We start from the raw sequence: 57,671 nt of genomic DNA on the forward strand, positions 1-57,671 counted from the left end.
AGCGTTCTCAATCCATGAATATCGAAGTGTAAGGCGAGTATGTCGCATGAGAACTAGACTATAAGAGTACGACAAAGTCGATTGGTATTTATCCCGTCAGGGTCCCTCAGTAATGACAAAGGTACTTTTACGTGTGTACTTTTACGTGTGTACTTTTACGTGTGTACTTTTACGTGTGTGATATCGATGGTCAAGAAAAATCATAAATGCCTAGCGAGTAGTGAGCTGCGCGAACGTCAGGAGTGGCTTTATTATTTTCCTTTACCATCATTTCCCTTAAGTACCCTTTTGGCAGGGTGATGGTTTCACGCAGTGAGGCCATCGCCTTGCTAAGCCTTCAGGGATAAAAAAGCGTACACACCATTATACATAGTGTGTACGCTTATAACACCTAGATAAAACTTTGCCAGTAAATGGATGCCACTCACTCACACGCGAATGGACATGATTTTTACTGTATACTCCGATTGGGCGCCTTAATTGTTTCTGCCACTCTCTGCCTTTACACCCTGTATCGGCCGACAAATCTCCAATCAGTCGACATCCTTTATCGTGCCAATAGATGCGGGTCGCAACCTCTGTTACCATTAGTGTTTTGATTTTGACTAACCGGACTGACAGCATGCATTTATCTAAGCTGACGCAAGAGATTTTTGATCACCTTTACCGCGATATCACTGAGTTTCGCAGCACTTTTGACCTGCCGGTTGCTGCACCAGCCAGCCTGGACGATAAAGCAGATACGCTGCACACATCTCTGGCGATTGAAGAACTGACCGAGCTTGCTGAAGCCGACAACAAAACTGAACAGGCTGATGCGATTGTCGACAGTGTGTACGTCCTGATGGGCCGCCTGGTGCACCTCGGCGACGCCAAAGTCAGTGACAACCTGGCAATCAGCTATCTGATTGACCTGTTGCTCAACGTTGCCGTTAACCGTGGTATCGACTTCATTCCGTGCTGGGATGAAGTACATAGCTCGAACATGAGTAAAGTGTGCCGCAACGAGCAGGAATACGCGGAAACTGAAGCTTTCTACGCTGAGCAAGGTATCAAGTTAATGGCAGTACAAAAAGGCGATTACATTATCGCGAAATGTGCTGAGGACTTCGTTGCTGAGGGCAAAACCATTCGTCAGGGCAAAGTACTGAAATCCGTGTATTACCGCCCAGCCGATCTGGCCAAGCTGACTCAATAGTATGAGTCCGGCTTAGCAGCCTGAGTCAATGGGCCGGCAGTCATGGCAAAAAGCCAGAGCGATGCGAATCACTCTGGCTTTTTAGTATTATTTCTCGCAGATCACGTTACGCTGTAGCACTACATTCTGAGCGGCTAAGTATTCCTGTTGCAGATTTTGTTGCTGTTTACGCTTAATCTCATCCCATGAACCACCCGCTTCGAGCGTCGCCATACGCTGTTGGTATTTGTCACAGGCCCGTTGAATCACAGATTCTACGCTGACACCCGCCTCTTTTTGCAGAGCTAAGAGCGCGTTTAGATAATCCCACAGCACATCACCTAATTCATCTTCCAGATAACAGAGACGATGTTTAGGGATCTCCTCACTGACCTCATCCACTTCACTTTTTAACGCCGCTAAATAGGTTTCAGGCCCGGTGTACCAGGGATTATTTTCATCAAACCCGGCTTTGCGTCTGGCGATATCCAATAATCGTTCAAAATCTTGCATGTCATATCCTTCGCAATGGGTGACCCTAAGGAAAAGCTCAACGCTGTGCTGGCTCAATATGACGGACTTTGGCCGCAAATGCTCTCAGCTCCTGCTCCGAATACGGCGTATGTACCCGTTCGCTTGATGGCGGCCGTTGGGTAAGGCTGACTCCGGTACGCCATTCATTGTGCGGACGAATCGGACGAGCCACAAAGCCACCACCGCAATTAGGGCAGACGTTATCAAGAATCTGTTTAACGCACGAAGCGCAAAATGTACATTCAAAGCTGCAGATCATGGCCTGAGTGGAGTCAGGCTCCAGATCTATATCGCAACACTCACAGTTTGGCTTTATTTGTAGCATGGTTGAGTTCCCTCTCCAATGATGATTTTTCCGCATAGTTAACTTATGCTTTTTCAACTGATAAAAACAATACGCAGAGAAAAATAAATCAGAAAATATCGTCTTCACCTCACACCAACAAAGAAACCAGAAAATAGTCGGAAGACAGGTAAAAAAAGGCCACCTTGGGAGCAAGGTGGCTAAGGAGACTATAAAAAGCCTAACAAGAACGAGAATGTATCGATCTTACTAATGCCATAACTGTGCCAACTTTTAAAAATAACATAACTGTTTGTTTTTAATAAAAATAATGGACTGTGCTATTTTTAGCGTTCTGACTCTAAAGGAGTAGCTGAACCAGAGTTGTGCTCAGTGCACCAAATTAGTCGAAGATCAGGTAAGGTTTACCTTCCAGCTCAACCCGCTTGATTGAGGTTTCAAACACTTGGGCCAGATTTTCCGCACTCAGTACCTCATCTGCGCGGCCAAAGCGATGGACAACGCCCTGATTCAGCAACAGCACTTTATCGGCATGACGCAGTGAACGGTTAAGATCATGATTCGCCATAATCACCGTGATACCCTGCTCTGCCATTTGCTCAATCAGGGCATACAGCAAACCTTCCTGAGCAATATCGAGCGGAGCAGCTGGCTCATCAAGAATCATCAGCTTGGCATACGGGTTGAGTGGCAGCCAGACTTGCAGACAGCTGCCGGCTAAACGCACACGCTGCCATTCTCCTCCGGACAGATGATGAATGGAACGATGCAACTTATCCGCAATTTTCAGCATGGCGGTGATGGTTTTAATCGCCTGATTAACCTCTTCTTCCATCCCGGACGCGCTGGCTGGTAATGACAATGCCAGATACTGGAACACGTCCAGGTTAAAGGCAGGCTTTTCACTTTGTGACAGATAAGCACGATGCAGGGCTAAATCTGCCAAACTGGCCCCCCGAACATCCATCTCACCCACCCGGATGTCGCCATCACTGTCGAGTACGCCGGCCAGAGCCGCCAGCAGTGTACTTTTACCGCAGCCGTTCGGGCCCACAACGTGCAGCACTTCGCCCGCCTGGCAATCAAACGAGAGAGGTAATAAACGTGAGTCTACATTGAGGCTTTTAATCTGAATCATGGCGTCGCAATTCCGGACAGTTCGAATAACAGGAGCTAGTGGTGATTTTTAATCAACATCCAGATAAAGATAGGTGCACCGAGTGACGTGGTCACTACCCCGAGTGGCAGTTCAGCAGAATTGAGTGCCAGACGTGCGATGGTATCGGCAAACACCAGCAGCAAAGCGCCACTTATCGCTGAAAGCGGTAACAACATACGGTTTTCAGTACCTAGCGCCAGACGCAGCAGATGCGGTACCACCAGGCCAACAAAACCAATCACTCCGCCCAGGGCGACTGCCGCTCCCACCAGAACAGAGACGGCCAGGATCAATTGCCAGCGCAAACGAGCGACATCAACACCTAACTGCTTGGCGTGGGTTTCTCCCAGCATCAGCTTATCGAGTGTTTTCCCCTGCAGCATCAGCCAGATGATGACTGGCACCGCGACCAGAGACAAAGTATGCTGATACCAGCTCGCCCCGCCGATGCTGCCCATCAGCCAGTACATCAACTGACGTAAACTGAGATCATCGCTAAAGTAAAACGCCCAGGTCACCACCGCACCGGATAAGATGCCCAGCGCCACCCCGACTAACAATAACCGAGTTGTGGTGAGACGCATCGCTTTCGCTATTGAGACCAGCAGCAAAGTAAACAGCAAAGAGCCAATCACAGCCGAGATCATGAAAAGCTCCGGGCTGGCAGACTCTGGAAAGAAGAACAGCACCACAACCATAGCCACGCTGGCGCCGCCGGAAATGCCAATCACGCCCGGTTCGGCCAGTACATTGCCGAGCAGCACCTGCAAAGTCGCGCCGGACACGGCCAGCGCAGCACCAATGACGATAGCGGCGAACAGACGCGGCAGACGCAAATCCAGCAATAGTTTCTGCTCCAACGGGCTCATGGGTTCGAAGGGTGAGACAAACAGTTCTCCGACCATCACATAGGACAGACTGGCCACCAGCAACAGGAGCAGCATGACCACCGCGGCGCGCTGCCAACGGCGCTGTTTATGTTGTATTAGCTGACTAAAATCCATGAAACTCGGGCGATAAACAAGAATGGCCTAACATTAACGTTAAGCCACTCAAATAGAAAGAACTAACTTTGCTTGCAACCGACGCACCGCCGCATTATGCGCCAGGCTGGTTACGCTTTAATCGTATACCAGTTGATCGTCTTCGTAACGAACATCAACTTTACACACCATCAAAGCGGCACGTTGACCAATCGCGACCCGGCGGTTGGGGAACACAATGGCTTCCCCTTCATTTTTCGCCATTAAAGGTTTATCACCATCATGACCGAACACTTCACCATGGACGAACGAAGTAAAGTTTTCGACTGCATCATCGAAACGGAAATCGAAATCGTCATGCAGACGCACAATGGTGCGACTGACCCGATACATGACTGCTTTTTTCGGTAAATGCTCGGAAGGTTCGCGCGAAATCAGGTCACGGGTTGCCAAATCAAAAGCAACCAGACGCTTCAAATCGTTCTCACCGATCCGGGCCACCTGGCCCAGTTCCAACGTCAGTGCCTGGGCACCAAATGTCTCAGCGCTATACCAGCTGAATGTCGCCGACGGGGCATTGGACAGCATCACCGCTTCAACATGAGCACTTTCAACAAAATCCATCAGGGCACGGCTGCGCACTGCATGGCGGGCGCGAGGGCTGACCGCAAACGAATAGTGTTTGGAACCACGGATCGCGCAGTGCAAATCAAGGTGCCAGCGCTGATCCATCGGCGTATCGGCAAAAAACTCATGCAGTAAGATTTTAAGCTGATCAGCAATCACCAGCTCAGTGCTGGTTTCTCGCGGCTTGTCATCGAAAAGGCGGTTAAGGTTCTCTTCGATAAAACGAGTGTGCTGATTGGTAGCTTGCGGATGCGCGATAATCAGCAATAGACGCTCGTTGACCGGCTGGAAACCGATCATGATATCTTCAACCAGCTTATCAATGAGTTCCATCGGCGCGGTTTCATCGCCATGGATACCGGTAGAAATCACAATGTGTCGGGTTTCGTGGTCAAGCCGGGCCGGTATCACTTCGAGAATACCGCGCTCATGGAGCTTAAGTGTCACCCCGCCGCCAGTTTGCATTTCTGCTGCACTGACCGCCTGGTCGAGATCTAAACTGTCAAAAAGAAAAGATTGGCGAAATAGAGACTTCGTCATGCGCTACTCCTTTATTGCACAGCGGTATGTTAAAGAATTGTGCAGCCAAATAATGTTGGTACGATCCCACTTATGGAGACCTGTTGGCCGGGTTCAGTCAAAAACAGCGACTCTTTAAATGCCCACACCGAATCATCAGATAAAAACAACGGGGTGACGAATTGCTGGTTAGCGCGAATTCTATCACTAACTGCTTCAGATACTCTATATTGAATTAGTTCAATACGTTATCTTTTCATTCACTATGAATTACTCACCACTAACCGGCGGGGCCGAGAGCTCACTGCCAATACACTTCACGCTAACCACTGGTGGCTGAGCAGGATAGATATCCAGCCGGGTCAGCGTTTGATTACCAATCGCCAGTGAAGCGAACCAGGCCGGGTTACGCCAGTCCACCTTGAGAATATGCGCCAGTAACAGCCGGATCGTTCCGCCATGGGCGATAATCAGGCTGTTATCCTGCAAAGAAGGCAACCAACGCTGCCAGGCTGCCGTGACTCTTTGATAGCAAGCCTGTAATGTTTCGGCCTGTGGCAGAGGATTATCGGCAGGTGAACGCCAGAACGCTTCCAGCTCCGTCCAGTACGGCGCAAGATCATCAAAGCTGCGCCCGTCATACAGACCAAAATCCATCTCCTGAAAGTCAGCTTCCAGGCTGACAGGCAACTGCGGAGAGTGCTGCTGCAACAACAGCGCTAAATCGGCGCAGCGGCTAAGCGGCGAGCTGATCACCTGCTGAAAGTGGTACGCTTGCAACTGACTGGCTACCTCACGCTGACGCTCCGGTGCCACCAAAACATCAGTCCGGCCGTTTAACGCCGCCGGACCTTGCGTTTTGGCATGCCGTAACAGGGACACCCGAATCATGAGGAACTCTTCAGTGTCAGTGGCAGACCTGCCGCGACTAACACAACGGAGTCTGCGACCGCGGCAATCGCCTGGTTCATCCAGCCTGCGTGGTCGACAAACAAACGGGAGACCTCGCCCATCGGCACCACCCCCATGCCAACCTCATTAGAAACTAACAGTACCGTGGCTTGCGTGCGCGCCAGAGACTGAGCCAGCTGTTCCACCTGCTGCCTGATTTGCGTGGCATTCATCGTCTGGCCATCATTGTAAATGACGTTATTAAGCCACAGAGTCAGACAGTCAACCAGCACCACATCGCCGGCTTGCATCTCAGCCAGAGTCTGAGCCAGTTGCGTCGGCGCTTCATGCTCTTGCCAGTCACCACCACGCTGCTGCTGGTGATGGACAATACGTTCACGCATCTCGTCATCAAACGCAATGGCGGTCGCCACGTAATGCAAACGCCCGTCCGGAGTACTGGCCAGATGCTGCCTGGCCTGACGCTCGGCATAGCTGGATTTACCGCTGCGGGCACCGCCCAGAATCAGATGAATGCTCATACAACCCCTACCAAAATGCGCATAGCACTCCTCCAAGAATGGTCATGCCGTTGTGTCCTAACCCAATCAAAAGGATGTAGAGCGCTAATTCAGTGATCTGCTGAACCCCGCCCAAACAGTCGCCGGTAAAGCCGCCCAAGCGCTTCATCAACCAGTGCTTCATTGCGTAGCGCAGACCTAAACAGATGAGCACAGCCCACAACCAGACCACGGCAGTGAATGCCAATAACGGCAAGAGACCACACAGACACAATACCACCAGTTCCAGGCGGCTCTGCCGGTTAGCTAACGGTTTGGATTTACTGCTGTCGGGATCGGAGACATAAGGCATGTCATAAATCAGCGTCGCGGCGACAGCGCGGCTTAAGGTGTAGCCAAGCAGCAACACCGGAACCAGCGAGATTTGCCCGGCCAGCGTAGTCAGCAACACATACTTGCCAAGCAACGCCATGATCAGAGCTGATGCGCCGTAAGTGCCGATACGGCTGTCTTTCATGATCGTCAGGCGCCGTTCCAGCGTCATGCCACCACCGATACCATCCGCCATATCGGTCAGGCCATCTTCATGAAATGCGCCGGTCAGCAGTAAGCTGGCTGCCATGGTCAGTAATATCGCGATATTAGTAGGCAGAAACTGGCTTAGTAAGCCATACACCGCGGCACAAATTGCCCCCAGCAGCAAACCGACCAGAGCGAAATAGCGCCCGGCCTGATTCATTCGCTCACTGCTGTAAGGTAAATTTCGGGGTACTGGCAGACGGGAAAAGAAGCTCAATGCCAGCAGAAACAGCTGGCATTGATAAGTCATGCCGCGCAGCATTACACGGTTACTCCTGCCTCAGCAAAGCTGGCCATTGAGTTGTAAAACTCAGCTGCGGCGCGCAACAGAGGAACCGCCAGCACAGCGCCGGTGCCCTCGCCCAGACGCAGGTCCAGGTCAAGTAAAGGTTGCGCTTGCAGAAGTTCCAGCACCGCTTTGTGGCCTGACTCATGGGAACGATGGGCAAACAGCATATAATCGCGGCATTCAGGTTGGAGCAGAGTCGCAATATAAGCGGCAACAGTGACAATAAAGCCATCAACCAGAACCGGTGTGCGTTGTTCACAAGCCCCCAGAAAAGCGCCCACCATCTGCACTATCTCAAAGCCACCCACTTGTGCCAGTGCGGCTTTTGGATCCGCACGCTCACAACGGCTGACGCCCTGGGCAACCAACTGACACTTTTTCTGGTACTGCTGTGCGGAAATACCGGTGCCTAAACCAACACACTGTTCAACCGGTAAAGCACTCAATGCCGCCAATAATGCCGCTGCGCTGCTGGTATTCGCGATACCCATTTCACCAAACATCACCAGGTTAGATCCGGATTCAATTACCTGTCGGGTAATCCGACGGCCATACTCCAGCCCTTGCTCAACTTGATCTGCCGTCATTGCCGGCTGCTGCGCCAAGTTAGCGGTACGCTCACCCAGACGCTGCATCACAAAATCCTGATGGTCCGATTCCACTGGCATTAAAATGCCACAATCAATCACCTTCATGGCGACCTGGTTAGCACGACAGAAACAGTTAACGGCCGCTCCGCCAGCCAGAAAGTTCAGCACCATTTGTTGAGTGACAGCACTCGGTGCAATGCTGACCCCTTCATCGGCAATACCGTGGTCACCGGCAAATACCAACACTGTCGGTTGGTGAATCTCAATCTGAGTTGTCGCTTCACTGCGTCCCTGACTCTGAATCAAGGCAAGCTGCGCGGCAACAGTTTCTAATTGGCCAAGCGCGCCAAGCGGCTTAGTTTTTTGATCAATTCGCTGCATAATCGCATCGCGAAAAGAGAGATCTAACATGTGTGTTCCTGATTATTTCGGTCGTTGAAAACTGAATACTTTATCCAATGTGGCATATTCACCACCGCCCAAACGGGACAGCGGGTTTAGTTTACGTGCATCGACCTTCAGCCCTTCGCCATGTTGCTCTGCGATGTAGCTGGCCAGATAGACTTTTTCTACCTTAGCGATCAGCAGAGTTTGCGGCGTCGCGCCGATTTCCTGAATCTCGTACAATGAGCAACCAAAGGCCACCGGACAATTACTGACTCTTGGCAGCGAAAATCCTTCAAATTCTTCCAGTTCAATATCGTTAGCGGTCACTTCTGACTCGCCATGCTCAAGCGTTGCCGCAGTGCGGGTAACGCTCTTAGCTAATGAGCCATTAGCAATATGGATCACCAACTTACGTGTTTTTTTCACGTTGACCGCAGTGTCCTTGATATCTCCATTGGGCTTTTTACCAATCGAAATCATCAACAGAGGCGGATTACTCGACACCGGAGTAAAATAAGAAAAAGGCGCCAGATTGAAATTATCTTCCTGAGATTCGGTTAATACCCATGCGATGGGACGAGGGACGACGGTCTGTGTCATTAAATGATAAATGTTAGCCGGGTCCCACTGACTTAAATCAATATACATACAATTTATCCGTAAATTGGGTAAACACATTAAGATGAAGTCTTTTAGGCAGTCTAACCGTAATCGTTTACCGATAACAAACGAAACCCACTCGCCAGCCTATTTAAATCACAAAATCGATCAAACATTCACCATCGGATATGTAAAAAGTTGCTCAGAAACTTAATAAGTGGTTGATAGAAATATGGTCTACACTAATTAATGACAAACCATCCTATCAAGGAGATGTTATGTTTGCTAATCAACGTTCACAAAAACAACCCGCAAAGCCTTCTGACCATAAGAAAAGCCATCAGGTCCCTCTGGGTTTAACATAACTGTGATGCTCTTTAAGACCGCCATTATCGTGTGTCTGTTAAACATCCATACACTCACCAACCGACTGTTAACTCACTAACTGTTTCAGTCACGCCGGCTCACCCTACAGCGACAGCAATGAATCATCATCACTCAGACAAAAAGGTACCTTCACCACCTATGGTTTCATCAGCTAAACCTACTCATTGCGTTATGATTGCCGGAGCCAGCGGATTGGTCGGCTCACATACTCTGGACCAGTTACTGCGGCATGCGGCGATCGATCAGGTCATCGCCCTTACCCGCTTTCCTCTCAAGGTTCAGCATGACAAACTGAGCGAAGTGATTTCGCCAGTGCTTGACACCAAAGACGGGGTAAAAGCGGCCATAACAATACAACTTGGCATCATCGCTTTAGGCACCACCCTTAAACAAGCCGGTTCAAAGTCTGCGCTGGAGTTGGTGGACTATACCTTGGTGTGTCAGGTCGCCCAACGCATGAAAGAGGCAGGAGTCTCCCGTTTAGCGGTGGTATCCAGTTATGGGGCCAGTCCCGACTCAATGTCGCATTATCTGCGTTGCAAAGGGAGAGCTGAACAGACCATCAGTCAAATGGGGTTTGAACAGGTTATCTTTGTACGCCCCGGCCCTTTACTCGGAAAGCGGAAAGAAATTCGGGCCAGTGAGCTATGGTTGCAGCGCTTCATGACGTTTGGCCGATACCTGATGTTAGGCGAGTTAAAAAATTTTATTCCGATCTCAGCGAAAGATGTCGCTGCCGTGATGATAGACGGATTATTGAATGACCAGCACGCACCTGTTACGTGCTTAAATTCACAAGCCATGCGCCGGGTGCTAACCAAGACCGATAAATCGTTATAAGCACGTATTCCTTTTCGGACTGCTCATTCTTTCTGGGTGAGCTTTGGTTACTGCCCGTCAACACGTCCGCCAAGCCCAGTAGACACTCACTTTATTACCAGTGAATAGAAAACAGGCAAATTAACCAGAATTCACCGACAACACCCAAATAAAACACCAGCAATATAACTTTTAATTATAAATAATTCGGTTTTTATCTTTTCTATTTGAAATCATCCTCGCTAGAGTGCGCCCTGAATCACTGACTCTCTTGTATATCCAATGCAATTCGTCTTAATTGCATCGACGAGTTCCAGCCTGGTCTGGCTCGTGGATATAACCCCAATTTAAGGATTTTGACCATGTCATTTGCCTCTATCGCAGCGATTGCGGTATTTGTCGGCATTCTGTTCTTCCTATTCGGACAACAGAAAAAGTCACACACCCTGTCTCGTATGGTTTTAATGGGCCTGGTACTGGGCAGCGTTTTTGGCCTTGCCCTGCAACTTATCTTCGGAGAAGGCAGCCCTGTCATCAGCGATACTCTGTCATGGGTTGCTATCGTTGGTAACGGCTACGTTGGCCTGCTTAAGATGGTAATCATGCCACTGGTGCTGGTTTCCATGATTTCAGCCGTGGTTAAACTGGATAAGAACGGTTCACTGGGAAAAATCTCCGGTCTGACTATTTTTGTTCTGCTGATCACAACAGCGATCTCAGCACTGATCGGTATCTTTGTGGCTCAGGCTTTTGGCCTGACCGCTGCCGGACTGACTGAAGGTGCGCGCGAAACCGCACGTATCGCTGTACTGGAAAGCCGCGCTTCTACTGTGGCTGATTTAACTATTCCGCAGATGCTGTTGAGCTTTATTCCGACCAACCCGTTTGCCGATCTCACTGGCGCCCGCTCAACTTCGATCATTGCCGTGGTAATTTTTGGGGTGCTGGTCGGCATTGCGGCCCGTAAAGTAATCATCGAAAAAGAACAGCTGGAAACGCCTATCCGTACTTTCGTTGAAGCAATTCAATCGATTGTGATGCGTCTGGTTAAAATGATCATGGCACTGACGCCTTACGGCATTGCCGCTCTGATGGCGAAAGTTGTCGCTACCTCAAGTGCAGGTGATATCCTCAACCTACTGGGCTTTATCGTTGCCTCTTACATTGCTATCGCCCTGATGTTTGTGGTGCACGGCATTCTGGTCTCGTTTGTCGGTGTCAATCCGAAAACCTACTTCAAGAACATCTGGCCAGTACTGACTTTCGCTTTTACATCACGCAGCTCAGCCGCCACCATTCCTCTTAACGTGGAAGCGCAGATCACCAAACTGAATGTGTCTCCGGCAATTGCCAACCTGTCTGCGTCATTTGGTGCCACGATTGGTCAGAACGGCTGTGCGGGTATCTATCCTGCCATGCTGGCTGTGATGGTGGCTCCGACAATGGGCATCAACCCGCTTGATATTCAGTTCATTCTGTCACTGGTTGCGATTATCACCATCAGTTCGTTTGGGATCGCCGGTGTCGGCGGCGGTGCCACCTTCGCAGCACTGATCGTACTGCCAGCAATGGGCTTGCCTGTCACTATCGCAGCCCTGCTGATTTCAATTGAACCGTTAATTGATATGGCCCGTACTGCACTTAACGTTTCGGGCGCGATGACAGCGGGTACCATTACCAGCCGCGTGCTGAACCAAACCGCTGATAAACAGAGCCAAGGTGAACAGGCGTTGGCCTAAACATCCTGTCCCGCAATTCAAAGCCGACGCTCAGCCGTCGGCTTTTTATTATTGTGGACCGTCTAGTCACGCTGCCATGCCGTGTGGTAGCTGTGTCATAAAAAGCAGAAGCATGCGAAATCACAGGTACAAAAAAAGGAAGCCTTTCGGCTTCCTTCAAACTATTTGAATCTGAGTGCAATGCACCCTTTCATCATTCCCGATTATTCAGCGCTCAGAGACGCCATATCGATAACGAAACGGTGAGCAAGGTCACCTTGTGCCAGACGTTCAAATGCAGTGTTGATTTGATCGATGTTGATCATTTCACACTCTGGGTACACGTCGTGCTTAGCACAGAAATCCAGAACTTCCTGAGTTTCTTTAATACCACCGATCAATGAACCTGCAACGCGGCGGCGGCCCATAACCAGAGGTATCGTCAGTGGCTCATCCATCAGACCAATTTGGCCAACAATAACCAGAGTACCATCGACATCCAGCAGCGGAGTGTAGATGTTCAGGTCATGCTTCACTGGCGCAGTATCAACGATCAGGTCAAATGACGATGCAGAAGCTTTCATCTCTTCAGCGTCTGTCGATGCCAGGATTTTCTTCGCACCGATAGCAACTGCTTCTGCTTCTTTCTTCTTGGTACGGCTGATTACCGTAACTTCAGCGCCCATTGCCACAGCCAGTTTAACTGCCATGTGACCCAGACCGCCCAGACCGATTACCGCAACGCGAGAGCCTTCACCGACATTCCAGGTACGCAGTGGAGAGAACGTGGTAATACCTGCACACAGAATAGGTGCAGTTTTTGACATATCCATGTTTTCTGGCACTGAAAGAACAAACTCTTCACGTACGACGATGTGCTTAGAGTAACCACCTTGAGTGATATCACCAGTTTGACGATCCGGCGCACCGTAAGTTGGTGTCATACCGTTACGGCAGTACTGCTCTTCACCATGTGAACACTGGTCACATTCCATGCAGCTATCAACCATACAGCCCACTGCAACACGATCACCAACGTTATACTTAGTGACGTCAGAACCAATAGAAGTAACCACACCTACGATTTCGTGACCTGGTACCAGCGGGTAAGGCTGTGGACCCCAGTCGCCATTCACAGTGTGCAGATCTGAGTGACACACACCACTGTATAAGATTTCAATCGCAACGTCATTTGAGCGAAGATCACGACGCTCAAAGTGGTAAGGTACTAGCGCTGAATCAGCGGAGTGAGCCGCATATCCTAAAGTTTTCATTGATTTCCAACCTCTCGTTGTATCTATGAGTTTTTCGTAACATGCCCGAAGACATAAAGCCATTATCCAATAATAGATACTCAATTGGGCATACCCAATTTTATTTTTCTTTTGCCCATTCCTACAAAATTGTCCATAAACACTCAGTTGTAGCTCAGAAATCTGCCACAAAGCATCACTCCAACCGCAAAATGAGTTTTACGACGACGAAAAAAATCCGGCCTGGCTGGCCGGATTGAAGATTCAAGCGAGACGCTGAGAGTGGCGTTCAGTCATCAGAATTTGAAGCGTTTCACCAACTGATTCAGGTGCTCGGCCAGTTTGGCTAATTCAGTACTCGAGGCTGAAGTTTGGTCGGCCCCGGCAGACGTCTGCATCGACAAGTCGCGGATGTGCACCAGGTTCTGGTCCACTTCTCTCGCCACCGTAGACTGCTCTTCAGCGGCACTGGCGATCGTCGCATTCTGGTCATTGATGCTGGAAATCAGTGAGGAGATCTCTTCGAATGCCGCACCGGCTGCATTGGCTACATTCAGGGTTGAACTCGCCATCTCATTACTGTTATGCATATTCTGCACTGCTTTGTCGGTTTCCGCGCCCACTTCCGCAATCATCACCTCGATATCCTTAGTGGAAGTTTGGGTACGATGCGCCAGAGCGCGCACTTCATCCGCCACGACAGCAAATCCACGGCCATTTTCCCCGGCCCGCGCCGCTTCAATGGCCGCATTCAGTGCCAGCAGATTGGTCTGGTCAGCGATATTGCGGATAACATCCAGCACCGAGCTAATTTGTCGGATACTGTCAGCCAGCGCAATAACACTTTGCTCTGACAGCTGAATCTCATTTTTCAACGTATCGACCGTACTGATGGTCTCTACGATCTTCACTTTACCCTGCTGAGTTTTACTGTCCACAACCTCTGCATTGTTACTGGCCGAGTTCGCCGAACGAGCGACTTCATCAATAGCACTGGTCAGTTCGCTCACCGCCGTTGCCGCCAGGTTAACCTGGTCACTTTGCTGTTCGATAGTCGACGACGATTGCTTGGTCACTGTGCTAAGCTCTTCAGAGGTAGTAGCAAGTTGTTGTGACGAGTCTGAAATCAGTGACATCGCTTCTTTAAGCTGATTTTGCATGTCGGTTAAGGCACGCATCATGTCTGCCGCTTCATCGCGATGATCATCAGAAAAACGTTGGGTCAAATCACCGGTCGCAATGGTTTGAGCGATAGTCACGGCACGACGTAACGGAGTAACCAGGCTGCGGGTGTAGAAAAAGGCGAGCAGCACCATAACCACAAGCGATGCCACAATACCACCTATCATCCAAACCTTGGAGCTTTGGTAATTTTCGGTTGCCGAATTGTTTTCCTGTTCTGCTCTTTCTCGTTGAAAACGGCTGTATTCATCAATCGCATTCTTGAGGACAGTGGCCGCAATTGACACAACCTCCTCTCGATAGTCGGTTGCAGGCTCCATATTACCTATCACGGATAATTCATACAGGCGAGGCAGCGTGGCTAAGAAGTCATCATTTAACTGCACAACGTTGCGGTAAATCGCCTGAGATTCCGATGAGCTCGAATACTGCTGCATTTTTTGCTCAGACTTGTCATAGTTCGCGGAAATACTATTGATATCCTGAACAATTTTATCCATCTGCTGTTGAGTATCGGCATCCGATAGCTGAGCAATACGCAGTTGCATTAACAAAATATCGCGACGCATGTCATTGACGGTCGCAATAGCCGGCATCCGGTGCTCGGTCAGGACATCAGTGATCGTATTCAATTTGGACAGCTGCGAAACGGAGAAAAGCCCTAAAGCCAAAATGATCAGCCCCAAAAATCCAAATGCCACTGAGGTTCGAACCCCGATCCTCAAATTTCTACTCATATTTCCTTACTCCCAATTGACTGCCTCCGCTATTTATCCGGAGTACAGCCGATACATTAATTCGTTGCTGAATAGACAAACACAGCGTCCTGAAGCCCCGAGGCCGAGACTGTCGTGACGTCTCACTCACAATAGGCAAAATTTACGCATTAGTCATCAACTGTATGTCCCTTTTTAACCAAGCGTATTATGTCTTTAACCAGACATAGTATGTTTTTCAACAAACGCATATCGTCCTGTCGGTAATACAAACCAATAGGGGAAAGGAATCATGGAATATTGTCACAAAGGCTAATAGCACCATTGTAACCCCTGCTCAGGTACAATATCATGGCTCATCTATGATGCTCGTCACAGATGCCTGATTAGCTTAGACAAGAAAATACATATAATACATTAACTTAGAAAATATAAGGTTTGGCGTGAAAGACACCGCACCCCACCAGCAGCAAGATCATCAACCGACATTCTTCTTTTTCGACTACGAAACCTGGGGCACCAGTCCGGCGAAAGACAGACCAAGCCAGTTTGCTGGCGTACGTACCGATAAAGATTTCAATATCATTGGTGAACCACTGGTGATTTACTGTCAGTTACCCAGTGATTACCTGCCTGGTCCGGAAGCGGCGCTGATCACGGGCATCACTCCACAGAAAGCAATGTCACAAGGCCTGCCTGAACCTGAATTTATTGCCCGTATCCATCAGGAACTGTCGACCCCCAACACGACCAGTCTGGGCTATAACAGCATTCGTTTTGATGACGAGGTAACCCGTTACACCTGCTACCGCAACTTCTTTGAGCCTTATGCCTGGAGCTGGCAAAACGGTAATTCACGCTGGGATCTGCTGGATGTAATGCGAGCCTGTCATGCTCTTCGTCCTCAGGGTATAGAATGGCCGGAGAATGAAGACGGTTTCACCAGCTTTAAGCTTGAGCACTTATCCAAAGCCAACGGTATCGAGCATGAGAACGCCCACGATGCAATGGCAGACGTTATCGCGACTATCGAGCTGGCTAAGAAAGTGAAAGCCGCCCAACCCAAACTGTTTGATTATTTCTACTCGATGCGAACCAAGCGCAAGCTGAATGAACTGATCGACATCGTTAATATGACGCCGCTGATGCATGTTTCCGGCATGCTGGGACGTGAGTGCCAGTATACCAGTTGGGTCGTCCCCGTTGCCTGGCATCCGACTAACCAGAACGCCGCCATCGTTGTTGATCTGGCCAAAGATCCACAACCACTGCTCGACTTAGATGTCGATGCTCTGCACGTCCGTATGTATACACGACACGATGAACTGGGCCCGGATGAACTGACGGTACCGGTCAAATTGATTCATCTGAATAAATGTCCGATTCTGGCGCCGGCCAAAACCCTGACGGCAGAAAATGCCGATCAGATTGGGATTGATCGTCAGCAGTGTCTGGCTAATCTGGCACTGATTCGTCAACATCCGGAAATCAGGGAAAAACTGATTGGCCTGTTTAATATTGAGCGCGAATTCGATAACAATCACGATGTGGATACCCAGCTTTACAGTGGTTTCTTCTCACCCACCGACAAAGCGTCGATGGATATCATCCGCTCAACGAACCCTGAGTTTCTGGGAGAGCTGGGCATCACATTCAGTGACCCGAGAATTGAACCTTTGCTGTTCCGTTACCGTGCCCGCCACTACCCATGGACACTAAACGAAAGCGAACAGCGTCGCTGGAACGCACATTGCCGGGAGTACTTTGAAACTCATCTGCCCGACTATATGCTGAACCTGGAAAACTTAGTTCACGAACATGAGAGTGACAGCAAAAAAATAGCCATATTAAAATCTGTCTATCAATATGTAGAAAAACTAGCCAGTTAGACGCAGGGCACAAAGTGCTTGTATTGAAGGGGCCAAGGCCCCTGATTTCTTTTAAGTTAACAGGCCGGTCTTTAATTGTTCCACAAACTTGTTAGTTGATTCACAAAACGTTTATTTGAACCACAAAACGTTTATTTTATTCACCCTCTTTTTAATTGACTTATCAGGTCAGAAATGGATAACGGCTGATATTCATGGCAAAAACCATCGCACAATATATTGTTTCATTCTTACTGATTTTTCTCTGCCTGCTGGCAGGTACCAATCTGCAAAGCTGGCTGGAAGTCTCTATTCCGGGCAGCATTATCGGCATGCTGATTTTATTCGGCCTGCTGGCCAGCGGCCTGGTACCAGTTGCCTGGGTTAAGCCGGGAGCCAACGTCTTTATTCGCTATATGGTTCTGTTGTTTGTACCGGTCAGCGTCGGCTTAATGGTTCACCTTGATATGCTGGCCGCCAATATCTGGATCATTCTTGCCAGCGCCATCGGCGGCACAACGCTGGTCATAGTCACACTGGGATTCATCCTCGATCGACTACTAAAAAAAGGTAAAAAATCATGTGGTTAATCGTTACGATACTGGTTTTCTTCTTTGCCCGCTGGGTCGCAAAGAAAGCGCGTTCTCCTTTTGTAAATCCGCTTTTAGTCTGTATTGCCATACTTATCCCACTGTTACTGACGTTAAAAGTCCCCTTTGATACTTACTATGCTGATAACCGTTGGATCAGCTACCTGTTGCAACCTGCGGTGGTCGCACTGGCATTTCCGCTTTACGAGCAGCTGCCACAAATCCGTGCCAACTGGCGTATCATTACACTGGCCTGCGGGATAGGCAGCGTGATGTCGATGCTCAGCGCCAGCTTGATCGCAGTTTATATGCACGCTGACATCACTTTAATTGCCGCCTTAATGGCCAAATCGGTGACAACTCCCATTGCAATGGAAGTGGCCAGCAATCTCGGTGGTGAGCCGTCGGTTGCCGCTATCATGGTCCTGCTGGTTGGTTTGTTTGGTGCCATCATGGCCTATCCAATCTACAACCTGCTCAATATTTCCCATCCTATCGCCAAAGGGCTGACCATGGGCACGGTTTCGCACGCGCTCGGGACTGCGACCTGTGCGGAGAAAGATCCCCGTGATGCAGCATTCAGTTCTTTGGCACTAGTGGTCTGTGGTGTCATCACTTCGATTCTGGCGCCGACCGTTTTCAGCCTGGCGCTCTGGCTGTCCAACCTCTAACGTTATTCTCTGGCCACTACTCATACTCTCTTCACTCGCCCGGCCTTCTCTCACAGAGGCCGGGCTAGGCTGTTATGCCTCGCTGCAATCGATACCATGTGTGACATCACTCTAATTATGAAATATTAAAATATGTTACATTTATTTAAGTGATATTGATCACATCCATTTGGTGTCAGTTGCCTAAAATACACTTCAATACACCAATAAGGATTGAGTATGAAAAGCCGTATTGAACAGGCGCTGGCAGGCATGCCACAACCCGCCAGAGAATATCTGGCTCCGATTGTGCTGGCTGATGACTTTGACGCGACTTTGTCTTCCGATCAATTTGACCAGTTACTTACCATCGCGGAAATGAGCGATGCCGAACTGCGTGTCGCCTTACTGCCACTAGCAGCTGCATACGCCTACGTGCCAATTTCGGAATTTTATGTCGGTGCGATCGTGCGCGGTCTGTCCGGTCGCCTCTATTTCGGCGGTAACATGGAGTTTTCAGGCGCACAACTGAACCAGACCATTCATGCAGAACAAGCAGCCATCAGCCATGCCTGGATGAAAGGCGAAGAAGGATTGGCTGATGTCACCGTCAACTACAGTCCCTGCGGCCACTGCCGTCAGTTTATGAATGAGCTCAACACGTCGCAAACACTGACAATTCAGTTACCGGAACGCGAAGAAAAGTCACTGCAATACTATCTGCCTGAATCGTTCGGCCCTTCAGATCTTGGCATTAAGTCCGCTCTGATGGCCAAAGTTGACCATGGCAAAGTCAGCGACGAAGATGATACGTTACTGCAACACGCTCTCCGTGCACTGAATAGCAGCCACGCGCCTTACACCAACAACCTGAGTGGTGTAGCACTGCAAACTCAAAACGGGCATGTTTATCTGGGTTCATATGCAGAGAATGCGGCATTCAACCCCAGCCTGCCACCACTCCAGGTTGCTCTGATTCAGGTTCGCATGGCCGGCGAAGAGTTTGAGCAGATCCAGGCTGCAGCCCTGGTTGAAATGAACTCAGGTCGCATCAGCCATCTGGCCGCAACCCAGTCAACGCTGGAAGTCATCCATCCTGATATCCCAATGACCTATCTGTCACTGGACTGAAGCCATAACTCGTCTTCAATGGATAAACACATTTCAGGACGACATCGCCGCTAGCAAAAAGCCAGACTTGAAGTCTGGCTTTTTCTGTTTTACTTGGCTTAACCTGAGCCGCTCACTTCTCTCTCGGCTACTGTGAGCCGAACGTCTGCAGGGTCTGCTCTGTACCATCGGCTTGTACAAGTAATAACCCAGAATTTCATCTCACTCATCTAACATTCAGGATTGTTATCCAGCACGACGACCTGAACCTAAAAGCCTGATAGTTTTAAACATCGTCATCACACATGGCGCTATCGTCAGCACTGAAGAAAAGGATTTCTATGTTTGCGCAGGTTGTTAGTATTCTCTTTCCTGTTATGGCCCTGGTTGCGGTCGGGTTTGCCATCGGCTATTGGCTCAAACCCGACTTTCGCCCCATCAACCGCATTAACATGGATGCCTGTCTGCCGGCCCTGGTGTTCTCATCGCTCTCGACCATGCCGCTCAGTGATGGGCAGTTGCCCTTAATTTATGCTTCTCTTATTGCGGTACTGGTACCGGGTCTGCTGATGGTGCCGATTTGCCGTCTGGGTGGTTGGAATTTTAAAGCCTGGGCGCCGCTGCATATGTTTCGTAATAGCGGGAATCTGGCTATTCCACTCTTTACATATACCTTCGGTGATGCCGCACTCTCTTCGGCTGTGCTGCTGTTTGTGGTTTCCGCGTGCCTGCACATCAGTCTGGGGCTGGCTCTGCTCAGCAAAGGCGGTTCGCTGCGCCAGATCCTGACCGCACCGGTATTTATTGCCGCAGCCACCGCAATGGCTTTGAATCTTACTGGCAGCCAGGTTTGGTCACCGCTGTATGAAGCAACAGCACTGCTTGGCCAGGCTGCGGTGCCCGTGATGCTGCTGTCGCTGGGTTCGCAAATGACGAATCTGCGCTTGTCCGGATTAAAAGTCGGCGTCATTGCAACCCTGCAGTCACTGGTTACCGGCGCGATTGCGTTTGCCTGTATCTACTATTGGGTCCCCTTACCTCAAATGCAGTTGCAGATGATGGTGCTCTTCACCATGTTGCCTCCCGCGGTAATGAACTATCTCTTCGCCGAGCGTTTTCATATAGAACCGGAACACGTTGCCTCTATGGTGTTATTTGGTAATTTTTTCTGTGTGCTTACTCTGCCACTGTTATTAATTTTCGCGTTTTCTTTGGCAAGTTAAAAATAATCACTCTCGCTCCCCTTATCGATTATTAATAGTTATGCACATGACATCTGATTTTTAATCAAAAACTTAGGCGACTATACCCATCAACTGTTTGAGCAAGTGTCAGTGAATCAAACGGTCAGAGTCGAGGGAGGCTACGGACGCTTTCAGATCCCCGGCATGAGCAGCAAGTCTGGATTGGTGCGGGTATCGGCATTGTCCCGTTTCTCGCCTGGTTACAGGCACTGCGGATAACACCTTCGTCATCAGCGCGTCACATCGAACTGTTTTACTGCCGTGAAAATGAAAATCAGCGCTACTTTGTCCAGTTGCTGGGTAAATTGGTACAAGGTTTACCAAAGGTAACCCTGCATGTTTACACGGCGAGTCAGAATCAATACCTGTGCGCAGAGAGAGTTGCCCGGCAACTCGACCTGGCCCGCTCCAGTGTCAGCTTCTGTGGCCCGGCCGGATTTGGTCGCAGTCTCAAAAACCAACTGGTAAACATGGGATTAGCTAAGCATTGTTTCTATTCTGAGCGTTTCGTCATGCGATAAGATTACAGCATACCACTCTTGAGCAAACGTTTGCTTTTTTATTTGGATCCAGTATCATTACGCTGTTTTCGCTAAAGTCATAAGCATTTTTATAAGGATTCTTTCTGTATGTTCGGGACTGCAACTCGAGAAAGCGCAACGCGCGTACTGTTACTGGGCTCTGGTGAGCTGGGCAAAGAAGTAGCGATTGAATGTCAGCGCTTAGGGCTGGAAGTGATCGCCTGCGATCGCTACGCCAACGCACCGGCTATGCAAATCGCTCACCGCAGTCATGTGTTTGACATGCTTGATGCTGACGCACTGCAGAAAGTGATCGAACTGGAACAACCTCACTATGTGGTTCCGGAAATCGAAGCCATTGCGACCAGCAAACTGGTAGAACTTGAAGCTCAGGGCCTGAATGTAGTGCCGACCGCAAATGCCACTCGCCTGACCATGAACCGTGAAGGTATCCGTCGCCTGGCTTCTGAAGATCTGGCGCTGCCAACGTCTCCTTACCGCTTCGCTGACAGCTATGAGGACTTTATTGCTGCTGTTGAATTCGTGGGTATTCCATGCGTGTGTAAGCCAGTTATGAGCTCATCAGGCAAAGGCCAGAGTGTGATCAAAACTGCACAAGATATCGATAAAGCCTGGCAATACGCCCAGGAAGGTGGCCGCAGCGGTGCCGGACGCGTAATCGTCGAAGGCTTTATCGACTTTGACTACGAAATTACCCTGCTGACCGTGCGCGCAGTGGATGGCGTGCATTTCTGTGCACCAATCGGTCACCGCCAGGAAGATGGCGACTATCGTGAGTCATGGCAGCCACAAGCCATGTCTGAAAATGCGCTTAAAGCGGCAGAATACGTCGCAGAACAGATCGTTAACGCGCTAGGTGGCTACGGTTTGTTCGGTGTGGAACTGTTTGTCAAAGGTGACCAGGTTATCTTTAACGAAGTGTCACCTCGTCCGCATGACACCGGCATGGTGACCCTGATTTCTCAGGATGTGTCCGAGTTTGCTCTGCACGTCCGTGCTTTCACCGGCCTGCCAATTGGTCAGATTACCCAATACGGCCCGTCCGCTTCAGCGGCTATTCTGGGTCAGGGTCAGTCTGGCGATATCCGCTTCTCGGGTCTGCAGGATGCGCTCAGCGTTACTCAGTCTCAACTGCGTTTGTTTGGTAAACCGGAAATCAACGGTCGCCGCCGTCTGGGTGTCGCGCTGACACGTGGTAAAGATACCACTCAGGCGACTGATCGTGCGATTGAATGTGCTAAACAGGTAAAAATTGAATACTAACGGGACAGTATCCGTAATCGCTGAATAAAAATAACAACGTCAAACACCAAAGACATTCCCAAGGGCTTTTAAAAATAGCCCTGAAGGAGTCGTTCAGGTTGGCTACAAACAATAAGCGCGCCCAAGAGCGCGCTTATTCATACCTATTGTTTACCTGCCAGACAAGCAACCAGCCGGACAATTGCCGACTTTAATCGTTAACCAACTGCCCGACCGTTTCAGCAACATTATTAGCGCCACCACGAATTTGTTCGATCAAAGCCTGAGTGGCCTGCAACTGCTGGTTACACTCAATCACTTTACGTTGAATGTCATCCATCGTCTGACCGGAGATCTTAGTCAACTCACTGTTACGCTGCACTATATTGCTAATCTCATCGGTCGCATTCGAGGTGTTTGAGGCTAGCTTACGTACTTCATCCGCCACAACGGCAAAGCCGCGCCCGTACTCCCCCGCTCTGGCCGCTTCAATCGCAGCATTCAGCGCCAGCAAATTGGTTTGATCGGCAATGTTAGAAATCGTGGTAACAATCTTCGCGATCTGTTGCGACTGTTCTGTCAGCTGTTCCATCAAGGTCGAGGCTTTCTCTACCGAGCGATCAATGTTGTTGGCGATCTCGGTCACCGCATCCAGGGTATTGGCACCATCGTTAGCCATACCGAGCGTATCCAGTGACGTTTGCTGCGCCAGTCTGGATGCACGCTGGATGGATTGCATATGCAGCACCCGCTCCGTGATCTCACTGGCAAACTTCACCACTCGAACCACATTACCATTATGATCAAAAATCGGGTTGTAGGTCGCTTCCAGCCAGATAATGTCTCCCTGGCGGTTGAGGCGCTCAAACAGGCCGGACTTAAAATCACCGCGCGCCAGCGACGGCCAGAAATCACTCTGCTTTTTCAAAAACTCATCGGTGCAGAACATACGGTGATGTTTACCCTGAATCTCTTCCAGGCTATAACCGACGGTGCGGCAGAAGTTTTTATTCGCGTTGAGAATATGGCCATCAGGCGTAAACTCAATAAACGCCAGCGACTTTTTCAACGCATAGAAAATGGCATCCTGACGCTTGAGCTGTAATGTTTCTTTCGTCACATCACTGGCGACTTTAACCACTTTCACTGTCTTGCCACTGTCGTCTTGCACCGGGATATAGGTTGCTTCAATCCAAATATCACTGCCGGTTTTGGTTATACGTCGGAACGTACCGTGTTGTGGCTGTCCTTGCGCCAGTTCACGCCAAAAAAGTTGATACTCCGGACTACTAGCCAGTTTAGAATCACAAAAAATACGGTGATGCTGACCTTCTATTTCCTGCGCTGTATAACCAACAGCCTGCAGAAACGCATCGTTCGCCGCCAGGATCCGTCCCTCGGTAGTGAATTCGATATAAGGAACGCTCTGTTTAACAGCATTGAGGATGTGCGAAGCCGAGCTCATCTCACTCACTTGCTCTGGTGACAATTGGGGATTTTGTTTACGGCTACCAAAAAGAAACATACTAGGACCTCTGTTCTTGCGGCAAGCGACCGCGGTTTAAGGAATAGCCACAACGTTCTTTGCGTTGTTTATTTTTTTCCACCTCGCAAAAAGGAGGCCACCTAGCGAAAAAAGGAGGCGTATTTTAGCGTATAGCGCCCCCTTTGCAATCTCTATTTTGACAATTCAATCATCAGGTAATCGCGCACTCTGTTACGACTCGATCAGCCACACTTCCTCGGCAAAACGAGTCAATGCCTTATCGCCGCGCTTAGGTTGCTGGGCTTCACTGTCATCACGATGCAAACGGGTGACTTTAAACTCACCAAACAAAGCTTCAACCTCGTGTTGCGGCACACTAAAGGGAGGACCACTCATTTCGTTTTGATCATAATCCAGGCTAACCAGTAAAATACGCCCACCGGGACGCAGTAATTGCTTTAAGCGCTGCGCGTAGTCTGTACGCATCTCTTCGGGCAACGCCACCAAAGCCGCTCGGTCATAAATCAGGTCAACCGACTCCAGCGGCGCTGTAAAAAAGTCTCCGGTGTAAACCGACAGTTCATCAAACTGATACAGTTCGTGCTGACTGTTTACCTGAGTCACCAATGGAGTATAGAAGTGTTCTGCAAAAAACGCGCGTACCGCGATCGGGCTCAGTTCAACACCCTGAACATCATCATGTTTTTGAGCTAACCACACCAAATCTTCGCTTTTGCCACATAAAGGCACCAATACGCGATCTTCGCGCTTGGGTTGTGTCGCATGCCAGTAGTCGGTCAGCAGCGTATTGACATCCATCTGATGGAAACCAATTTTATTTGCGGCCCATTTCTGGTGCCAGAATTCTGGATCTTTCATACCCGCTCCGTGAAGATTTCCGAGCCCGCTAGAGTACCCAATTCCGGCACGATTCGGTAGCCGCTTTTCAAATTCCGGTCAGCATTTTGTGAAAGACACACTTGGTTACATGCTTACACGGAACTGTTTATGCTAATAATCGTCTGAATTAACGAGGATTGTGGTGTGATCTTGACCACAGTGTCTACAAGACGACGCAGCGTAGAATTGAATTTTAGCGCTCTCACCCACACCTCATAGAAGAGCAGCAGCCGTTTATCTCGTGTTAGGGCCTTTTAAATGCCACGTTTGACCTAACAGCGTAAGTTAAGGAGAGGGAATGAGCCTACTGCTACGAACGACTGCTTTAATGCTTTTGGTACTGAGCCGTGCGCCGGCATTCGCCGCGACTCTGCCGTATGACGTGTCAGCGGAAGAGACACGTGAAGAGTCCCGAGATCAGGTCAGTGCCCGATTTTTTAAGCATAGCCTGAGTGGGCTATACGCCATCCATACCAGCGAACGTAACGTGCTGCAGCCTTATCAGGATTTAGATACCCTATACAGCCATGCAGCACAGGCGCAAACCGAATTAGAAACTCTGTGTCAAAGCACCGCTATGCTAACCTCTACCCAAGCCTACTTTGCCGGAGTAAAGTCTTACCCGCGTGCCGCAAAAAAAGTTGAACTCGAATTTGATGGCAACGCACAGCGCATTACCGACCTTGCGCGCGCCACATTAATCGCCGACGACGTACCAAGCCTGGTCGAAGCTTATGAAGTACTCAGCCGCGAAGCCACCATAGTCAAAGTCAAAAACCGTTTTAAAAATCCGGCACCTTCCGGCTATCGCGACCTCATGGTTCTGATTCAACTACCCGGCAGCAAACTAATAGCGGAAGTCCAGTTGCATCTGAAAGCCATCGCTGATGTCAAAAGCGGCCCAGAGCATCAATTGTATGAAGAGATTCAGGCGATTGAACGCAGAGCAGGACAGGAAAAACGTGGTCTTAATGACTGGGAGCAGGCCAAAATTCATCACATACGACAGCACTCGCGCGATCTGTACCAGAACGCATGGCAGCCGTATATCACAACCCGGATTCAGGCGGCATAAACAACACGCTGCGCTGCTTGACCCGGCAGGAAAAATGAAAAGACCACGCAGCGATGCGTGGTCTAATGCGCGGTCTTATTCGGACGGTTCTATATTCTCGACTCGGGCTTTTAGTTTTTGCCCTGGGCGGAACGTTACGACACGTCGAGCGGTGATCGGAATATCCTCACCGGTCTTAGGATTTCGTCCCGGACGTTCATTCTTGTCTCGCAGATCGAAATTACCAAACCCGGAGAGCTTTACCTGTTCGCCACTTTCTAGTGCTTTGCGAATCTCTTCAAAAAACACCTCCACCGTTTCCTTGGCATCCCGTTTACTAAACCCAAGTTTTTCAAACAGGTTTTCAGCCAAATCGGCTTTTGTGAGCGCCATAAAACTTCCCTCAAAGCTATGTTAAACCTTGCTGCCCAGTGGCAACACCAAAGCAACTTTTACTCAGCCAATCAATAACCTATCGGCTTTCTCTGGAAAGTGTATGCCAACCGTATGATTTTCGCCAACTTTTTTATCCTTCTATTACAATTCAATCAGTTACAAAAGGGCGATATACAGGTGAAAAAGCAACACGTGACATCAAATTGAGTAAAAAATCACTGATATTTTAGTCAGTTATCATGAGTATACCAAAATCTTCAGAGGTTCTCTCTAGTTAGAGAGTAGGAAATTTTTTTTGTTCCGCCAAAAATTTTTTCAAATTGATCGTAAAATCAGGTGCTTGCTCACGCTATTTCCACCAAATGCAGCAAAATAGCCGATAATTGACAAATCGCGAATAAAAAAAGAGCAGACCGAAAGGCCTGCTCTTTTCACTCATTACACCAGATTAGTCGCGCAGAGCCGCACCAAATGTCTCAGACACATGAGCAACAATCGAGTCAACAGCGCCTGCGATGTCCGCATCTTCCAGCGTACGCTCGCCGGATTGCAGCGTCAGCGCGATAGCCAGGCTCTTCTTACCTTCCTCGACACCTTTACCGACGTAAACGTCAAACAGTTTGGCATCTTTGAGGAATTCACCGCCCTGAGCCAGGCAGGCATTAACGATTTCACCGGATGCTACGTTCTCATCAACAACCACAGCGATATCGCGACGGTTAGACGGGAACTTAGACAGTGCCACCGCTTCTGGGATCACTTTGCTGTTGATTGCAGACCATTCAATTTCGAATACGATGGTGCGACCATTCAGGCCAAACTTACGCTCCAGTTCAGGGTGAACAGTACCCAGGATACCCACTTCTTTGCCGTCAACCACGATAGCCGCTGACTGACCAGGATGCAGTGCCGGATGCTTAGCGGCAGTGAAGCTGTACGCTTTGCCATTCGCGGTCAGTTCCAGAATCGCTTCCACATCGCCTTTCAGGTCAAAGAAATCAACCGTGGCGGTATCAATATTCCAGTGCTCTTCGCTGCGGGTACCAGAGATAACACCTGCCAGCATCGGCTCCTGGCGCATACCATTTTCTGCCGCTCGATCCGGGATAAAACGCAGACCTTGTTCGAACAGACGGACACGTGGCTGCTGACGTTTCTGGTTGTGAACCACAGTGTTCAACAGACCTTGCAGCAGGCTCAAACGCATCGCAGACATATCGGCTGAAATCGGGTTAGGCAGAACCAGCGGCTCAACATCCGGCACGATCAGTTTTTGCTGCTCTGGCTCCACGAAGCTGTAAGTGATCGCTTCATGGTAACCACGGTCAACCAGCAGATCGCGCACACGTTTCAGTGGCAGATTCGCTTCTTTGTGCAGGTTCATGTTCAGAGCCGCAGCCGGAGCCTGGTTTGGAATGTTGTCGTAACCGTAGATACGGCCAACTTCTTCCACCAGATCCTGCTCGATAGCAATATCAAAACGCCAGGTTGGTGCCGTTGCCGTCCAGCCTTCAGCGTGACTTTCAACACTCAGGCCGAGACGCTGCAGGATTTCAACCACGTCTGCATCAGCAATGTGATGCCCCAACAGGTTATCCAGTTTGCTGCGACGCAGAGTCACAGTGTTTGGTGTTGGCAGATCCGCCGCCGATTCAGCCGCCACCACTGGCGCTACGTCGCCACCACAGATGTCAACCAGCAGTTGAGTCGCACGTTCCATCGCCGCGTGTTGCAGTGCGTAGTCCACACCACGTTCAAAACGCATGGATGAATCGGTGTGCAGGCCGTAGCTGCGAGCGCGACCACGGATATGATCCGGTGCGAAGAACGCACACTCCAGCATCACGTCTTTGGTTTCTGCACTCACACCTGAGTGCTCGCCTCCGAAGATACCGGCCAGCGCCAGTGCTTTCGAATTGTCTGCGATAACCAGTGTGTCTTCGTTAAGTTCCGCTTCGTTGCCATCCAGAAGCGTCAGTTTCTCGCCCTGCTCTGCCAGACGCACCACGATGCCACCGTCGATTTGTGCCAGGTCAAATGCATGCATTGGCTGCCCCTGCTCCAGCATCACGTAGTTAGTGATGTCAACCACAGGGTCGATAGAGCGGATACCGCAGCGGCGCAGTTTTTCCTGCATCCACAACGGCGTTTTTGCTGCAACATTGACGTTTTTAACGATACGGCCAAGGTAACGCGGACATGCAGCCGGCGCTTTCACTTCAATCGCAATGGTGTCATCAATAGAAGGCGCAACGGCTGCCACTGAAGGCTCAGTCACGTCAGTACGGTTAAGCACGCCCACTTCACGCGCCATACCGCGGATGCTGAAACAGTCAGCGCGGTTTGATGTCAGGTCAACATCCACAGTCACATCGTTCAGACCCAGGAACTCACGGAAGTCAGTGCCGATAACCGCATCTTGTGCCAGTTCCATGATACCGTCAGACTCAACGTCGATACCCAGCTCAGAGAACGAACACAGCATGCCGTGTGAAGGCTGGCCGCGTAGCTTCGCTTTTTTGATTTTGAAATCACCCGGCAGCACTGCGCCAACGGTTGCCACAGCCACTTTCAGACCCTGACGACAGTTTGGTGCGCCACACACGATGTCGAGCAGTTCTTCTTCGCCCACATCCACTTTGGTCACACGCAGTTTGTCAGCATCAGGATGCTGGCCACATTCCACAACGTGACCGACTTTAACGCCGTTAAAAGAACCCGCAACTGGCAGGACATCATCCACTTCCAGGCCGGCCATAGTAATTTGATGAGTAAGCTCGTCAGTGGTAACCGCAGGGCTTACCCACTCACGAAGCCAAGATTCGCTGAATTTCATAGTGATTAAACCTCTGGATTACTTGAACTGTTTTAGGAAACGAAGATCGTTTTCGAAGAACGCACGCAGGTCGTTCACACCGTAACGCAGCATGGTCAGACGCTCTACGCCCATACCGAATGCGAAACCAGAGTATTTTTCAGGGTCGATACCAACACTGCGCAGTACATTTGGATGCACCATACCGCAGCCCAGTACTTCCAGCCATTTACCGTTCTTACCTTTCACGTCAACTTCTGCAGAAGGCTCTGTGAACGGGAAGTAAGACGGACGGAAACGCACTTCCAGATCTTCTTCAAAGAAGTTGCACAGGAAGTCATGCAGGATGCCTTTCAGTTGCGCGAAGTTAACGTTTTCATCCACCAGCATACCTTCCACTTGGTGGAACATTGGGGTATGTGTCTGGTCGTAGTCGTTACGGTAAACGCGGCCCGGTGCGATAAAGCGCAGTGGTGGCTGGCTCTCTTCCATAGTACGAATCTGAACACCTGAGGTGTGAGTACGCAGCATCAGCTTCGGATTGAAGAAGAAGGTATCGTGATCAGTACGCGCCGGGTGATCGTCAGCAATGTTCAGGGCATCGAAGTTATGGAAATCGTCTTCGATTTCAGGACCAGACTCAACAGTAAAGCCAAGTTCACCAAAGAAGCTTTCAATACGCTCGATAGTGCGGGTTACCGGGTGCAGACCACCGTTTTCGATACGACGGCCAGGCAGGGTCACATCAATCGTTTCCGCAGCCAGTTTGGCTTCCAGTTCAGCACGTTGCAGGCTGTCTTTACGCGCAGCAATCGCTTTTTGAACCGTTTCTTTGGCGACGTTGATTTCCTGACCAGCAGCGCGACGCTCTTCTGGTGGTAGTTTACCCAGGCTCTGAAGCTGAGCGGTCAGCTCACCTTTTTTACCCAGATACTGAACACGCACTTCATCCAGTGCGACTAACGACTCCGCAGCATTGATGGCTGCTGTCGCGTTAGCAATGATCTCTTGTAGATGTTGCATCGTTTCCTCGTCTGCTAAGGAGCAGTTTCCTTAAGGAGCCCGAAAGGGTTACCTTGGTGCCCTTTTGGGGTACCGATAAGGGTGACCATAAGGGTTTCTTGGGGGTTTTTAAATAGCTGTACATAGTAACGAAAGCTGCTGTCAAAGCCAAATTGAAATCCGCTTTGACGCGACTTTCGCGTATTTGTTAGGCAGCTTTTTTCCTCTGGTTAAAGAATTGTTTCCAAACCAGGCCGGAAAAGGGCGCCGCCAAGACAAAAACAGCCCATCACGACTGGTTACGGCAACTAAATCTACCCCTGTCAGCTCAGGTTTTATGCTATGTTGCTGCACTAACCGCGATGAATAAAACCCGAATAATATGAGGTCACTCACTATGCAATCCAAGCAATCCGAGCAAACAGATATTTTCCCCATCTCAGCCGAATTTGATCCGTCAATTGGTGACATTATTCAAAAGGTCGGCGCGGAGTTCGGCGCTATTGGTGAAGGGTTCGGTCCGTCTGATGCCGAGGTCACGCAAATGAGTCACTATTACCGGCTGGATAATGGCTGGGGCTACTGGGTCGCGACACTGAATGGCGACGTGGTCGGCGGTGGCGGTATTGCTCCTTTCAATGGTAGCGACAGCGTGTGTGAACTGCGAAAACTGTTTCTGCTGCCGCAAAGTCGTGGCCATGGACTTGGCAAAAGACTCGCGGAGCAATGCCTGACTTACGCACGCCAACAGGGCTTTCGTGAATGTTATCTCGATACACTGTCGACGATGACCAGTGCTGTGCGCTTGTATGAAGCCCTTGGCTTTCAACATTTATCTGCGCCTATGCCCGGTACTGAGCATAACGGCTGTGATGTCTGGATGCTAAAGCAACTGTAAACACGTCTCCTCTTTACGCACCTCTCCCCTGATGTAAATCCCTCCCCTGATTTGTGCGGTTCATCCCCTGAACCGCATGATTCCAGACAGGCAAAATGTAACCGTTTCTTAACGCCTGACCAATTGCATACCTGAACTGCTAAGCTGTCTACAGTGACAACATATGTCTGTCAGAAACTATCAGGGAAAAGATTATGGTACGTTGGTTAAGCGGCACAGCTCTCAGCGTCGCGGCAGTATTAGCGGTCAATTCGCCAGCCTGGGCCTATCAGGCCGAAAAAGTCATGAGCGGTTTAATGGTTCCCTGGGGAATGAGTTTTGTCTCCGATACGCAGCTGCTGGTGACAGAACGCAACGGCGATCTGGTTTTGGTTGATCTGCCCTCGCAGAGCAAAACCTCGCTGCTCAGTGTTGAATCTGTGTATGCCAACGGCCAGGGCGGCCTGCTGGATGTGGCCCTGTCACCGCGCGATCCGAAAACCTTCTATTTTACCTACAGCAAACAGCGTGATTCAGGTTCCGATACCACGTTAGCGGTTGCGACATGGGACGGAAAACAAGTTAAAGAGTGGCACGATTTATTGGTTACGACCTCTGGCTCTGACACTTCACGCCATTACGGCAGTCGCATCACTTTTGATGACCAGCATCTGTACTTTTCCGTGGGCGATCGAGGCAAGCGTCCGAATGGCCAGGATCTCAGTGTCCACTCCGGCAGTATTCTGCGCCTCAATCTCGATGGCAGTACACCGGATGATAACCCGTTCGCCGGCCAGGCTAATGCCCAGGCACAGATCTGGAGTTATGGCCACCGCAACCCGCAGGGGCTGTTTTATGATCAGCAGACTCAAAGCCTGTGGGAAATTGAACACGGGCCGAGAGGCGGCGACGAAATTAATCTGATTCACAAGGGTGCCAACTATGGCTGGCCGAGAACATCACACGGCAAAGAATACTGGGGTCCGCTCGATGTTGGTGACAGTGAAGAAGCGCCAGGGATTGAATCGCCGCGTCAGGTTTACATCCCCTCTATCGCCCCGAGTGGTTTACTGCTCTATCGCGGCCAGCGCTACCCGGATTTAAATGGCAAGCTGCTGACCGGTGCACTCAAGCTGACTCACATCAGCGTGATTACGCTCGATAACAATCAGATAGGGGTAAAAGAAGAGCGCCTGGTCGATTCACTCGGCGAGCGAATCCGTGATATCCGCCGTTCACCAGACGATTGGATCTATTTCTCCACCGACAGCGGTAATCTGTATCGGCTCAAGCCTTAGCTATGATTAAGCCCCGGACACAAAAAAGCCTGACTCATTAGTCAGGCTTTTTTGTTTAGAATGGAGCGACACACGAGGTTCGAACTCGTGACCTCAACCTTGGCAAGGTTGCGCTCTACCAACTGAGCTAGTGTCGCATGTTCTGCATAAGCAGAGAGATGGTGCCCCGGGCCGGACTTGAACCGGCACGACTCGAAAGTCGAGGGATTTTAAATCCCTTGTGTCTACCAATTTCACCACCAGGGCACGCAAAATTGTTGCGATGGTAACGCCATCTAAAAGTATCGCTGTATCAGCCATACTAAAATAAAATCTGGAGCGACACACGAGGTTCGAACTCGTGACCTCAACCTTGGCAAGGTTGCGCTCTACCAACTGAGCTAGTGTCGCAAATGGAGGCGCGTCCCGGAGTCGAACCGAGGTCCACGGATTTGCAATCCGCTGCATGGCCACTCTGCCAACGCGCCTTCGTGTACTTACTCGCTAACGCTTTACAACGTTGCTCCTGAGTACGGGATTGCATTCTACGGATTCGATGCCTTGAGTCAACACAATTTTTTTGATTTTAAATCGTTTGTCTATTTTACATTCAGAAAGCGTTAAATTGCTCATTTTGACGACAAAAAATAGCGTAATTTCCTCAACATAACCGACTTCTCTCCGCCGATTTCACGCTGTCAGCACTGCTAAAACGTCAAAGAAATAATGCCGAAACAAAAAACGGGCCGAAGCCCGTTTTTCTAATGATGTTCTGCGCTGAGTAAATCGTCTTTCGCGGCAGCGAGATACTGCACCATCGACCAGTAAGTCAGAATGGTTGCGATATAAATTGCGGCGTATCCCAACCAGACCATCCAGTCATCGTAATGCCAAATCAGTACCCACAAAGCAAACATCTGAGTCAGTGTCTTCACTTTACCAATCCACGACACGGCAACACTCGCGCGTTTGCCGATTTCTGCCATCCACTCACGTAGTGCCGAAATAATAATCTCACGCGCAATCATGGTGACAGCAGGAATGGTAATCCAGATATTGTGGTAGTACTCAGTGATCAAAATCAGCGCGGTGGCGACCAGTACTTTGTCGGCGACCGGGTCAATAAAAGCGCCAAAACGGGAAGTTTGGCCCAACTTACGCGCCAACATTCCATCCAGCCAGTCGGTGAAGCCTGCAACCCAGAACACCATTGCCGCAGCAAACGGTGCCCAGCTGTAAGGCAGGTAAAAACACACGACAAATACCGGGATCAGGAAAAGTCGTATTAAAGACAAAATGTTGGGTATGTTCAAACGCATATTTTTAGGCTCTTATCAACTGCGCGTTAATGGTGCGGTATTTTTGTCATTGTTTCAATGCTTGATAAATGTTTTCTGCTAAAGAATGACTGATGCCGGGCACTTTGGCGATTTCTTCCACAGTTGCCCGTTTCAGCTCCTGCAAACCACCCATGTATTTCAGCAACGCCTGGCGACGTTTCGGGCCGATACCCTCGATACCTTCCAACGTACTGGTACGACGGGTTTTGCCCCGCTTTGCGCGGTGTCCGGCGATCGCGTGGTTATGACTTTCATCACGAATGTGCTGAATCAAATGCAGTGCGGGTGCATCACTCGGCAGATGGGACTCTTCTCCATCAGTAGTAATCAGAGTTTCCAGTCCCGGTTTGCGGGTCACGCCTTTAGCAATACCGATCAAACGTGGCCGCTTGGGCCAGTCCTGCCAACATTGCTGTAGAATCTCATGCGCCCGGTTGAGCTGCCCTTTACCACCATCAATAAAGATAATATCCGGGATCTTATCGACATCCAGCTGTTTGCTGTAACGTCGCTCCAGTACCTGCCCCATCGCCGCATAATCATCACCGCCGGTAATACCGGTAATGTTGTAACGACGGTATTCCTGCTTCACCGGCCCTTCCTGATTGAAGACCACACAAGACGCAATGGTGCTTTCCCCCATGGTATGGGAGATATCGAAACATTCCATACGGGCGATACTGGTCATCCCCAACTCTTCCTGCAACGCTTTGAAGCGTTGACTGATGGTCATCTTATGATTGATCTTACTGGTCAGTGCCGTCAGCGCATTGGTGTTCGATAGATTCAGATAACGACGACGGATGCCGGTCGAGTTAGCATGGAAGGTGACTTTACGCCCCGCCAGCTGGCTCAGAGCCGCCTGCAGCGCGCTGGTGTCTGGCAGCAGTTCCTGATTGAGGATAATACGGCTAGGGACAGTGCGCGCCTCATTATGGCTGAGGTAATACTGACTGAGAAAGCTTTCGAACACTTCCTGCTGGGTGGTTTTGTTTGGGATCTTGGGGAAATGGCTGCGACTGCCCAGTACCTTACCCTGACGAATCATCAGGATGTGAATACAGGCGATGCCATTCTCCTGAGCAAAACCGAGTACATCCATGTCATCCATGCTGTCTTCCGAGACGAACTGCTGCTCCTGTACCCGGCGGATAGCATGAATCTGATCGCGATACTTGGCTGCCTGCTCAAAACGCAGTTCCTGACTCGCCTTTTCCATTTTGGCGATCAGGATTTCCAGCACCTGTTTATCTTTACCCTGCAGGAAAAGACGAACATAGTTGACCAGTTCGGCGTACTCTTCATCGGAGATAATGGTGCTGACACAAGGCCCGGCGCAACGCCCGATCTGGTACATCAGGCACGGTCGGGTACGGTTGCTATAAACCGTATCTTCACACTGTCGTACCGGAAAAATCTTCTGCAGCAGATGCAGCGTTTCACGCACTGCCCCGGAGTCCGGATAAGGCCCGAAATACTCCCCTTTGCGCTTTTTCGCGCCACGATGCATCGACAAACGCGGATGTTTATGGCCGCTGATAAAGATATAGGGGTAGGATTTATCATCCCGTAACAACACATTATATTTTGGCAAATACTGCTTAATATAATTGTGTTCCAGGATCAGAGCTTCGGTCTCGGTATGGGTCACCGTGACGTCGATTTTCTCAATATGACTGACCAGCGCCTTGGTCTTCTCACTGTCAATTTTCTTACGAAAATAACTCGAGAGGCGCTTTTTCAGATCTTTGGCTTTACCGACATAAATCACTTCAGCCTCGGCGTTGTACATACGGTACACGCCAGGCTGATTAGTGACAGTCTTTAGAAACGAAACAGAATCAAACGCAGACACTACAACTTCTCGGTATCCAGCATTCCGTGACGGATCGCCAGGTGCGTCAGTTCAACATCACCGCTGATGTCGAGTTTGGCAAACAGACGATAACGGTAGCTATTGACCGTTTTAGGACTCAGATTGAGTTGCTCCGAAATATCGGTCACTTTCTGCCCTTTGGTGATCATCAGCATGATCTGAAGCTCACGTTCGGACAAATCGGCAAATGGATTTTCAGAGGCTGGCGAAAACTGGCTTAAAGCCATCTGCTGCGCTATTTCCGGAGAAATATAACGCTGACCACTGTGCACCACGCGAATGGCATTCACCATTTCATCCGGGGCGGCACCCTTGGTCAAATAGCCTGCCGCTCCGGCCTGCATAACTTTGGTCGGAAACGGGTTTTCTGTATGAACGGTTAACACGATGATTTTCACGTCAGGATTGAAACGCAGAATCTTTTTGGTCGCTTCCAGGCCACCGATTCCAGGCATATTCATATCCATCAATACAACATCAGCATGGTGATTACGACACCATTTGACGGCTTCTTCACCGCTATCAGCTTCCCCTGCTACGTTCATTCCACGGACGTCTTCAATAATACGTCGTATCCCTGTGCGAACCAGCTCGTGATCATCTACAAGGAAAACACTTATCAAACTTGTATCTCCACACTTAACTAATGGCTCTGCACCCACCGAGGTAGTGGATAGCAGCATGGCTGCCCTAGTCTAACTTAAATTAAACTTTTTGCTTACCCTGAATATGTGCTGAAACGCAAACTTTAGCAAGCACTTATTAATCCTTAATGTCATTGATTATGCATTATTTATTAAATCAATAACTTAAGAAAACTTTCAACCTCAGAGTACCGCGCAGCACGCTTGCCGTCTACCCCTTTGAACAGAGCTTGCGCAAGTGGCTGAATCGGTTCAATGAACAAAAACAGCTCATCTTGCTTAAGGTATCAACAATCAGGCCCGGATCTGGTGGTTAAAAGCAGGATTGCGTCCGCTTTACACGAAAATTTGTTATAGTGCTCAGTCAACGACACCTCCAGCGACCCAAGAGCATGTCTGATGACGTCCCGGCACTGCCCTACGCGCAGTAACCACCCGTATTATTATATGCAATTTTCTTGGCCCGCTTGCGGACAAAGTCGCAGACTGGCAATGCTGAAGTCAATTATCGCCAGACGGCATAATAACCAGTCAGTCAACATAAATAGCGGATCAGGAACGTGAGTATTCAACAAGGCTTTTTATTAACCAGACAAGCCCGGGACGTCAGAGGTCAAACCCAGATCGAACTGTGGCTGGCGACTGATCAAGGCCCGACTCAACTGCTAATCCGTGGCGAACAGCCGGTGTTTTTTATCCTCCAGCAGGACATCGATGCTGCGCAGGACATCGCCCGTCAACATCGTCTGCAAGCCCAGTTTCGCCCACTGCCGCTCAAATCATTCGAGCAACAGCCATTAGCCGCTTGTTACAGTGATTCCATCCAGCATTCCAATGCGCTTGTCTCGCATCTGACGCAAGCGGAGTTGCTGACTCTGGAAGCGGATATCCGCCTTGCCGATCGCTATCTGATGGAGCGTTTTATCCGTGGTAGTGTCGAATTTTCCGGCCCGGCTCAATCGATGGGCTCCTACTCCAGTGCACGGCAGATCAAGTGTCGACCGGGCGATTACATTCCTAATCTCAGGGTTGTCTCACTGGATATTGAGTGTTCAGAAAAAGGCATTCTCTATTCTATCGGACTCGACTCAGAAATGGACAGCCGGGTTATCATGGTTGGCAAGCCGCAAACGGCTGAGACTCAGATTCAGTGGGTTGAGGACGAATACGCCCTGCTGACCGCGATGGTAGAGTGGTTCGAACATTTTGACCCGGATGTCATTGTCGGCTGGAACGTGATTGATTTTGACTTTCGTCTGCTGCACAAACGCGCGGAGTGGCACAAGCTAAAACTGATGATCGGCCGTGCCCGCCAGCCAAGTTTTTTTCGTACGGCCAGTCAGACGCAGCAAGGCTTCATCACCATTCCCGGCCGCGTCGTACTCGACGGCATCGATACCCTCAAAACCGCGACCTACCATTTCCGCTCCTGGTCACTGGAGTCGGTTTCCCAAGAACTGCTTGGCGCAGGGAAAGCAATTCATAACGTGCATGACCGCATGGACGAAATTAATCGCATGTATCGTGAAGACAAACCGTCCCTGGCCAAATATAACCTGCAGGACTGCGTGTTGGTAAATCGTATCTTTGCGAACACCCATTTGCTTGAGTTTGCCATTGAGCGATCCCGTCTGACAGGTGTCGAGCTCGATCGCGTCGGCGGATCGGTCGCCGCCTTCACCAATCTGTATCTGCCGCAGTTGCATCGCGCGGGTTATATCGCTCCCAACCTGCATTCGGAAAACTGGCTGGCCAGTCCCGGCGGCTATGTAATGGATTCAATCCCTGGCTTGTACGATTCAGTGCTGGTGCTGGATTTTAAAAGCCTGTATCCGTCCATTATCCGCTCATTTCTGATTGACCCGATGGGATTGATTGAAGGGCTGCAGCTTCAGATTGGCAACGCACCTGACCAGGCTGTGCCCGGTTTTCGCGGCGGCCAGTTTCATCGCAGCCGGCATTTTCTGCCACAGATGATCGAGAACTTGTGGGCCGCACGTGACGTAGCGAAAAAGAATAATGAGAAAGCCTTCTCGCAAGCGATTAAGATCATCATGAACTCGTTTTATGGCGTGCTGGGTTCCTCAGGCTGCCGCTTTTTCGATACCCGCCTCGCTTCCAGCATTACCATGCGCGGTCACGAGATCATGAAGCAGACCAAGCAGCTCATCGAAGCGCGCGGTTATCAGGTCATTTACGGTGACACCGACTCGACCTTTGTCTCGCTCGGCAGTGAACACTCGCAGCAGGATGCCGACCAGATTGGTCAGTCACTGGTACAACACATCAACCAATGGTGGCGCAAACACCTCAAACAAGAATACGCCCTCAATTCGATTCTCGAACTGGAATACGAAACCCATTACCGCAAATTTCTGATGCCGACCATCCGGGGGTCGGAAACCGGCTCGAAAAAGCGTTACGCCGGGCTGATTGGCGAGGGTGACAACGAAAGAATGGTGTTCAAGGGTCTGGAAAGCGCCCGCTCCGACTGGACTCCGCTGGCGCAACAATTCCAATCCGAGCTGTACCGGATGATTTTCCATGGCGAGCAGCCTGATGATTATATTCGCCGGATTGTCGAGGAGACGCTGGCCGGTGAACACGATAACGAACTGGTATATCAGAAACGTCTGCGCCGTAAGCTGCATGAGTATCAGAAAAACGTGCCGCCGCAGGTGCGTGCTGCCCGTATGGCGGATGAAATCAATCAACGTCTCGGACGTCCGTTGCAATATCAGAACCGCGGGCTGATTGAATACTGCATGACCATCAACGGACCGGAGCCGAGAGAGTATCAACACAGCGCAATGGACTATCAGCATTACATCGACAAACAGCTCAAGCCGGTTGCCGATGCCATACTGCCGTTTATTGGCCGGCAATTCGACCAGCTCAGTGCGCCTCAGTTAGGCTTATTCTGAGCCTGGCGCACATACTCAAGTAAATCGTCACTATGGAGTGCTTTGGCGTAATACCAGCCCTGAACGGAAACCTCGGAGCGGGTTTCAATGCAGCTCAGCTGCTGCTCTGTTTCGACGCCTTCCACAATCACACTCAGATCCAACGACTCAGCCAGAGACTGCAGGCTGGCGAATACCTTTCTGCCTTTCGGATTGTCCAGCGCCAGCACAAACGAACGATCGATCTTAATACAATCGATATCAAAGCGGTTAAGATAACTGAGTGATGAGTAGCCGGTACCAAAATCATCGATGTGGATTTCAACTCCCAGCTCACGTAAGCGTTTGAAGGCCGACATAATGTACTGCTCGTCCACCAGCAACGATTCTTCGGTAATTTCGATATGAACCAGACCACGTAGCGGTTTAATCAGTGCCGCGATAATATCCAGGCTATCGCGGTCGAGCAGTGTCTGCGGGCAAATGTTGACGCTCACCGGCAAATCAACTCCAAGAGAGCGCCAGTGACTCAAGTCCTGTGCAACCCGGCGAAATACCCATAAATCCATCTCTTTCATCATGCCAGCCTGTTCCAGCCACGGTATAAAACTGCCCGGATATTGCAAAGCACCCTTTTCATCCATGGTTCGAATCAGCGCTTCGCAGCCAGTCACCCGGCCAGTACGCAGGTCCACCTGAGGCTGATATTGCAGACAGAATTCTTTACTGCTGATACCGCGCAGATGTTGCTCGACCGTATGCTGTTCACGTTGTTTTTGCTGCGCGAGCAGAATCGGGTCATCCTGCAGCCACTGCGCTTCTTCTTCACGACGCAGGTAAGAGGTATTCAGTGCAGAAATTTTGATTTCGCTGCCGGAATAGAACTTATTCATACGCTTCACTGCCGGAAAATAGATGGCACAACCCAGCAACACATTGAACAGTTGCAGCAACACCGCGTGCCAGTCTCCTTCTGTCGATACCCAGGCATTAAACAGCACCGGAGTATGAAAAGGCACCGAAACACTCGGGGCACTGACCCAGCCCCACTGTACCGCGAGCAGTCCGGTCACCACATTCAACATCGGAGTCAGCACAAAAGGCAGCAGCAGACGCGGGTTATAAATGATGGGCAGGCCAAACAGCAGAATCTCATTGACGTTGATAAACGCAATCGGAATGCTGGCCAGAGCAATCAAACGCAGGGTGCGCTGACGCGCAAACAGCAGCAAAGCCAATACCAGAGATAAGGTCGCACCACTGCCGCCGATAAACACAAACGTGCCCATAAAAGACAGGTTCATGACATAGGGCACAGCACCACCGGCAAGGACCGTCGAATAGCTCAGACTGCTGGCTTCCTGAAGCAAATCAACCATAGGTAACAGCGCATAATAACCATGGACACCGACAAACCACAGGAGTGAATTCAGAGCGGAAAACGTCAGACCAAACAACCACGGTTCATTGGCATAATCGGGGCTAAACAAGCTTTCAAACGGTAGATGGGATAAGAGGAGAAACAAACCACGAGTCACCAACATCACCACCGCGGCCACCATGATGGCCGGAATCACCATATTCAGTGACTCTTTAACGATGGATCCGGCACTGTTAGATGAGGTGATATTGAAGCGCTCAAAAGCGAGCAGTTTTGCCAGCAGAGGAACCGAGAACAGCGGGATAACGATCGAGAGCACGATATGAAAGGTCATCAGTGCCACATCAGAATGTGACATTGCCGCTGCCAGCACCAGATAAAAAATGTTGATCAGCGCTACCGGAGGCCTTGGCAGACGCCAGTGCATTGCCAACACGTAAGATAAGGTCGCTGTCATCAGATAAGGAAAAAACTCGCCGATAACCTGATTGGTGTTGTACATCACATCGACCCAACCCGGGCGTTCATCCAGCAGCCATTCACCCATGCTGGCCAGCAGCAGGGCAAACGATGACAAAATGAGACAAGGAATCAGCCAGACCATGCTTTCACGTACCGCCTGCATGGAACTAACGATAAACCGTGCGCCTTTATCCAGTAACCGCTCCCGACCAGAAGCGAGAGGTTTTGACAACTCAGGCATCTATAACTCCATTTACCCAGAGAACTCGATTTACTCAGAGAGCCAGAGCTTAACATATCAGTCACATATCATGATAATCCGCACGATACGTGGTAAATAAATCTTTCGGATATGGGAGAAATACCTCGATTTGAGCCGAATCTGAGTCTTCAGCCGATACGAAACTCGGTTTTTTCATATTGCTTCACTAACCAAACGCCAAAACTGTCCAGTAAACCAATGACCGAGCGCTTGGGAATGACTCTGGTGGAAAGCAGAATATTCAGCCGCTCTACCTCGAGCTGCTTTTCCGGATGGTAACGGACAAAATGCTGTCCACATTCCTTCGGATCGTCATACCAGTTTTTGTCGCGGTACATAATCAGCGAATAACTGGCGCGCAGCAGCTTTTTAGCAATGGTCTGCTGGGCCCTGATTTGCTCTTTGGCCGTGGCCGCTTTAGCGATTTTGTCCCGGTAGTAAACCAGCCAGTCACCCACATCCATATTCCAGTGTTTGGCGATTTCCCAGCTCGGTTCGTAATCACCAAAACAGTCGCCCAGGTTATCGCCATACACGCACACACAACAGTGGCGCAGCATCGGCCCCCAGGAAAAAATACTCTCCAGCGTCGCCACATCGCTCACCACAGCGGTTTTGATCGCCACATCGGTCACAAACGGGAAACTTTTCTGAAAACGCCAGCGAATCGTATTGAGCAGGGTGGCTTTCTTATCGTCAAAGTCACGATGAGTGACCAGCACCACATCCAGATTAGAGTGTCCGGGCTGGGCGGTTTTACGTGCCACGCTGCCGTAGATATAAATACTGTGCAGCACCTCCCCCAGCCCGGCCCGCAAGAAACGCACTAAGTCGTCAATGGCCGGCTGATAAGCAGGTTGAAAAGGCTGGTTAGGATCGATGACCGACAATGTCATGACAAACAGAAACTCCGCGCTGAATTAACTTATTGCTGTACTCATTGATATAATGTTCGCTGATGACCCGCCGCGAATCAATACCTTGCTGTTTACGCTGCCGAATAATCATCCACAAATACACTATCTTGAGGTCACTGTGTGCAGAGATATTCCTTTTTGCCCCGCCCTTTAGTTATAATGCCGCCAACTTTAGAACGAAGGATAAAAATCCATGCCAAAGGCAAGTGAACTGAAAAAAGGTTTTGCGATTGTTTCTAACGGCAAAACGCTACTGATCAAAGACATCGAAGTGACCACTCCTGGCGGTCGCGGCGGCTCTAAAATCTACAAACTGCGTTGTACTGATCTGACAACCGGTGCACGTGTTGACGAGCGCTACAAGTCAGACGATTTCCTGGATACCGTTGAGATGAACAAACGCAATATTTCGTTCTCTTACGTAGACGGTGACGAGTACATCTTCATGGATAACGAAGACTACTCACAGTTCGTGTTCAAACAAGCCGATATCGAAGATGAACTGCTGTTCATCACTGAAGACATTCAGGGCATGCAAGTGGTACTGGTAGACGGTACTGCTGTCGCCATCGAAATGCCTTCTTCTGTTGAGATGGTCATCGAAGAAACCGATCCGTCAATCAAAGGCGCCTCTGCTTCTGCACGTACTAAACCAGCGCGTTTTGCAACTGGCCTGGTTGTTCAGGTTCCGGAGTATATTGCGACTGGCGAACGTGTTATTGTGAACACCACAGAACGCAAATTTATGAGCCGAGCTTAATTATGTCTGATTTAATTTCTTACGACGATGCTATCGACGCCGCTTACGACATTTTCCTCGAAATGGCACCTGATAACCTCGAACCTGCCGATGTCATTCTGTTTACCGCGCAATTTGAAGACCGCGGTGCAGCAGAAATCGTCGAAGTGGGTGATGACTGGGACGCAGAAGTCGGTTTCGAAGTCGATAAGGAAGTGTTCGCAGAAGTACGCATTGGTCTGGTAGACGAAGAAAATGACGTACTGGATGACGTATTCGCCCGAATGCTGATCAGCCGCGACCCGGATCAGAAATCTTGTCACATGCTGTGGAAACGTGATTAATTTTCGTTTTTTGCGTTGATGCGGTTTTTGAGTTCATTCTGAACTGAATAAACTCATCACAAAAAGTAAATACGCAGTGATAAGTCGAACGCCAACCTCAGGGTTGGCGTTCTTGTATTCAGGGCTGACAGCGCTCTGCTACACCAGCTGATAGTGAATCACATACAGCTCTTCGATACCGGGATAGATATCGCCTATCACCTGCTTAAGCTGATCTAACGTCATATTCTCCTGCTCGGCATGAAATTCGGTCAGTTGCGAAAATTGTACCGGTTCTACTTTTTCAATCCGTAAATGGCAAAAATAGCGCCCCTCTTCCAGCGTTGACACTTCAACCACTGTACCCGGCTGATAGTCGCTCTCGCTTTCATCACGAATGGTGATCACTTTCTTGCCCGCCAGAATATCGGCTTCAAAACGGGCAAAAAATGTCATCGTTGTTGGCGCTGCCATACTGCATATTCCTTATTTAATACAATTAACTGGCTGATATTTTACTATATCCAATCAAGGTATCTGCTGGTCAAGCCATACAAAATGTCCATTGGACGACACCAATTTAGATTGGTTAAATATCAACCTCATTTGCGTTGATTAGGTTACTCTAGGATACATCATGATAAACAAGACCCGAAACGGCTTAATCGCTTTGCTGCTCTGCCCTTGTCTGTCGTATGCCAATAGCCAATATGGCCCGTTACAACTCTACGCTCAATCGCCGCTGCAGACCAACTCTCTGACCCCGCAGATACGTTCCGGTTTCTCCCTCCCGCAAGGCTCGATGGAATTTGCCACCAGCGGCACCATGGCCAGTGTCTGGGCTGTGACCAATGATTACGAAGCCGACTACTATCAGAATCAACTGTTTCTTGGTATGAAATGGCAGATGTCACCACGCTGGCAACTGGGCATGAATTATCGCTGGAACGTAGCATTCAACAACCATCTTGATGAAGTCACGATGGAATTCCATCGCATCTTTGGCCTCGATCAGGCAGGGCGAGAGGACGTCGATCGGGATCGATTTTATCTCGACGTACCGGATCATGATGTCCATTACGATAACTTCGAGGGCGAAACATTAAGCAGTGCCCTGACGGCGTACCTGCAATATCAGCTGTATCAGGATCAGTACCAGGGCTTGTCATTGGGAGGCTCACTCTATTACAACGACCTCGACCACGGCTTACTCAGTAACAGTCGCTTCGAACAGGCACTGCAGCTCAATTACGCCTACCAATACCAACGCCATCTGCTCAACGTTCTGCTCGGTGTTTCTTTTCATCACAGTGAATCTGTGTTCCGCCATCTTGAATACCGTGACAATACCGCCACATTTGGCCTGAGTTACCAGTATGAGCTCGCCGCCCGCCATCATCTGATTGGCGAGGCTCATGTTTATGAAGGCGTGTCAGATGGCTTTAGTGAGATGTCCAAACCGTCAACCGAATTTGTGCTTGGTTATCGTTACCTGCTGCCAAACAGCGCGATTGAATTCTCTATGATCGAAAATGTATTCAATATGGACAATAGTACCGATATCGCGTTTAGCCTGGCCTACCGTCACCAGTTTAACCCCGGCTAAAACCGGATCCAGCTAACACCTTAAGATGAAAAGACAAACGATGAATTGCATTTTTATGCTCAGTTATAGATTATTTGTATATTCAAATTAAGGTTAGTGTGTATGTCCTCTTCGCCCCTCTATCTGCAGATTAAACAGTTTATTCTGGACAACATTGAGTCCGGCCGTTGGCCGGTCGGTCATCGTATCACTACCGAGCTGGAGCTGACCGAGCAGTTCAGTGTCAGCCGGATGACCGTCAACAAGGCGATCCGTGATCTGGTTGCCGATGGTATTCTGCAGCGCCGCCCGCGTCTGGGGACATTTGTCTGCGCACCGGAAGAGAAAGCTGAATCCCCGTTGCTGGATATTCGTAATATTGCCGAGGAAGTGGTCAGCCGCGGCCAGCGTTACCACAACAAAGTCATCAGCCAACACGAGCTTATTGCCGATGACTTTGTTGCGATAAAACTGGGCGTCATGGTCGGCACAGCGGTGTTTTACAGCGAGATCCTCCATTTTGCCAATGAGACCCCGCTGCAACTGGAGGTACGCTGGGTGAATGCCCGCTACGCGCCGCACTACCTCGAACAAGATTTTACCCGCATCACACCCAATCAATACCTGTCTGAGAATTGCCCGTTAAGCGCAATTGAGCATACGGTCGAAGCGATCGTGCCGGATAATCACATCAAAACCACTCTCGCCCTCAGCGCCAGCGAGCCCTGTCTGCTGTTAAACCGGCGCACCTGGAGCGGCGATCGCCTGGTCAGTTCCGCTCTGCTCTATCACCCGGGTTCCAAATACAAACTGACGTCAAAGATCGTTTTATCCTGATTGCCGGCATCTCCTGTTCCCTTTGATCTTTCAGGATTATTCACCTCGTGAAAGATCAAACCTCGCTTTACCGTAAAACCGCCCTCCATCGTAAGACGGAAAGTTGATCACAGTTTTGCAACATTCACCTTGTCGGTTGCGTTTAATTGCATCATTATTTGTATATACATTTAAGCAGACAATTAAATTGTCTTGTCACGACACAGCCAAACCACTGACGTTCAAAACAACGACGTTAAGCAACGAAAGGCCGGTGTCAAACAAGAAATGTCATAAGATCAAAGTACAGGCTAAATGACTTGTGACACCAAGAGGGAATTATGGACCTGATTCTGACCAATGCCCGGCTTGTCAGCATGCAGCCAAAAAATAGTGGCTACCAACCTACTGACCCGGTCAACATCGTGATTCGTGACGGCAAAATTGTTGCAATCAGCAGTGCAGCTGCCAGTAACGAAACCGTCAGCAGTGACAGTCGATACATCGACTGTAGCGGTAAACTGGTCACTCCGGGCTTGATTGACTGCCATACCCACCTGATTTATGCCGGTAACCGCGCGAATGAATTCGAAATGCGCCTTAACGGTGTGCCTTATCAAACCATCGCGGCACAGGGCGGCGGTATTCTTGCCACGGTGAAAGCCACCCGCCAGGCCAGTGAAGAACAGCTGATTGAGCTGGCACTGCCTCGCTTAGACGGGCTGCTGCGCAGCGGTGTGACTTCGATTGAGATTAAATCCGGTTATGGCCTCACTCTGCACGATGAACTGAAGATGTTGCGTGCGGCGCAAGCCCTGCAGCAACACCGCCGGATTAAAGTCACCACAACATTACTGGCCGCGCACGCCCTGCCGCCGGAATTTGCCGGACGCGCTGACGCCTACATCGAACACATTTGTCAGACCATCATCCCGACAGTGGCTGAGCAGCAGTTGGCCAGCAGCGTCGACGTATTCTGCGAGTCGGTCGGTTTTAACCTGCAGCAGACCGAGCGCGTCTTTGCCTGCGCCCGTGAATACGGCCTGCAGGTCAAAGGTCATACCGAACAACTGTCGAACCTTGGCGGCAGTGCGCTGACCGCACACTATCAGGGGTTGTCTGCCGATCATATCGAGTATCTCGATCAGGCCGGTGTGGCGGCGCTGGCACAATCAGGCACAGTGGCGACTCTGTTGCCCGGCGCGTTCTATTTTTTACGGGAAACGCAAAAACCACCGGTCGAACTGTTGCGTAAATATGGCGTGCCGATGGCGCTGGCCAGTGACATCAATCCGGGCACATCACCTTTTGCCGACCTAACCTTAATGATGAATATGGGCTGCACTCTGTTCGGCCTGACCCCGGAAGAAACTCTGCGCGGTGTGACGCAGCATGCCGCGCGAGCGCTTGGCTTTGCCAAAACCCGCGGTCAAATTGCCACCGGCTTTGATGCAGATCTGGCGATCTGGAATATCGATCATCCGGCTGATCTCAGCTACCAGGTGGGCGTTCCGAGATTACATGCACGAATCGTCGATGGAGTGCTGTGCAATGACTGATGCAATTCAAACCTCACACAACTTTACCTGGCAAGGTCGTCACGATGCCGAAGACGGAACATTGGGGACTCGCGTGCATCATGTGATGCAATGCCTGTCTGCGAGCGGTCTTGAGCCCAACCAACAGGCCGTATCCATACTCGGCTTTGCCTGTGATGCCGGCGTAGCGCGCAATAAGGGCCGTACCGGAGCGCAGCAGGCACCGGATCGGATCCGGCAGGCACTGGCAAATATGGCCTGGCATCGCGCTTCGCCACTGTATGATCTGGGCAACATTCACTGCCACGGTGACGCGCTTGAACAAACGCAAACTGACGCAGCCAGCGTGATTACTCAAGCCTTGCAACACACCCCGGTCATCGTACTGGGGGGCGGACATGAAGTGGCCTGGGCCACATTTCAGGGCCTGGCCGGGCACCTGCAGCAGACGGGCGCGCGGGCGCCGCGCATCGGAATCATCAATTTTGATGCTCATTTTGATCTGCGTGCGTTTAAATCAGAGCAGGCTGAGGTAAAACCCAGCTCAGGTACCCCGTTTTATCAGATTCAGCACTTTTGCGCCGAACATAACTGGTGTTTTCACTATGCCTGCCTGGGTGTGAGCCGGGCCAGCAACACGGCTGCCCTGTTTCAGCGCGCCGATGAGCTGGGCGTGTGGTATGTGGAGGACAAAGCACTCTCTTCACTCAACCACATCTATCACATGACTCAGTTACAGCATTTTATCGATGACTGTGACTACCTGTATCTGACTATCGATCTGGATGTCTTCCCGGCGGCCACGGCACCCGGCGTTAGCGCGCCGGCCGCCCGTGGTGTCAGTATCGAAGCGCTGAGTCCGTTTCTCGATCGTATCCTGCATTACAAAAACAAACTGATGATTGCCGATATTGCTGAGTACAACCCAAGCTATGACATCGATAATCAAACCGCCCGGCTGGCAGCCCGCCTGTGCTGGGATATTGCCAACACCATGGCGGACAAACCGCCTGCTTCACAGTGTGACTGAATCAAACTAACCCACACCAGCCTGCGTACGAGCAAGGCCGGATAAAACAGAAATACGCTCACGGACACCGAGCGATCTAACACTACGGCGCTGCCCCATACCCTACAAACTCAGGCTGCGCCAAGCTTAACCATGAAGGAGCTGTAACATGACCAAGCAAGCCGAACAAGGCACCCGTCTGGACACCAGTCGTATTATCCGCGCCCCGCACGGCACGACCCTGCGGGCCAAATCCTGGCTGACGGAAGCCCCGCTGCGTATGCTGATGAACAACCTGGACCCGGATGTCGCAGAACACCCGCAATCACTGGTGGTCTACGGCGGTATCGGTCGCGCAGCGCGTAACTGGGAATGTTATGACAAGATCGTTGAAGTTCTGGAACGCCTGGAAGACGATCAGACGCTGGTGGTGCAATCTGGCAAGCCTGTCGGTGTATTCCCGACCCACAAAAATGCACCGCGCGTGCTGATTGCCAACTCGAACCTGGTGCCACACTGGGCCAATTGGGAACACTTCAATGAGCTCGATAAACAAGGCCTGATGATGTACGGCCAGATGACTGCCGGATCTTGGATTTACATTGGCTCACAGGGCATTGTTCAGGGCACTTACGAAACCTTCGTTGCCGTGGCGAAAAAGCACTTTGACGGCAACGCCAAAGGACGCTGGGTACTGACTGGCGGCTTGGGCGGCATGGGCGGCGCGCAGCCACTGGCAGCCACCATGGCTGGTTTCTCAATGATCGCGGTCGAGTGTGACGAATCGCGTATCGATTACCGCCTGCGTACCGGTTATGTTGATAAAAAAGCCACCAGCCTCGATGAAGCACTGGCCATTATTTATGAATCAGACGAACCGGTCTCCGTCGGCCTGCTGGGGAACGCGGCCGACATCTTCCCGCAACTGCTGGAACGTAATATCACTCCGGATGTCGTGACCGACCAGACGTCAGCCCATGACCCGCTTAATGGCTACCTGCCACTTGGCTGGAGCATGCAGCACGCCGCCGACATGCGCAAAACCGATGAAGCCAAAGTGGTCAAAGCGGCTAAACAGTCGATGGCCATTCAGGTTAAAGCGATGCTGGAACTGCAACAGCGCGGCGCGGCCACGCTGGATTACGGCAACAACATCCGCCAGATGGCGCTGGAAGAAGGCGTAGAAAACGCTTTTGACTTTCCCGGCTTTGTTCCGGCTTATATCCGCCCGCTGTTTTGTGAGGGGATCGGGCCATTCCGCTGGGCAGCCCTGTCCGGCGATCCGGAAGATATCTACAAAACCGATCAGAAAGTCAAAGAGCTGATCCCGGATGATCCGCACCTGCACAACTGGCTGGATATGGCGCGCGAGCGCATTCAGTTCCAGGGCTTACCGGCCCGAATCTGCTGGGTTGGCCTGAAAGACCGTGAACGTCTCGGCCAGGCCTTTAACGAAATGGTCAAAAACGGTGAGCTAAAAGCGCCGGTCGTGATTGGCCGCGATCACCTCGACTCCGGCTCAGTTGCCAGCCCGAACCGTGAAACCGAAGGCATGCTGGACGGCTCAGATGCCGTGTCAGACTGGCCACTGCTGAATGCCCTGCTCAACACCGCCGGCGGTGCGACCTGGGTATCGCTGCACCACGGCGGTGGTGTCGGCATGGGCTTCTCCCAGCACTCGGGAATGGTGATCTGCTGTGACGGCAGTGACGATGCAGCCCAGCGCATCGGACGTGTCTTGCACAATGACCCGGCGACCGGCGTGATGCGCCATGCAGATGCAGGCTACGAGATAGCCAAACGCTGTGCGAAACAACAAAACCTCGATCTCCCTATGCTGAACGACGAACTCGCTCAACTGAAGTAAGGACTGTAACCATGTTGAATCTTGTGATTAAACCCGGCGCTTTGACCCTGAGCCAACTGCGCGCCGTGAGCCGCCAACCCGTGACACTGTCACTCGATCCAGAAGCCATTCCTGCCATTGAACAGAGCACTCGTGTCGTTGAGCAGGTGATCGCTGAGAATCGTACCGTGTATGGCATCAATACCGGCTTTGGTCTGCTGGCCAATACCAAGATTGCTCCGCAGGACTTAGAAACTCTGCAGCGCAGTATTGTACTTTCCCATGCCGCCGGTATCGGCAAATTTATGGCCGATGAAACTGTGCGCCTGATGATGGTGCTAAAAATCAACAGCCTGGCACGCGGTTTTTCCGGGATCCGTCTGCAGGTACTCGAAGCACTGATGACGCTGGTGAACCATGAGGTTTACCCGTGCGTACCGCAAAAAGGCTCGGTCGGCGCCTCCGGTGACTTAGCGCCGCTGGCCCATATGAGCACCATTCTGCTTGGCGAAGGTCAGGCACGTTATCAGGGCGAAGTGATTTCCGGCCTGCAGGCACTTAAAATTGCCGGTCTGGAACCGATTACTCTGGCGCCGAAAGAAGGCCTGGCTCTGCTCAACGGAACACAAGCCTCAACCGCATTCGCACTCGAAGGCCTGTTTATGGCCGAAGACTTGTTCGCCTCAGCCACGGTATGTGGCGCGATGTCGGTTGATGCGGCGCTGGGCAGCCGGCGTCCGTTCGATGCGCGCATTCATCAGGTACGCGGTCATCAAAGTCAGATGGATGCTGCCGCCGCATACCGTCATGTACTGGATGAACGCAGCACCATTGGTGACTCCCATCAGGGCTGCGAAAAAGTACAAGATCCTTACTCACTGCGCTGCCAGCCTCAGGTGATGGGGGCCTGTCTGCAGCAAATCCGTAATGCTGCGGAAATCCTGCAGGTGGAAGCCAACTCCGTCTCTGATAACCCGCTGGTGTTTGCCGACGATGGCGACATCATCTCCGGCGGTAACTTCCACGCTGAGCCGGTGGCAATGGCCGCCGATGGTCTGGCCCTGGCGATTGCCGAAATCGGCAGCTTGTCAGAACGCCGCATGGCACTGCTGATCGACAGCGCACTGAGTAAACTGCCTCCGTTCCTGGTCGATAATGGCGGAGTCAACTCCGGCTTTATGATTGCTCAGGTCACATCAGCGGCGTTGGCAAGTGAGAACAAAACTCTGGCTCATCCGGCTTCAGTTGACAGCCTGCCGACCTCAGCCAATCAGGAAGACCACGTGTCGATGGCAACCTTTGCCGGTCGCCGCCTGAAAGACATGAGCGAGAACACCCGCGGTATTCTCGCGGTGGAATATCTCGCCGCCGCGCAAGGTCTGGATTTCCGCGCGCCGAACCTCTCTTCTGCCCGAGTGGAAGAAGCCAGGCAGATCCTGCGCCGTGAAGTCTCGTTCTATGATAAGGACCGTTACTTTGCGCCTGATATCGCCGCGGCGAATGAACTGCTGCTGCAGGCGGTACACAATCACCTGATGCCGGAGCAATTGCTACCGAGTGTGGGGTAAAGGTTTTAGGTTTTAGGCCCTAGGGTTCTGGAACCTTAGAACCCGAATCCGACATTAAGATTGAATAAAGCAGCCAACACACTGGCTGCTTTTTTCGATAAGCGCCTCTGAGACCTAGGTTCTAGGTTCTAGAAACCGGGAACTTCACTGTCCGACATCTTTGCGAGCAATACTTCACTTCTTCCCAGCAATCGGCCCATTTTTTACGCCAGGTGAATGGCCGAGCGCATACCACACACTGTTTTTGCGGCAAATGCAGTTTTTTATGAGTCATGCTGTGTTTTCCTATACTGTGACGGGATTCATTACGACTTCCGCTGCCAAAAGATCACGCTTTTGAGCCCTTATTGTGTTGTTATTATGAATATTGTTTGTTCACTTCCAACTGATTGGACCATTAGACTCCGGGTTGAGAGCTATAATCCGTCACAGTTTTGTCGGAATAGCGTAAATTATGTTTCTAGCTCCTTACTTCTCAAATCAAGACCATCAATTCCAGTTCACTCGCGAACAGGCCAGTCACTTCGCCAAACGTGTAGCGGGCGACTTCAACCCGATCCACGATGAAGACAGCAAGCGCTTCTGTGTACCTGGCGATCTTCTGTTTGCAGTACTACTGAAACGTGAAGGCATCAGCCAGAAAATGCGTTTTGATTTCTCAGGTATGGTGGGTGACGGAACGGCTCTGCATATTGAGAACAAGTGCAGCAAAGAAAGCGCTGTCGTCGACGAGTCAGGTAAAGAATATCTGCACATGAACCGTGAAGGCGAAGTAAGCCATGACGCAGCTTTCATCGAACACGTGGTTACAAACTACGTTCAGTTTTCCGGCATGAACTTTCCGCACATCATGGTGCCGCTGATGGAAGAGCAGCAGATGATGATCAACTGCCAGCGTCCGTTAGTGATCTACGAGAGCATGGAAGTTGAATTCTCACGCCTTGACCTGACGCACCCTGAAGTAGAATTTACGGGTGCGACTTTCGATGTCGAGGGCAAACGCGGGATCGTGACGCTGAACTTCGCGTTTAAAGAAGAAGGCGAACAGGTCGGCAGCGGTGTAAAACGCATGGTAGCCAGCGGACTGAAACCGTACAACCAGGCAGATATTGATGATCTGGTCAGCCGTTTCAACGAGCGTAAGGACGCCTTCCTGGCAAAGTTCGCTAAAGCGGCCTAACAGCAGTCGCGTGCAAAAACCACAAATAAAAAAGCTTCACCACGGTGAAGCTTTTTTATTGCGCCATTACCTGGCCTAAAAACACTGATTTCAGGCTCACAGCCAGCGCCGTACCCGGGTTTTATAATCAACATAATCTTCCCCGAACAGGTGCTCCAGCGCCTTCTCTTCCGGAATAATCTGGAAGCGGTTCATGTACATCACAAATCCCGCCACCACAGCAAAACTTATCAGGTTCTGGTGCCAGTAGGCAAAACCAAACAGCAGCAGTAACAAACCAAGATACATTGGATTGCGGCTGTAGTGGAACACCCCGGAATCAACCACAGTGGTTGCTTTATAAGGCTGAATTGGATTGACTGTGGTTTTCGCACGCCGGAACTGCACCACACCGGCAATGCCGATCACAGCAGCCGCGACAAAACACACCGCAAACACCGCATATTTGTACGGCAGACTGACGTCAGTAAACGGAATCAGAACAGCTAAGCGGTTGACCAGAACCAGAGCAACCAGAAACAACGCCACAGGCGGTATTTTCAATTCCAAAAAACGCATAATAGCTCCCAGACAGGTATTGCTTCATTATAAGCCTTTTTCTGTGACGATATAAAAACAAAGCCCGGTAAAACCGGGCTTTATCAATTAAATCAGTGCTAATCTGCTTGTTCCGCCCGATTACATCAACGACAGCAACGCCTGCAGAGGATGTTTCGGTTTGGCCTCTTCAAAGCGTTTTACCTGGCTGCGGCAGGAATAACCGGTGATAAGACAACGCTCTACCGGCAGCTTCTCAATACTTGGTTTCCAGCTCAGGCCGTAAATGTCTTTCGACATCTGGAATTTATCCACTTCGTGACCAAACGTACCTGCCATACCACAACAGCCGACCGGCACTGTTTTCAGTGTTGCACCAAAGTGGGCGAAGATTGCCCCCCACTCCTTCTCCGCGTTTGGCATCCGCGTTTTCTCAGTACAGTGCGCCAGCAGATACCAAGGTTCAGCCTGAGCAGACTCCTTAGCGTGGAATTCAGTCAGGCGCGGCTGCAGCCACTCGTGCACGGTAATAACGCTAAAATCTCCCCGTTCACTACCCAGCACCTCAGCGTATTCATCGCGGTAACACAGCACCAGCGCCGGATCGACGCCCACCATGGGAATGTTCAGATCCGCCACCTGGGACAGGAATCCTGCGGTATTGGTTGCTGTTGACTTAAACTGCTTGAGGAAGCCTTTAATATGCTGCGCCTTACCGTTGGGTTTGAACGGCAGCAGAATCGGTTTTTTGCCCAGTTTTACCGCCAGAGCGACAAAATCTTCCACCACATCCGCATCGTAATAGCTGGTAAACGGATCCTGCACGATAATCACGTGCTGGTTGCGCTCATCCTGCGACAACGACGCCAGGCGCTGCATATCAAACGGAGTCAGCGGATGGCGACGGGTGCGTTGTGCCAGCGTCGGCACAGACAGCATAGGGGCATCAACATAACCCACCGTAGACGCCGTGACCTTCTGTACCCATTTCTGAGCCATCACACCGTTGACCAGTTTTGGCGCTTTAGCCATCACCGGCAGCATGGTTTCAATATTGGCCACCAGGTAATCTTTGGCCGGACGCTGATAACGCGAATGGTAGATATTGAGGAAACGGGAACGGAATCCGGGTACATCAACCTTAATCGGACACTGGCTGGCACACGCTTTACACGCCAGACAGCCATTCATCGCTTCGTACACTTCATGGGAAAAGTCATACTCATGACGCTGGTTGATACGGTTACGCACCCGGTCAATCATGGTCTTGATGGTTGGCGTGGTTTCCAGCGCCTTTTTCTCCAGATCCAGGATATCAATGCCCTGCTCGGTCAGTTGGCGCAGCCATTCACGCACCAGACCGGCACGGCCTTTTGGCGAGTGACGGCGATCGGCGGTGACCTTCATCGAAGGACACATCGGCGAGCTGGTGTCATAGTTAAAGCACAGGCCGTTACCGTTACACTCCATCGCACGTTTAAAGCTGTCGCGTACCTCGACATCAATCTGGCGGTCAAAATAGCCGCGCTTAGTGTCAGAGACTTTAACCAGTTCAAAGTTAGTATCGAGCGGCGTACAAATCTTACCCGGGTTCATCTTGTTATGCGGGTCAAACGCGGCCTTAACGCGGCGCAGTTCAGTAAACAGCTCGTCACCGAAGAATTCCGGACCGTATTCTGAGCGATAGCCTTTGCCGTGTTCACCCCACATCAGGCCGCCGTATTTCGCTACCAGCTTAACCACTTCATCCGACACTTCGTGCATCATCAGCTCTTGCTTCGGATCGCACATATCCAGCGCGGGACGCACGTGCAGAACACCAGCATCAACGTGGCCGAACATGCCGTAAGCCAGCCCTTTTGAATCCAGCAGGTCCCGGAACTCGGCGATAAAGTCAGCCAGGTTCTCCGGCGGCACACAAGTATCTTCAGTAAATGGAACCGGCTTGGCGCGGCCTTTCGCCGCCCCCAGCAGACCAACCGCTTTCTTACGCATGTTGTAAATACGGTTGATGCTCGCCAAATCATCACACACCTGGAAGCCGATAATCCCCGCTTCCTGATTCTCGACCATCACTTCCAGACGGGCGGTCAGCTGCTCCACCAGAGAACGCACTAAGGCTTCATCCTGATCAGCGAATTCAACAATATTGAGGCCGAGCATCTCTTTACCCGGAACGCTGGTGATCAGGTCACTGACGCTGTGCCAGACAATGTCTTCACGCGCCAGATTAAGTACTTTCGAGTCAACGGTTTCCACCGACAGGGCATTCGCTTCCACCATCACCGGTGCGTTACGCAGCGCCGAATCAAAGCTGTCGTACTTGATGTTCACCAGCGTACGCGCTTTCGGAATCGGAGTCAGATTCAGCTTGGCTTCGGTGATAAACGCCAGTGAACCTTCCGCACCACACAGTACGCGGGTGATATCAAATCTATCATTGTCGGTATCAAGGGCGTTTTTCAGATCATAGCCGGTCAAAAAACGGTTCAACGGCGGGAATTTAGCAACAATCTGCTCACGCTTATCACGGCATACCGCTTCGGTCACCCGCATGGCCTCAGCAGCATAACTGCCAGCCTGCGGCAAACCTTGCGATAAATCGGTTTCCAGTACCGAGCCATCAGCGAACACCGCCTGCAGGGAAAGCACATGATCCGAGGTTTTGCCGTATTTAAGCGAACCCTGACCGGACGCATCGGTATTGACCATACCTCCCAGAGTAGCACGGTTACTGGTCGACAAATCTGGCGAGAAGAAGAAGCCATAAGGGCGTACCGCATCGTTAAGCTGGTCTTTAACGACACCAGCCTGAACCCGCACCCAGCCTTCTTCGGCATTGACTTCCAGGATGTGGTTCATATGACGGGAAAGATCTACCACCACCCCTTTCGTCAGAGACTGACCGTTGGTGCCAGTGCCGCCGCCACGGGCAGAAAACGTGACGCGTTCAAATTCAGGTTTAGTGCTTATTCTACCGATGATCGACACATCCTGAGTCGATTTCGGATGGACAACGGCTTGTGGCAGTTGTTGATACACACTGTTATCAGTGGAAACAGCAAGACGACTTGAATACTGAGTTTCAATATCGCCGCTAAATCCCGCTGCTTCAAGTTCATGTAAAAACGTTAAAACAACAGGGTCAACATCGGATTGGAGGTGAAGTCTTGGTAACATTTGCTTCCTGCCCGTACTGCGCTGATCCTATCAGCTCTGGGTTATAAGTTATTTTTGGTATTAATATTTGAGTCATGTCACTTTACAACATTTAAAAAGGTGATCAAATCAGAATCTCAATGCCAGAATGAAATGAAACGGAATTTTTCACTAGTGATACCGACTTATGATTTATCACCAAGCCTGCTATGATGCGGTGTGGATTATTTCGCCCCTAACATGACGTTATACTGCGAATGGTGCATTTAATGGCACATCGGCTTAATGTGACCCAGTTTCTTCCATTACGCTTTGCGTCTAATCAGCTTTTACGGACAAATACATGAAAAAAAGTAAGATCGTCACCACCGAAGATATTTTGCTGAAACTATGCCAATCAGTGTCCAGCGTCCTGACTTCCGCCACCGCATCTAACATCTCTTACTCGGCGATGGTGCAGAAGATCAATAAAACGTCACTGAAACCGGACTTCGGTTGTTTTGTCCTGTTTGATGGCGGATTCAGCGGCCTGGTGGTCATCAACTTCACCGCCAAAGCGGCGCTGGAAGTCTACGCCAACTACATGCGCAACATGGGTATGCCGGAAGAAGAACTGGCCGTGCTGCACACTTCAGACGAAGTGGGTGATGTACTGGGTGAACTGATGAACCAGTTAGTGGGTGACTTCACCAAAAAAATACGCAAAGAGCTGCAAACTAACATTACCCAGAACCAGCCTAAAATGTTGTCGCTGAATAAGCAGGTCAATTTGTCGGTGGACACCAACCTGGATCGCCCGCAAGCACGCCGTGTCACCTTCTCGACCGAAAACAACAATATTTTCTATCTTGAGCTGGCGATGGATAAAACCGAATTTATCCAGTTGGAAGAATTTGAAATTCAGGAAGATGAAAGCCCGGATTCCATTTTAGCGGCTGCGCAACAGAAGATGGAAAGTAAGAAACAACCAGGCAGTGCAACGGCAGACGATGCCACTTCCGACCTGCTGGATGAACTCGGCCTCTGATCACAAGTTAGCCCGGCAGCGCCCCTGCTGCCGGTAAAACGCCCCCAATCACCGAACCGCAGGTACAAGACGGGCACTGATTCACATTCCTATTGGCTGCCCGGCTTTAAATTACGGCATAAAAACGGTAAAATAGCGGACTTTTCTCAATGCCGTAGTAACGTTTTTTTCATGTCGATGGATAAGCAAAAAGCCCTCAAAAAAATCGCAAAGTGCCTTGAACTGGGTAACTCCGCCAATGTGAACGAAGCCGCTAACGCCATAAAAATGG

General features: G+C 50.5%; 50 protein-coding genes and 4 tRNA genes (1 of these 54 running past the window's edge). 24 read left to right on the top strand and 30 right to left on the bottom strand.

The window, feature by feature from the left end:
* The first annotated feature begins 622 nt into the window (after window positions 1–622).
* Window positions 623–1,198: a nucleoside triphosphate pyrophosphohydrolase family protein gene (locus tag E6C74_RS07105; protein WP_136484019.1), complete on the top strand. Its 576-nt coding sequence runs from the start codon at window positions 623–625 to the stop codon at window positions 1,196–1,198.
* Between the two features lie 87 nt (window positions 1,199–1,285).
* On the opposite strand, the gene E6C74_RS07110 is transcribed toward E6C74_RS07105, so the two are convergent.
* The 10 genes from E6C74_RS07110 to E6C74_RS07155 form a co-directional block, all read right to left on the bottom strand.
* Complete coding sequence (locus tag E6C74_RS07110; protein ID WP_136484020.1) at window positions 1,286–1,690, bottom strand: MazG nucleotide pyrophosphohydrolase domain-containing protein; 405 nt, start codon at window positions 1,688–1,690, stop codon at window positions 1,286–1,288.
* 37 nt (window positions 1,691–1,727) lie between these two features.
* Complete coding sequence (locus tag E6C74_RS07115; RefSeq protein WP_136484021.1) at window positions 1,728–2,036, bottom strand: DUF1272 domain-containing protein; 309 nt, start codon at window positions 2,034–2,036, stop codon at window positions 1,728–1,730.
* A gap of 361 nt (window positions 2,037–2,397) precedes the next feature.
* On the bottom strand, window positions 2,398–3,153 hold the full coding sequence (gene btuD / locus E6C74_RS07120; protein ID WP_136484022.1) for a vitamin B12 ABC transporter ATP-binding protein BtuD: 756 nt from the start codon (window positions 3,151–3,153) through the stop codon (window positions 2,398–2,400).
* 35 nt (window positions 3,154–3,188) lie between these two features.
* Window positions 3,189–4,178 carry a vitamin B12 ABC transporter permease BtuC gene (gene btuC, locus E6C74_RS07125; RefSeq protein WP_136484023.1) on the bottom strand — a complete coding sequence of 330 codons (990 nt, stop codon included), beginning with the start codon at window positions 4,176–4,178 and terminating at the stop codon, window positions 3,189–3,191.
* A 117-nt stretch (window positions 4,179–4,295) separates the two neighbouring features.
* Window positions 4,296–5,324, bottom strand: coding sequence for a succinylglutamate desuccinylase (locus E6C74_RS07130; RefSeq protein ID WP_136484024.1), 1,029 nt, complete (start codon window positions 5,322–5,324; stop codon window positions 4,296–4,298).
* 249 nt (window positions 5,325–5,573) lie between these two features.
* Entirely contained in the window at window positions 5,574–6,194 is a 621-nt protein-coding gene (locus E6C74_RS07135) for a histidine phosphatase family protein (RefSeq protein ID WP_136484025.1), read from the bottom strand.
* Window positions 6,191–6,736, bottom strand: a complete 546-nt coding sequence (gene cobU, locus E6C74_RS07140; protein WP_136484026.1) for a bifunctional adenosylcobinamide kinase/adenosylcobinamide-phosphate guanylyltransferase — start codon at window positions 6,734–6,736, stop codon at window positions 6,191–6,193. The genes E6C74_RS07135 and cobU overlap by 4 nt, the downstream gene beginning before the upstream one ends.
* A 7-nt stretch (window positions 6,737–6,743) precedes the next feature.
* Window positions 6,744–7,553, bottom strand: a complete 810-nt coding sequence (locus E6C74_RS07145; RefSeq protein ID WP_206208394.1) for an adenosylcobinamide-GDP ribazoletransferase — start codon at window positions 7,551–7,553, stop codon at window positions 6,744–6,746.
* Window positions 7,554–7,555: 2 nt separating this feature from the next.
* Complete coding sequence (gene cobT / locus E6C74_RS07150) at window positions 7,556–8,584, bottom strand: nicotinate-nucleotide--dimethylbenzimidazole phosphoribosyltransferase (RefSeq protein ID WP_136484028.1); 1,029 nt, start codon at window positions 8,582–8,584, stop codon at window positions 7,556–7,558.
* Window positions 8,585–8,596: 12 nt separating this feature from the next.
* A complete protein-coding gene (locus E6C74_RS07155; protein ID WP_136484029.1) occupies window positions 8,597–9,208 on the bottom strand; it encodes a flavin reductase family protein in 612 nt (203 codons plus the stop codon).
* 477 nt (window positions 9,209–9,685) lie between these two features.
* Here E6C74_RS07155 and E6C74_RS07160 point away from each other — a divergent pair, with 477 nt between their 5' ends.
* Both E6C74_RS07160 and E6C74_RS07165 read left to right on the top strand, forming a co-directional pair.
* The gene (locus tag E6C74_RS07160) at window positions 9,686–10,387 is read left to right on the top strand and encodes an NAD(P)H-binding protein (RefSeq protein WP_136484030.1); all 702 of its coding nucleotides are present in this window, start codon (window positions 9,686–9,688) and stop codon (window positions 10,385–10,387) included.
* A gap of 341 nt (window positions 10,388–10,728) precedes the next feature.
* Window positions 10,729–12,105 (top strand): L-cystine transporter, encoded by a 1,377-nt coding sequence (locus tag E6C74_RS07165; RefSeq protein ID WP_136484031.1) that lies wholly within the window; start codon window positions 10,729–10,731, stop codon window positions 12,103–12,105.
* A gap of 203 nt (window positions 12,106–12,308) precedes the next feature.
* Here the strand turns inward: E6C74_RS07165 and E6C74_RS07170 are convergent, their stop codons facing one another.
* Window positions 12,309–13,358, bottom strand: a complete 1,050-nt coding sequence (locus tag E6C74_RS07170) for an NAD(P)-dependent alcohol dehydrogenase (RefSeq protein ID WP_136484032.1) — start codon at window positions 13,356–13,358, stop codon at window positions 12,309–12,311.
* A gap of 275 nt (window positions 13,359–13,633) precedes the next feature.
* Window positions 13,634–15,256 (bottom strand): methyl-accepting chemotaxis protein, encoded by a 1,623-nt coding sequence (locus E6C74_RS07175; protein ID WP_136484033.1) that lies wholly within the window; start codon window positions 15,254–15,256, stop codon window positions 13,634–13,636.
* A 422-nt stretch (window positions 15,257–15,678) separates the two neighbouring features.
* On the opposite strand from E6C74_RS07175, the gene sbcB reads away from it, so the two are divergent.
* The 6 genes from sbcB (at window position 15,679) to purT (ending at window position 22,502) form a co-directional block, all read left to right on the top strand.
* Window positions 15,679–17,124, top strand: coding sequence for an exodeoxyribonuclease I (sbcB, locus tag E6C74_RS07180; protein ID WP_136484034.1), 1,446 nt, complete (start codon window positions 15,679–15,681; stop codon window positions 17,122–17,124).
* 194 nt (window positions 17,125–17,318) lie between these two features.
* The gene (locus E6C74_RS07185) at window positions 17,319–17,693 is read left to right on the top strand and encodes a CidA/LrgA family protein (RefSeq protein ID WP_136484035.1); all 375 of its coding nucleotides are present in this window, start codon (window positions 17,319–17,321) and stop codon (window positions 17,691–17,693) included.
* On the top strand, window positions 17,684–18,364 hold the full coding sequence (locus tag E6C74_RS07190; protein WP_136484036.1) for a CidB/LrgB family autolysis modulator: 681 nt from the start codon (window positions 17,684–17,686) through the stop codon (window positions 18,362–18,364). Before E6C74_RS07185 ends, E6C74_RS07190 begins: the two co-directional genes overlap by 10 nt.
* A 219-nt stretch (window positions 18,365–18,583) precedes the next feature.
* Complete coding sequence (gene cdd / locus E6C74_RS07195) at window positions 18,584–19,474, top strand: cytidine deaminase (RefSeq protein ID WP_136484037.1); 891 nt, start codon at window positions 18,584–18,586, stop codon at window positions 19,472–19,474.
* 320 nt (window positions 19,475–19,794) lie between these two features.
* Window positions 19,795–20,676 carry an AEC family transporter gene (locus tag E6C74_RS07200; RefSeq protein ID WP_136484038.1) on the top strand — a complete coding sequence of 294 codons (882 nt, stop codon included), beginning with the start codon at window positions 19,795–19,797 and terminating at the stop codon, window positions 20,674–20,676.
* Between the two features lie 650 nt (window positions 20,677–21,326).
* Window positions 21,327–22,502 carry a phosphoribosylglycinamide formyltransferase 2 gene (purT, locus tag E6C74_RS07210; RefSeq protein ID WP_136484039.1) on the top strand — a complete coding sequence of 392 codons (1,176 nt, stop codon included), beginning with the start codon at window positions 21,327–21,329 and terminating at the stop codon, window positions 22,500–22,502.
* 190 nt (window positions 22,503–22,692) lie between these two features.
* Here the strand turns inward: purT and E6C74_RS07215 are convergent, their stop codons facing one another.
* Window positions 22,693–24,006, bottom strand: a complete 1,314-nt coding sequence (locus E6C74_RS07215) for a PAS domain-containing methyl-accepting chemotaxis protein (RefSeq protein ID WP_136484040.1) — start codon at window positions 24,004–24,006, stop codon at window positions 22,693–22,695.
* A gap of 192 nt (window positions 24,007–24,198) precedes the next feature.
* A complete protein-coding gene (locus E6C74_RS07220) occupies window positions 24,199–24,846 on the bottom strand; it encodes a thiopurine S-methyltransferase (RefSeq protein WP_136484041.1) in 648 nt (215 codons plus the stop codon).
* Window positions 24,847–25,165: 319 nt separating this feature from the next.
* Here E6C74_RS07220 and E6C74_RS07225 point away from each other — a divergent pair, with 319 nt between their 5' ends.
* Entirely contained in the window at window positions 25,166–25,942 is a 777-nt protein-coding gene (locus E6C74_RS07225; RefSeq protein ID WP_136484042.1) for a phosphoribosylglycinamide formyltransferase, read from the top strand.
* A 75-nt stretch (window positions 25,943–26,017) separates the two neighbouring features.
* Here E6C74_RS07225 and ihfA read toward each other — a convergent pair whose 3' ends face one another.
* The 3 genes from ihfA to pheS all read right to left on the bottom strand — a co-directional run bounded on the left by ihfA (window position 26,018) and on the right by pheS (window position 30,155).
* Window positions 26,018–26,314, bottom strand: coding sequence for an integration host factor subunit alpha (gene ihfA, locus E6C74_RS07230; protein ID WP_136484043.1), 297 nt, complete (start codon window positions 26,312–26,314; stop codon window positions 26,018–26,020).
* A gap of 451 nt (window positions 26,315–26,765) precedes the next feature.
* A complete protein-coding gene (gene pheT / locus E6C74_RS07235; protein ID WP_136484044.1) occupies window positions 26,766–29,153 on the bottom strand; it encodes a phenylalanine--tRNA ligase subunit beta in 2,388 nt (795 codons plus the stop codon).
* 18 nt (window positions 29,154–29,171) lie between these two features.
* Window positions 29,172–30,155, bottom strand: coding sequence for a phenylalanine--tRNA ligase subunit alpha (gene pheS, locus E6C74_RS07240; RefSeq protein ID WP_136484045.1), 984 nt, complete (start codon window positions 30,153–30,155; stop codon window positions 29,172–29,174).
* Between the two features lie 376 nt (window positions 30,156–30,531).
* Here pheS and E6C74_RS07245 point away from each other — a divergent pair, with 376 nt between their 5' ends.
* Complete coding sequence (locus E6C74_RS07245; RefSeq protein WP_136484046.1) at window positions 30,532–31,032, top strand: GNAT family N-acetyltransferase; 501 nt, start codon at window positions 30,532–30,534, stop codon at window positions 31,030–31,032.
* 284 nt (window positions 31,033–31,316) lie between these two features.
* Complete coding sequence (locus tag E6C74_RS07250) at window positions 31,317–32,309, top strand: PQQ-dependent sugar dehydrogenase (protein WP_240798155.1); 993 nt, start codon at window positions 31,317–31,319, stop codon at window positions 32,307–32,309.
* 61 nt (window positions 32,310–32,370) lie between these two features.
* Here E6C74_RS07250 and E6C74_RS07255 read toward each other — a convergent pair.
* From E6C74_RS07255 to uvrY, 7 genes are all read right to left on the bottom strand, one after another.
* Window positions 32,371–32,446 (bottom strand) — tRNA-Gly (locus tag E6C74_RS07255).
* 22 nt (window positions 32,447–32,468) lie between these two features.
* Window positions 32,469–32,555: transfer RNA gene (locus E6C74_RS07260), tRNA-Leu, on the bottom strand.
* 68 nt (window positions 32,556–32,623) lie between these two features.
* Window positions 32,624–32,699, bottom strand: a tRNA-Gly gene (locus E6C74_RS07265).
* Between the two features lie 3 nt (window positions 32,700–32,702).
* Window positions 32,703–32,776 (bottom strand) — tRNA-Cys (locus E6C74_RS07270).
* A 273-nt stretch (window positions 32,777–33,049) separates the two neighbouring features.
* Window positions 33,050–33,607 carry a CDP-diacylglycerol--glycerol-3-phosphate 3-phosphatidyltransferase gene (pgsA, locus tag E6C74_RS07275; protein WP_136484048.1) on the bottom strand — a complete coding sequence of 186 codons (558 nt, stop codon included), beginning with the start codon at window positions 33,605–33,607 and terminating at the stop codon, window positions 33,050–33,052.
* A 46-nt stretch (window positions 33,608–33,653) separates the two neighbouring features.
* The gene (gene uvrC / locus E6C74_RS07280) at window positions 33,654–35,483 is read right to left on the bottom strand and encodes an excinuclease ABC subunit UvrC (RefSeq protein WP_136484049.1); all 1,830 of its coding nucleotides are present in this window, start codon (window positions 35,481–35,483) and stop codon (window positions 33,654–33,656) included.
* The gene (uvrY, locus tag E6C74_RS07285; protein WP_024374216.1) at window positions 35,483–36,127 is read right to left on the bottom strand and encodes a UvrY/SirA/GacA family response regulator transcription factor; all 645 of its coding nucleotides are present in this window, start codon (window positions 36,125–36,127) and stop codon (window positions 35,483–35,485) included. Before uvrY ends, uvrC begins: the two co-directional genes overlap by 1 nt.
* 581 nt (window positions 36,128–36,708) lie before the next feature.
* On the opposite strand from uvrY, the gene E6C74_RS07290 reads away from it, so the two are divergent.
* A complete protein-coding gene (locus tag E6C74_RS07290) occupies window positions 36,709–39,072 on the top strand; it encodes a DNA polymerase II (RefSeq protein WP_136484050.1) in 2,364 nt (787 codons plus the stop codon).
* On the opposite strand, the gene E6C74_RS07295 is transcribed toward E6C74_RS07290, so the two are convergent.
* Window positions 39,054–41,135 (bottom strand): EAL domain-containing protein, encoded by a 2,082-nt coding sequence (locus E6C74_RS07295; RefSeq protein WP_136484051.1) that lies wholly within the window; start codon window positions 41,133–41,135, stop codon window positions 39,054–39,056. The two genes, E6C74_RS07290 and E6C74_RS07295, sit on opposite strands and share 19 nt — an antisense overlap.
* 149 nt (window positions 41,136–41,284) lie before the next feature.
* A complete protein-coding gene (locus E6C74_RS07300; RefSeq protein WP_136484052.1) occupies window positions 41,285–42,052 on the bottom strand; it encodes a nucleotidyltransferase domain-containing protein in 768 nt (255 codons plus the stop codon).
* 214 nt (window positions 42,053–42,266) lie between these two features.
* Here E6C74_RS07300 and yeiP point away from each other — a divergent pair, with 214 nt between their 5' ends.
* Window positions 42,267–42,833, top strand: a complete 567-nt coding sequence (gene yeiP, locus E6C74_RS07305; RefSeq protein WP_136484053.1) for an elongation factor P-like protein YeiP — start codon at window positions 42,267–42,269, stop codon at window positions 42,831–42,833.
* Between the two features lie 2 nt (window positions 42,834–42,835).
* Window positions 42,836–43,156, top strand: a complete 321-nt coding sequence (locus E6C74_RS07310) for an HI1450 family dsDNA-mimic protein (protein ID WP_136484054.1) — start codon at window positions 42,836–42,838, stop codon at window positions 43,154–43,156.
* A gap of 138 nt (window positions 43,157–43,294) precedes the next feature.
* On the opposite strand, the gene yqfB is transcribed toward E6C74_RS07310, so the two are convergent.
* Entirely contained in the window at window positions 43,295–43,609 is a 315-nt protein-coding gene (gene yqfB, locus E6C74_RS07315) for a N(4)-acetylcytidine aminohydrolase (protein ID WP_136484055.1), read from the bottom strand.
* Window positions 43,610–43,772: 163 nt separating this feature from the next.
* Here yqfB and E6C74_RS07320 point away from each other — a divergent pair, with 163 nt between their 5' ends.
* The 6 genes from E6C74_RS07320 to hutH all read left to right on the top strand — a co-directional run bounded on the left by E6C74_RS07320 (window position 43,773) and on the right by hutH (window position 51,497).
* A complete protein-coding gene (locus tag E6C74_RS07320) occupies window positions 43,773–44,741 on the top strand; it encodes a DUF3187 family protein (protein ID WP_136484056.1) in 969 nt (322 codons plus the stop codon).
* Between the two features lie 102 nt (window positions 44,742–44,843).
* Window positions 44,844–45,557 (top strand): histidine utilization repressor, encoded by a 714-nt coding sequence (hutC, locus tag E6C74_RS07325; protein WP_136484057.1) that lies wholly within the window; start codon window positions 44,844–44,846, stop codon window positions 45,555–45,557.
* A gap of 320 nt (window positions 45,558–45,877) precedes the next feature.
* A complete protein-coding gene (gene hutI, locus E6C74_RS07330) occupies window positions 45,878–47,095 on the top strand; it encodes an imidazolonepropionase (RefSeq protein WP_136484058.1) in 1,218 nt (405 codons plus the stop codon).
* Window positions 47,088–48,104 (top strand): formimidoylglutamase, encoded by a 1,017-nt coding sequence (gene hutG / locus E6C74_RS07335; RefSeq protein WP_136484059.1) that lies wholly within the window; start codon window positions 47,088–47,090, stop codon window positions 48,102–48,104. The genes hutI and hutG overlap by 8 nt, the downstream gene beginning before the upstream one ends.
* A gap of 148 nt (window positions 48,105–48,252) precedes the next feature.
* On the top strand, window positions 48,253–49,950 hold the full coding sequence (gene hutU / locus E6C74_RS07340) for a urocanate hydratase (RefSeq protein WP_136484060.1): 1,698 nt from the start codon (window positions 48,253–48,255) through the stop codon (window positions 49,948–49,950).
* 11 nt (window positions 49,951–49,961) lie between these two features.
* The gene (gene hutH / locus E6C74_RS07345; protein WP_136484061.1) at window positions 49,962–51,497 is read left to right on the top strand and encodes a histidine ammonia-lyase; all 1,536 of its coding nucleotides are present in this window, start codon (window positions 49,962–49,964) and stop codon (window positions 51,495–51,497) included.
* A gap of 121 nt (window positions 51,498–51,618) precedes the next feature.
* Here the strand turns inward: hutH and E6C74_RS07350 are convergent, their stop codons facing one another.
* On the bottom strand, window positions 51,619–51,771 hold the full coding sequence (locus E6C74_RS07350; protein WP_136484062.1) for a DUF2256 domain-containing protein: 153 nt from the start codon (window positions 51,769–51,771) through the stop codon (window positions 51,619–51,621).
* A gap of 180 nt (window positions 51,772–51,951) precedes the next feature.
* Here E6C74_RS07350 and E6C74_RS07355 point away from each other — a divergent pair, with 180 nt between their 5' ends.
* Complete coding sequence (locus E6C74_RS07355; RefSeq protein ID WP_136484063.1) at window positions 51,952–52,677, top strand: DUF3581 domain-containing protein; 726 nt, start codon at window positions 51,952–51,954, stop codon at window positions 52,675–52,677.
* 96 nt (window positions 52,678–52,773) lie between these two features.
* Here E6C74_RS07355 and E6C74_RS07360 read toward each other — a convergent pair whose 3' ends face one another.
* Both E6C74_RS07360 and E6C74_RS07365 read right to left on the bottom strand, forming a co-directional pair.
* Entirely contained in the window at window positions 52,774–53,235 is a 462-nt protein-coding gene (locus E6C74_RS07360) for an isoprenylcysteine carboxylmethyltransferase family protein (RefSeq protein ID WP_136484064.1), read from the bottom strand.
* Between the two features lie 120 nt (window positions 53,236–53,355).
* Complete coding sequence (locus tag E6C74_RS07365; RefSeq protein WP_136484065.1) at window positions 53,356–56,394, bottom strand: FAD-binding and (Fe-S)-binding domain-containing protein; 3,039 nt, start codon at window positions 56,392–56,394, stop codon at window positions 53,356–53,358.
* Window positions 56,395–56,716: 322 nt separating this feature from the next.
* Between E6C74_RS07365 and E6C74_RS07370 the strand changes: the two genes are divergently transcribed.
* Both E6C74_RS07370 and E6C74_RS07375 read left to right on the top strand, forming a co-directional pair.
* Window positions 56,717–57,400, top strand: coding sequence for a DUF3334 family protein (locus E6C74_RS07370; protein ID WP_136484066.1), 684 nt, complete (start codon window positions 56,717–56,719; stop codon window positions 57,398–57,400).
* A 177-nt stretch (window positions 57,401–57,577) separates the two neighbouring features.
* Window positions 57,578–57,671, top strand: partial view of a DUF2786 domain-containing protein gene (locus E6C74_RS07375; RefSeq protein ID WP_168796994.1) — the start only. 590 nt of this gene lie beyond the right edge of the window; the window shows 94 of its 684 coding nt (coding positions 1–94); it begins with the start codon at window positions 57,578–57,580; the stop codon falls past the right edge of the window.

The sequence above is a fragment of the Vibrio sp. H11 genome (assembly GCF_004804295.1).
In the GTDB taxonomy this organism is placed as follows: domain Bacteria; phylum Pseudomonadota; class Gammaproteobacteria; order Enterobacterales; family Vibrionaceae; genus Vibrio; species Vibrio ostreae.

What these genes read in the sequence shown, in the direction of transcription:
- E6C74_RS07105 (WP_136484019.1), top strand. Translation starts at nt 623, where the DNA reads ATGCATTTATCTAAGCTGACGCAAGAGATTTTTGATCACCTTTACCGC.
- E6C74_RS07110 (WP_136484020.1), bottom strand. Translation starts at nt 1,690, where the DNA reads ATGCAAGATTTTGAACGATTATTGGATATCGCCAGACGCAAAGCCGGG.
- E6C74_RS07115 (WP_136484021.1), bottom strand. Translation starts at nt 2,036, where the DNA reads ATGCTACAAATAAAGCCAAACTGTGAGTGTTGCGATATAGATCTGGAG.
- btuD (WP_136484022.1), bottom strand. Translation starts at nt 3,153, where the DNA reads ATGATTCAGATTAAAAGCCTCAATGTAGACTCACGTTTATTACCTCTC.
- btuC (WP_136484023.1), bottom strand. Translation starts at nt 4,178, where the DNA reads ATGGATTTTAGTCAGCTAATACAACATAAACAGCGCCGTTGGCAGCGC.
- E6C74_RS07130 (WP_136484024.1), bottom strand. Translation starts at nt 5,324, where the DNA reads ATGACGAAGTCTCTATTTCGCCAATCTTTTCTTTTTGACAGTTTAGAT.
- E6C74_RS07135 (WP_136484025.1), bottom strand. Translation starts at nt 6,194, where the DNA reads ATGATTCGGGTGTCCCTGTTACGGCATGCCAAAACGCAAGGTCCGGCG.
- cobU (WP_136484026.1), bottom strand. Translation starts at nt 6,736, where the DNA reads ATGAGCATTCATCTGATTCTGGGCGGTGCCCGCAGCGGTAAATCCAGC.
- cobT (WP_136484028.1), bottom strand. Translation starts at nt 8,584, where the DNA reads ATGTTAGATCTCTCTTTTCGCGATGCGATTATGCAGCGAATTGATCAA.
- E6C74_RS07155 (WP_136484029.1), bottom strand. Translation starts at nt 9,208, where the DNA reads ATGTATATTGATTTAAGTCAGTGGGACCCGGCTAACATTTATCATTTA.
- E6C74_RS07160 (WP_136484030.1), top strand. Translation starts at nt 9,686, where the DNA reads ATGGTTTCATCAGCTAAACCTACTCATTGCGTTATGATTGCCGGAGCC.
- E6C74_RS07165 (WP_136484031.1), top strand. Translation starts at nt 10,729, where the DNA reads ATGTCATTTGCCTCTATCGCAGCGATTGCGGTATTTGTCGGCATTCTG.
- E6C74_RS07170 (WP_136484032.1), bottom strand. Translation starts at nt 13,358, where the DNA reads ATGAAAACTTTAGGATATGCGGCTCACTCCGCTGATTCAGCGCTAGTA.
- E6C74_RS07175 (WP_136484033.1), bottom strand. Translation starts at nt 15,256, where the DNA reads ATGAGTAGAAATTTGAGGATCGGGGTTCGAACCTCAGTGGCATTTGGA.
- E6C74_RS07185 (WP_136484035.1), top strand. Translation starts at nt 17,319, where the DNA reads ATGGCAAAAACCATCGCACAATATATTGTTTCATTCTTACTGATTTTT.
- E6C74_RS07190 (WP_136484036.1), top strand. Translation starts at nt 17,684, where the DNA reads ATGTGGTTAATCGTTACGATACTGGTTTTCTTCTTTGCCCGCTGGGTC.
- cdd (WP_136484037.1), top strand. Translation starts at nt 18,584, where the DNA reads ATGAAAAGCCGTATTGAACAGGCGCTGGCAGGCATGCCACAACCCGCC.
- E6C74_RS07200 (WP_136484038.1), top strand. Translation starts at nt 19,795, where the DNA reads ATGTTTGCGCAGGTTGTTAGTATTCTCTTTCCTGTTATGGCCCTGGTT.
- purT (WP_136484039.1), top strand. Translation starts at nt 21,327, where the DNA reads ATGTTCGGGACTGCAACTCGAGAAAGCGCAACGCGCGTACTGTTACTG.
- E6C74_RS07215 (WP_136484040.1), bottom strand. Translation starts at nt 24,006, where the DNA reads ATGTTTCTTTTTGGTAGCCGTAAACAAAATCCCCAATTGTCACCAGAG.
- E6C74_RS07220 (WP_136484041.1), bottom strand. Translation starts at nt 24,846, where the DNA reads ATGAAAGATCCAGAATTCTGGCACCAGAAATGGGCCGCAAATAAAATT.
- E6C74_RS07225 (WP_136484042.1), top strand. Translation starts at nt 25,166, where the DNA reads ATGAGCCTACTGCTACGAACGACTGCTTTAATGCTTTTGGTACTGAGC.
- ihfA (WP_136484043.1), bottom strand. Translation starts at nt 26,314, where the DNA reads ATGGCGCTCACAAAAGCCGATTTGGCTGAAAACCTGTTTGAAAAACTT.
- pheT (WP_136484044.1), bottom strand. Translation starts at nt 29,153, where the DNA reads ATGAAATTCAGCGAATCTTGGCTTCGTGAGTGGGTAAGCCCTGCGGTT.
- pheS (WP_136484045.1), bottom strand. Translation starts at nt 30,155, where the DNA reads ATGCAACATCTACAAGAGATCATTGCTAACGCGACAGCAGCCATCAAT.
- E6C74_RS07245 (WP_136484046.1), top strand. Translation starts at nt 30,532, where the DNA reads ATGCAATCCAAGCAATCCGAGCAAACAGATATTTTCCCCATCTCAGCC.
- E6C74_RS07250 (WP_240798155.1), top strand. Translation starts at nt 31,317, where the DNA reads ATGAGCGGTTTAATGGTTCCCTGGGGAATGAGTTTTGTCTCCGATACG.
- pgsA (WP_136484048.1), bottom strand. Translation starts at nt 33,607, where the DNA reads ATGCGTTTGAACATACCCAACATTTTGTCTTTAATACGACTTTTCCTG.
- E6C74_RS07295 (WP_136484051.1), bottom strand. Translation starts at nt 41,135, where the DNA reads ATGCCTGAGTTGTCAAAACCTCTCGCTTCTGGTCGGGAGCGGTTACTG.
- E6C74_RS07300 (WP_136484052.1), bottom strand. Translation starts at nt 42,052, where the DNA reads ATGACATTGTCGGTCATCGATCCTAACCAGCCTTTTCAACCTGCTTAT.
- yeiP (WP_136484053.1), top strand. Translation starts at nt 42,267, where the DNA reads ATGCCAAAGGCAAGTGAACTGAAAAAAGGTTTTGCGATTGTTTCTAAC.
- E6C74_RS07310 (WP_136484054.1), top strand. Translation starts at nt 42,836, where the DNA reads ATGTCTGATTTAATTTCTTACGACGATGCTATCGACGCCGCTTACGAC.
- yqfB (WP_136484055.1), bottom strand. Translation starts at nt 43,609, where the DNA reads ATGGCAGCGCCAACAACGATGACATTTTTTGCCCGTTTTGAAGCCGAT.
- E6C74_RS07320 (WP_136484056.1), top strand. Translation starts at nt 43,773, where the DNA reads ATGATAAACAAGACCCGAAACGGCTTAATCGCTTTGCTGCTCTGCCCT.
- hutC (WP_136484057.1), top strand. Translation starts at nt 44,844, where the DNA reads ATGTCCTCTTCGCCCCTCTATCTGCAGATTAAACAGTTTATTCTGGAC.
- hutI (WP_136484058.1), top strand. Translation starts at nt 45,878, where the DNA reads ATGGACCTGATTCTGACCAATGCCCGGCTTGTCAGCATGCAGCCAAAA.
- hutG (WP_136484059.1), top strand. Translation starts at nt 47,088, where the DNA reads ATGACTGATGCAATTCAAACCTCACACAACTTTACCTGGCAAGGTCGT.
- hutU (WP_136484060.1), top strand. Translation starts at nt 48,253, where the DNA reads ATGACCAAGCAAGCCGAACAAGGCACCCGTCTGGACACCAGTCGTATT.
- hutH (WP_136484061.1), top strand. Translation starts at nt 49,962, where the DNA reads ATGTTGAATCTTGTGATTAAACCCGGCGCTTTGACCCTGAGCCAACTG.
- E6C74_RS07350 (WP_136484062.1), bottom strand. Translation starts at nt 51,771, where the DNA reads ATGACTCATAAAAAACTGCATTTGCCGCAAAAACAGTGTGTGGTATGC.
- E6C74_RS07355 (WP_136484063.1), top strand. Translation starts at nt 51,952, where the DNA reads ATGTTTCTAGCTCCTTACTTCTCAAATCAAGACCATCAATTCCAGTTC.
- E6C74_RS07360 (WP_136484064.1), bottom strand. Translation starts at nt 53,235, where the DNA reads ATGCGTTTTTTGGAATTGAAAATACCGCCTGTGGCGTTGTTTCTGGTT.
- E6C74_RS07365 (WP_136484065.1), bottom strand. Translation starts at nt 56,394, where the DNA reads ATGTTACCAAGACTTCACCTCCAATCCGATGTTGACCCTGTTGTTTTA.
- E6C74_RS07370 (WP_136484066.1), top strand. Translation starts at nt 56,717, where the DNA reads ATGAAAAAAAGTAAGATCGTCACCACCGAAGATATTTTGCTGAAACTA.